The 57,254-nt window shown below is 72.1% G+C and carries 52 protein-coding genes (2 of these 52 only partly in view); 37 read left to right on the top strand and 15 right to left on the bottom strand.

What is annotated here, in order from left to right; all coding sequences use genetic code 11:
- The 3 genes from ABZO31_RS08175 to ABZO31_RS08165 all read right to left on the bottom strand — a co-directional run.
- On the bottom strand, positions 1-1,121 hold the 5' portion of the coding sequence (locus ABZO31_RS08175) for a DUF58 domain-containing protein (protein WP_406860433.1). 304 nt of this gene lie to the left of the window's left edge; the window shows 1,121 of its 1,425 coding nt (coding positions 1-1,121); the start codon lies at positions 1,119-1,121; the stop codon falls past the left edge of the window.
- Positions 1,121-2,152 (bottom strand): AAA family ATPase, encoded by a 1,032-nt coding sequence (locus ABZO31_RS08170; RefSeq protein WP_406860432.1) that lies wholly within the window; start codon positions 2,150-2,152, stop codon positions 1,121-1,123. Before ABZO31_RS08170 ends, ABZO31_RS08175 begins: the two co-directional genes overlap by 1 nt.
- Positions 2,153-2,301: 149 nt before the next feature.
- On the bottom strand, positions 2,302-2,850 hold the full coding sequence (locus ABZO31_RS08165) for a beta-class carbonic anhydrase (protein ID WP_406860431.1): 549 nt from the start codon (positions 2,848-2,850) through the stop codon (positions 2,302-2,304).
- A gap of 275 nt (positions 2,851-3,125) precedes the next feature.
- Here ABZO31_RS08165 and rsmH point away from each other — a divergent pair, with 275 nt between their 5' ends.
- From rsmH to ABZO31_RS08085, 16 genes are all read left to right on the top strand, one after another.
- Complete coding sequence (gene rsmH / locus ABZO31_RS08160) at positions 3,126-4,085, top strand: 16S rRNA (cytosine(1402)-N(4))-methyltransferase RsmH (RefSeq protein ID WP_406860430.1); 960 nt, start codon at positions 3,126-3,128, stop codon at positions 4,083-4,085.
- Between the two features lie 16 nt (positions 4,086-4,101).
- Positions 4,102-4,602: an FtsB family cell division protein gene (locus tag ABZO31_RS08155; RefSeq protein WP_406860429.1), complete on the top strand. Its 501-nt coding sequence runs from the start codon at positions 4,102-4,104 to the stop codon at positions 4,600-4,602.
- 4 nt (positions 4,603-4,606) lie between these two features.
- On the top strand, positions 4,607-6,607 hold the full coding sequence (locus tag ABZO31_RS08150) for a peptidoglycan D,D-transpeptidase FtsI family protein (protein WP_406860428.1): 2,001 nt from the start codon (positions 4,607-4,609) through the stop codon (positions 6,605-6,607).
- 27 nt (positions 6,608-6,634) lie between these two features.
- Entirely contained in the window at positions 6,635-8,335 is a 1,701-nt protein-coding gene (locus tag ABZO31_RS08145) for a UDP-N-acetylmuramoyl-L-alanyl-D-glutamate--2,6-diaminopimelate ligase (protein ID WP_406860427.1), read from the top strand.
- Between the two features lie 4 nt (positions 8,336-8,339).
- On the top strand, positions 8,340-9,758 hold the full coding sequence (locus tag ABZO31_RS08140) for a UDP-N-acetylmuramoyl-tripeptide--D-alanyl-D-alanine ligase (RefSeq protein WP_406860426.1): 1,419 nt from the start codon (positions 8,340-8,342) through the stop codon (positions 9,756-9,758).
- The gene (mraY, locus tag ABZO31_RS08135) at positions 9,755-10,825 is read left to right on the top strand and encodes a phospho-N-acetylmuramoyl-pentapeptide-transferase (RefSeq protein ID WP_406860425.1); all 1,071 of its coding nucleotides are present in this window, start codon (positions 9,755-9,757) and stop codon (positions 10,823-10,825) included. Before ABZO31_RS08140 ends, mraY begins: the two co-directional genes overlap by 4 nt.
- The gene (gene murD / locus ABZO31_RS08130; protein WP_406860424.1) at positions 10,807-12,246 is read left to right on the top strand and encodes a UDP-N-acetylmuramoyl-L-alanine--D-glutamate ligase; all 1,440 of its coding nucleotides are present in this window, start codon (positions 10,807-10,809) and stop codon (positions 12,244-12,246) included. The genes mraY and murD overlap by 19 nt, the downstream gene beginning before the upstream one ends.
- 60 nt (positions 12,247-12,306) lie before the next feature.
- Positions 12,307-13,647: a putative lipid II flippase FtsW gene (gene ftsW, locus ABZO31_RS08125; protein WP_406860423.1), complete on the top strand. Its 1,341-nt coding sequence runs from the start codon at positions 12,307-12,309 to the stop codon at positions 13,645-13,647.
- A gap of 6 nt (positions 13,648-13,653) precedes the next feature.
- Entirely contained in the window at positions 13,654-14,748 is a 1,095-nt protein-coding gene (gene murG / locus ABZO31_RS08120) for an undecaprenyldiphospho-muramoylpentapeptide beta-N-acetylglucosaminyltransferase (RefSeq protein WP_406860422.1), read from the top strand.
- 22 nt (positions 14,749-14,770) lie between these two features.
- Complete coding sequence (locus ABZO31_RS08115) at positions 14,771-15,577, top strand: cell division protein FtsQ/DivIB (RefSeq protein ID WP_406860421.1); 807 nt, start codon at positions 14,771-14,773, stop codon at positions 15,575-15,577.
- A 281-nt stretch (positions 15,578-15,858) separates the two neighbouring features.
- A complete protein-coding gene (gene ftsZ / locus ABZO31_RS08110; protein WP_406860420.1) occupies positions 15,859-17,073 on the top strand; it encodes a cell division protein FtsZ in 1,215 nt (404 codons plus the stop codon).
- 9 nt (positions 17,074-17,082) lie between these two features.
- On the top strand, positions 17,083-17,817 hold the full coding sequence (gene pgeF / locus ABZO31_RS08105) for a peptidoglycan editing factor PgeF (RefSeq protein WP_406860419.1): 735 nt from the start codon (positions 17,083-17,085) through the stop codon (positions 17,815-17,817).
- Positions 17,818-17,826: 9 nt separating this feature from the next.
- The gene (locus tag ABZO31_RS08100) at positions 17,827-18,546 is read left to right on the top strand and encodes a YggS family pyridoxal phosphate-dependent enzyme (protein WP_406860418.1); all 720 of its coding nucleotides are present in this window, start codon (positions 17,827-17,829) and stop codon (positions 18,544-18,546) included.
- Positions 18,547-18,688: 142 nt separating this feature from the next.
- Entirely contained in the window at positions 18,689-19,303 is a 615-nt protein-coding gene (locus tag ABZO31_RS08095) for a cell division protein SepF (RefSeq protein ID WP_406860417.1), read from the top strand.
- Positions 19,304-19,384: 81 nt separating this feature from the next.
- A complete protein-coding gene (locus tag ABZO31_RS08090; RefSeq protein ID WP_393646979.1) occupies positions 19,385-19,672 on the top strand; it encodes a YggT family protein in 288 nt (95 codons plus the stop codon).
- A 55-nt stretch (positions 19,673-19,727) separates the two neighbouring features.
- Positions 19,728-20,780: a DivIVA domain-containing protein gene (locus ABZO31_RS08085; protein ID WP_406860416.1), complete on the top strand. Its 1,053-nt coding sequence runs from the start codon at positions 19,728-19,730 to the stop codon at positions 20,778-20,780.
- Between the two features lie 428 nt (positions 20,781-21,208).
- On the opposite strand, the gene ileS is transcribed toward ABZO31_RS08085, so the two are convergent.
- Positions 21,209-24,379 carry an isoleucine--tRNA ligase gene (ileS, locus tag ABZO31_RS08080; RefSeq protein ID WP_406860415.1) on the bottom strand — a complete coding sequence of 1,057 codons (3,171 nt, stop codon included), beginning with the start codon at positions 24,377-24,379 and terminating at the stop codon, positions 21,209-21,211.
- 599 nt (positions 24,380-24,978) lie between these two features.
- Between ileS and ABZO31_RS08075 the strand changes: the two genes are divergently transcribed.
- The 6 genes from ABZO31_RS08075 to ABZO31_RS08050 all read left to right on the top strand — a co-directional run bounded on the left by ABZO31_RS08075 (position 24,979) and on the right by ABZO31_RS08050 (position 30,337).
- Positions 24,979-25,782, top strand: coding sequence for a TraR/DksA family transcriptional regulator (locus ABZO31_RS08075; RefSeq protein WP_406860414.1), 804 nt, complete (start codon positions 24,979-24,981; stop codon positions 25,780-25,782).
- Positions 25,783-25,842: 60 nt separating this feature from the next.
- Positions 25,843-26,421, top strand: a complete 579-nt coding sequence (gene lspA, locus ABZO31_RS08070; RefSeq protein WP_406860413.1) for a signal peptidase II — start codon at positions 25,843-25,845, stop codon at positions 26,419-26,421.
- Between the two features lie 17 nt (positions 26,422-26,438).
- On the top strand, positions 26,439-27,380 hold the full coding sequence (locus ABZO31_RS08065; protein WP_406860412.1) for an RluA family pseudouridine synthase: 942 nt from the start codon (positions 26,439-26,441) through the stop codon (positions 27,378-27,380).
- Positions 27,377-27,850 (top strand): GNAT family N-acetyltransferase, encoded by a 474-nt coding sequence (locus tag ABZO31_RS08060; RefSeq protein WP_406860411.1) that lies wholly within the window; start codon positions 27,377-27,379, stop codon positions 27,848-27,850. The genes ABZO31_RS08065 and ABZO31_RS08060 overlap by 4 nt, the downstream gene beginning before the upstream one ends.
- Positions 27,851-27,971: 121 nt before the next feature.
- Entirely contained in the window at positions 27,972-29,558 is a 1,587-nt protein-coding gene (locus ABZO31_RS08055; RefSeq protein ID WP_406860410.1) for a Na+/H+ antiporter, read from the top strand.
- Positions 29,559-29,767: 209 nt separating this feature from the next.
- Entirely contained in the window at positions 29,768-30,337 is a 570-nt protein-coding gene (locus ABZO31_RS08050; RefSeq protein ID WP_406860409.1) for a dienelactone hydrolase family protein, read from the top strand.
- A 72-nt stretch (positions 30,338-30,409) separates the two neighbouring features.
- Here ABZO31_RS08050 and ABZO31_RS08045 read toward each other — a convergent pair whose 3' ends face one another.
- The 5 genes from ABZO31_RS08045 to ABZO31_RS08025 all read right to left on the bottom strand — a co-directional run bounded on the left by ABZO31_RS08045 (position 30,410) and on the right by ABZO31_RS08025 (position 36,462).
- Complete coding sequence (locus tag ABZO31_RS08045) at positions 30,410-31,384, bottom strand: zinc metalloprotease (RefSeq protein ID WP_406860408.1); 975 nt, start codon at positions 31,382-31,384, stop codon at positions 30,410-30,412.
- Between the two features lie 317 nt (positions 31,385-31,701).
- A complete protein-coding gene (locus ABZO31_RS08040; RefSeq protein WP_406860407.1) occupies positions 31,702-33,348 on the bottom strand; it encodes an alkaline phosphatase D family protein in 1,647 nt (548 codons plus the stop codon).
- Between the two features lie 145 nt (positions 33,349-33,493).
- Positions 33,494-34,309, bottom strand: a complete 816-nt coding sequence (locus ABZO31_RS08035; protein WP_406860406.1) for a DsbA family protein — start codon at positions 34,307-34,309, stop codon at positions 33,494-33,496.
- A gap of 48 nt (positions 34,310-34,357) precedes the next feature.
- A complete protein-coding gene (locus tag ABZO31_RS08030; protein WP_406860405.1) occupies positions 34,358-35,044 on the bottom strand; it encodes a hypothetical protein in 687 nt (228 codons plus the stop codon).
- A gap of 92 nt (positions 35,045-35,136) precedes the next feature.
- Positions 35,137-36,462 (bottom strand): DUF2252 domain-containing protein, encoded by a 1,326-nt coding sequence (locus tag ABZO31_RS08025; protein WP_406865289.1) that lies wholly within the window; start codon positions 36,460-36,462, stop codon positions 35,137-35,139.
- Positions 36,463-36,674: 212 nt separating this feature from the next.
- On the opposite strand from ABZO31_RS08025, the gene dnaE reads away from it, so the two are divergent.
- Positions 36,675-40,214 (top strand): DNA polymerase III subunit alpha, encoded by a 3,540-nt coding sequence (gene dnaE, locus ABZO31_RS08020; protein WP_406860404.1) that lies wholly within the window; start codon positions 36,675-36,677, stop codon positions 40,212-40,214.
- A gap of 83 nt (positions 40,215-40,297) precedes the next feature.
- On the opposite strand, the gene ABZO31_RS08015 is transcribed toward dnaE, so the two are convergent.
- The gene (locus ABZO31_RS08015; RefSeq protein ID WP_406860403.1) at positions 40,298-40,471 is read right to left on the bottom strand and encodes a hypothetical protein; all 174 of its coding nucleotides are present in this window, start codon (positions 40,469-40,471) and stop codon (positions 40,298-40,300) included.
- Positions 40,472-40,698: 227 nt separating this feature from the next.
- Here ABZO31_RS08015 and ABZO31_RS08010 point away from each other — a divergent pair, with 227 nt between their 5' ends.
- Genes ABZO31_RS08010 through ABZO31_RS07995 form a run of 4 tightly spaced genes read left to right on the top strand, consistent with a single transcriptional unit; the run spans position 40,699 to position 44,526 of the window.
- A complete protein-coding gene (locus ABZO31_RS08010; protein WP_406860402.1) occupies positions 40,699-42,003 on the top strand; it encodes an NYN domain-containing protein in 1,305 nt (434 codons plus the stop codon).
- A 20-nt stretch (positions 42,004-42,023) separates the two neighbouring features.
- Positions 42,024-42,995, top strand: coding sequence for an ABC transporter ATP-binding protein (locus ABZO31_RS08005; protein WP_406865288.1), 972 nt, complete (start codon positions 42,024-42,026; stop codon positions 42,993-42,995).
- A gap of 32 nt (positions 42,996-43,027) precedes the next feature.
- Positions 43,028-43,843: an ABC transporter permease gene (locus tag ABZO31_RS08000; RefSeq protein WP_406865287.1), complete on the top strand. Its 816-nt coding sequence runs from the start codon at positions 43,028-43,030 to the stop codon at positions 43,841-43,843.
- Positions 43,844-43,893: 50 nt separating this feature from the next.
- The gene (locus tag ABZO31_RS07995) at positions 43,894-44,526 is read left to right on the top strand and encodes a DUF2567 domain-containing protein (protein WP_406860401.1); all 633 of its coding nucleotides are present in this window, start codon (positions 43,894-43,896) and stop codon (positions 44,524-44,526) included.
- A gap of 180 nt (positions 44,527-44,706) precedes the next feature.
- Here ABZO31_RS07995 and ybaK read toward each other — a convergent pair whose 3' ends face one another.
- The 4 genes from ybaK to ABZO31_RS07975 form a co-directional block, all read right to left on the bottom strand.
- On the bottom strand, positions 44,707-45,255 hold the full coding sequence (gene ybaK / locus ABZO31_RS07990; RefSeq protein WP_406860400.1) for a Cys-tRNA(Pro) deacylase: 549 nt from the start codon (positions 45,253-45,255) through the stop codon (positions 44,707-44,709).
- Between the two features lie 15 nt (positions 45,256-45,270).
- Positions 45,271-46,008 (bottom strand): LON peptidase substrate-binding domain-containing protein, encoded by a 738-nt coding sequence (locus tag ABZO31_RS07985; RefSeq protein ID WP_406860399.1) that lies wholly within the window; start codon positions 46,006-46,008, stop codon positions 45,271-45,273.
- Between the two features lie 5 nt (positions 46,009-46,013).
- A complete protein-coding gene (locus ABZO31_RS07980; RefSeq protein ID WP_406860398.1) occupies positions 46,014-47,048 on the bottom strand; it encodes a hypothetical protein in 1,035 nt (344 codons plus the stop codon).
- Positions 47,049-47,242: 194 nt separating this feature from the next.
- The gene (locus ABZO31_RS07975; protein WP_406860397.1) at positions 47,243-48,841 is read right to left on the bottom strand and encodes an oxidoreductase; all 1,599 of its coding nucleotides are present in this window, start codon (positions 48,839-48,841) and stop codon (positions 47,243-47,245) included.
- A gap of 167 nt (positions 48,842-49,008) precedes the next feature.
- Here ABZO31_RS07975 and hisD point away from each other — a divergent pair, with 167 nt between their 5' ends.
- The 10 genes from hisD to ABZO31_RS07925 all read left to right on the top strand — a co-directional run bounded on the left by hisD (position 49,009) and on the right by ABZO31_RS07925 (position 56,954).
- A complete protein-coding gene (hisD, locus tag ABZO31_RS07970; RefSeq protein WP_406860396.1) occupies positions 49,009-50,343 on the top strand; it encodes a histidinol dehydrogenase in 1,335 nt (444 codons plus the stop codon).
- On the top strand, positions 50,340-51,470 hold the full coding sequence (locus ABZO31_RS07965; RefSeq protein ID WP_406860395.1) for a histidinol-phosphate transaminase: 1,131 nt from the start codon (positions 50,340-50,342) through the stop codon (positions 51,468-51,470). Before hisD ends, ABZO31_RS07965 begins: the two co-directional genes overlap by 4 nt.
- Positions 51,470-52,063 (top strand): imidazoleglycerol-phosphate dehydratase HisB, encoded by a 594-nt coding sequence (gene hisB, locus ABZO31_RS07960; RefSeq protein ID WP_023589163.1) that lies wholly within the window; start codon positions 51,470-51,472, stop codon positions 52,061-52,063. Before ABZO31_RS07965 ends, hisB begins: the two co-directional genes overlap by 1 nt.
- Positions 52,060-52,224, top strand: coding sequence for a hypothetical protein (locus ABZO31_RS07955; RefSeq protein WP_406860394.1), 165 nt, complete (start codon positions 52,060-52,062; stop codon positions 52,222-52,224). Before hisB ends, ABZO31_RS07955 begins: the two co-directional genes overlap by 4 nt.
- Complete coding sequence (gene hisH, locus ABZO31_RS07950) at positions 52,221-52,868, top strand: imidazole glycerol phosphate synthase subunit HisH (RefSeq protein ID WP_406860393.1); 648 nt, start codon at positions 52,221-52,223, stop codon at positions 52,866-52,868. The genes ABZO31_RS07955 and hisH overlap by 4 nt, the downstream gene beginning before the upstream one ends.
- On the top strand, positions 52,868-53,599 hold the full coding sequence (gene priA / locus ABZO31_RS07945) for a bifunctional 1-(5-phosphoribosyl)-5-((5-phosphoribosylamino)methylideneamino)imidazole-4-carboxamide isomerase/phosphoribosylanthranilate isomerase PriA (RefSeq protein WP_406860392.1): 732 nt from the start codon (positions 52,868-52,870) through the stop codon (positions 53,597-53,599). Before hisH ends, priA begins: the two co-directional genes overlap by 1 nt.
- A complete protein-coding gene (locus tag ABZO31_RS07940; protein WP_406860391.1) occupies positions 53,596-53,991 on the top strand; it encodes a RidA family protein in 396 nt (131 codons plus the stop codon). Before priA ends, ABZO31_RS07940 begins: the two co-directional genes overlap by 4 nt.
- Positions 53,988-54,743, top strand: coding sequence for an imidazole glycerol phosphate synthase subunit HisF (gene hisF / locus ABZO31_RS07935; RefSeq protein WP_406860390.1), 756 nt, complete (start codon positions 53,988-53,990; stop codon positions 54,741-54,743). Before ABZO31_RS07940 ends, hisF begins: the two co-directional genes overlap by 4 nt.
- A gap of 121 nt (positions 54,744-54,864) precedes the next feature.
- The gene (locus ABZO31_RS07930) at positions 54,865-55,452 is read left to right on the top strand and encodes an ArsR/SmtB family transcription factor (RefSeq protein WP_406860389.1); all 588 of its coding nucleotides are present in this window, start codon (positions 54,865-54,867) and stop codon (positions 55,450-55,452) included.
- A 38-nt stretch (positions 55,453-55,490) separates the two neighbouring features.
- Positions 55,491-56,954: an MFS transporter gene (locus ABZO31_RS07925; RefSeq protein ID WP_406860388.1), complete on the top strand. Its 1,464-nt coding sequence runs from the start codon at positions 55,491-55,493 to the stop codon at positions 56,952-56,954.
- Here the strand turns inward: ABZO31_RS07925 and ABZO31_RS07920 are convergent.
- Positions 56,951-57,254: the final stretch of a TIGR03085 family metal-binding protein gene (locus tag ABZO31_RS07920; protein WP_406860387.1), read on the bottom strand. The gene runs 332 nt beyond the window's last position; only the last 304 of its 636 coding nucleotides appear in the window; the start codon falls outside the window, past its right edge; the stop codon is at positions 56,951-56,953. The two genes, ABZO31_RS07925 and ABZO31_RS07920, sit on opposite strands and share 4 nt — an antisense overlap.

Below are 57,254 nucleotides of genomic sequence, written 5' to 3'. Positions count from 1 at the left end.
AGCCCCTCGTCGCCGCCGCGCAGCACGTCGTACGCGCGGGAGAGCCCCGCACCGTCCGAGTGGTCCACGACCGCGAGGGCGTCCATCAGCAGGCCCGCGGCTTCGGCGGAGTCCGGGGCGGCGGAGGCGGCGAAGCCCTCGCCGCCCTCGCTCGGGACGGCGGTGCCGTCGTCGGTGAGCAGCCGGACCGAGAAGCCCCGCTCCAGCATGTGCACCAGCACGGACGCCGCGCCGGAGACCGCCCACTCGAAGGCCGAGTCCGGCCCCGCGCCCTGGTAGGCGAGCCGGCGGGTGTCGAGCAGCACCGTGCAGCGCGAGCGCTGCGGCTGCTCCTCGCGGCGCACCATCAGCTCGCCGTAGCGGGCGGTGGAGCGCCAGTGGACCCGGCGCAGGTCGTCGCCGTGCCGGTAGGCGCGCGGGATCACGTCGTCGTCGCCGGCCAGCGCCACCGAGCGCTGCAGCCCGTCGCCGTACCCGGCGCCCTCGCCGCCGAGCCGCACCGGCGCCAGCGGCTCGGTCCGCGGGATCACGGTGAGCGTGTCGTACGCGCTGAAGGAACGGGTGAGCTCGCACATCCCGAACGGGTCGCTCAGCCGCAGCTGCAGCGGCCCCAGCGGGAACCGTCCGCGCAGGTCGGAGCGGACCTTGTAGGAGACCTCGCGGCGGCCTCCCGCCTCGACCCGGTCGAGCACGAAACGGGGCCGCGGGCCGAGCATGTACGGCACGTGGTCCTGGAGCATCAGCAGCCCGGTGGGCAGCCGGGACACGTTGTCCATCCGCAGGTGCACCCGGGCCTCGGAGCCCGCGGGCACCCGCACCGGCGTCAGCAGACGGCTGCCCGCGACCCGGTAGCGGGTGCGGTGCAGCACGAGGACGCAGATCAGCGGCAGCACGGCGAGCAGCAGCCCGACGCGCAGCAGATCGCCCTGGCCCAGCACGTACGCGCAGGCGCCCGCGGCGACCCCGGCGGCGAGGAACGACCGGCCGCGGGTGGTCAGGCCGGCCAGAGCGGCCCGCAGCCCGCCCCGCTCGCCGCCCTGCCGCCCGTTGCCGCGTGGTCCGCCGTCCGGCCCGCCGCCCGGCGCGCCGCCCTGTGCCGCGGCGGGTCCGGCGGCCGCCATCACAGCCGCCGGGCGCCGGGCTGCTGCTGGCCGTACAGCGGGCCGGCCGGCGGCGCGGTCTGCGGCGCGGCCTGCGGGACCGGGGTGCGCTGGAGGATGTCGAGCACGACCTGCTCGGCGGTGCGCCGGTTCAGCTGGGCCTGCGCGGTCGGCAGCAGCCGGTGCGCCAGGACCGGGCCGGCGAGGGCCTGCAGGTCGTCGGGGAGCACGTAGTCGCGGCCGCTCAGCGCGGCGGAGGCCCTGGCGGCCCGCAGCAGGTGCAGCGTGGCGCGCGGCGAGGCGCCGAGCCGCAGGTCGGGGTGGTTGCGGGTGGCGGCGACCAGGTCGACCGCGTACCGGCGTACCGCGTCGGCGACGTGCACCGTCCGCACCGCGTCGATCAGCTTCAGTACGTCGTGGGCGTGCGCCACCGGCTGCAGGTCGTCCAGCGGGGAGACCGAGCCGTGCACGTCCAGCATCGCCAGCTCGGCCTCGGGGCTCGGGTACCCCATGGAGACCCGGGCCATGAAGCGGTCCCGCTGCGCCTCGGGCAGCGGGTAGGTGCCCTCCATCTCCACCGGGTTCTGGGTGGCGACCACCATGAAGGGGCTGGGCAGCTCGTAGGTCTGCCCGTCGATGGTGACCTGCCGCTCCTCCATCGACTCCAGGAGCGCGGACTGCGTCTTCGGCGAGGCACGGTTGATCTCGTCGCCGATGACGATCTGCGCGAAGATCGCGCCCGGCTTGAACTCGAAGTCCCGGCGCTGCTGGTCGTAGATCGAGACGCCGGTGATGTCCGAGGGCAGCAGGTCCGGGGTGAACTGGATGCGCCGTACCGAGCAGTCGACCGACTGGGCCAGCGTCTTCGCCAGCATCGTCTTGCCGACGCCCGGTACGTCCTCGATCAGCAGGTGTCCCTCGGCGAGCAGGACGGTCAGCGCCAGCCGTACGACCTCGGGCTTGCCCTCGATCACGCTCTCCACCGACCGGCGGACCCGATCCGCCACGGTCGTCAGATCTGAGAGGCTCGCTCGCTCGTCATAGGTCGTCACCCCGGCCCTCCTCGCCGCACACGACACCGGGTCCCCAGTCGTTCCGAGGGGGTGTCACCCCAGCATTCTTGTCAGGGCCGACGTGTTGTGTCACTTGCCTGTGGACAAGAGCCACGAATATGCCGGGGTTTGCCGGTTTAAGCCGGGTCTCAGGCGGGGTCGATCTCGCGCAGCAGACCGGAGTGCACGTCGAAGACGAAGCCCCGGACGTCGTCGGTGTGCAGCAGGAACGGGGAGGTGCGCACCCGCTGCATCGACTGGCGCACGTCCTGGTCGACGTCGCGGAAGGCCTCGACGGCCCAGGCCGGCCGCTGGCCGACCTCCATCTCCAGCTCGTGCCGGAAGTCCTCGGTGAGGGACTCCAGACCGCAGTTGGTGTGGTGGATCAGCACCACGCTGCGGGTGCCCAGGGCCCGCTGGCTGATGGTGAGGGAGCGGATCACGTCGTCGGTGACGACGCCACCCGCGTTGCGGACGGTGTGGCAGTCGCCGAGTTCCAGGCCGAGTGCGGCGTGGAGGTCGAGACGGGCGTCCATGCAGGCGACCACGGCGACGTTCAGGACGGGGCGGGCGTCCATGCCGGGGTCGGTGAAGTCGGCGGCGTAGCGCTCGTTCGCCCCGACGAGGCGGTCGGTGACCGATCGGCCGGTGCGAAGGGCGTCGGCGGTGTCGGCAGAGGGGTGCGCGGAGGTCGACATGTCTACGACGGTAGTGGTCACGAACCTTCCGGTCCCGCTGTGAGAGTGGACAAAGAACGTCAATGCGGCTTGTTGTGAGGTACTCCACAGGGGGGCGAAACGCGGCGCCGACCGGTTGATTGACCGGGCCTCCCGGTGGACTAGAGTTGCGCGCAGTTCACGGAGACATTGCACATTTCAGTGGTTTCTCCCCGCGTGTGCGGCGGCTGCGTACGGGGGACCCGGCTGTGACCCGACCCGTACGGAGCGCCGCTCCGGATTCTGAGAGGGCGGCATTGAGCAACGACCGACACGTCCCGGTGATGCTCCAGCGGTGCCTGGACATGTTGGCCCCGGCGCTGCGGCGGCCGGGCGCGGTCGTCGTCGACTGCACGCTCGGTCTCGGCGGACACAGCGAGGAGCTGCTGAAGCAGTTCCCCGAGGTGCGGCTGATCGCCCTCGACCGGGACAAGGAGGCGCTGCGCCTCTCCGGCGAGCGGCTCGCCCCGTACGGCGAGCGCGCCACCCTCGTCCACGCCGTGTACGACGAGCTCCCCGAGGTCCTCGACCGGCTCGGCGTCCCGCGCGTCGACGGCGTCCTGTTCGACCTGGGCGTCTCCTCCATGCAACTGGACGAGGCCGACCGCGGCTTCGCCTACGCGCAGGACGCCCCGCTCGACATGCGCATGGACCAGACGACCGGGATCAGCGCCGCCGAGGTGCTGAACACCTACCCGGCCGGCGAGCTGGTCCGGATCCTGCGCGCGTACGGCGAGGAGAAGCAGGCCAAGCGGATCGTCTCGGCGATCGTGCGGGAGCGCGAGAAGGAGCCGTTCGACAACAGCGCCCGGCTCGTCGAGCTGATCCGCGACGCGCTGCCGCAGGCCGCCAAGCGCACCGGCGGCAACCCGGCCAAGCGCACCTTCCAGGCGCTCCGCATCGAGGTCAACCGCGAGCTGGAGGCGGTCGAGAACGCGATCCCGGCGGCCGTGAGGGCGGTCCGCGTCGGCGGCCGCGTGGTCGTGCTGTCGTACCAGTCGCTCGAGGACCGCATCGTCAAGCAGGTCTTCGCGGCCGGCGCCGCGACCACCGCCCCGCCCGGACTGCCGGTGGTCCCGGAGAAGTACCAGCCGCGGCTGAAGCTGCTGACCCGCGGCGCCGAACTGCCCACCGAGGAGGAGGTCGCGGAGAACCGGCGCGCGGCCCCGGCCCGGCTGCGGGGCGCGGAGCGCATCCGGGAGGACGAGCCGGCGTGAGGAACGGGGACGCACGGTGACGAAGCAGGGTCCGCTGAAGGGTCGCGCCGCCCGCCTGGGACGGCTGATGCCGTCGGGGCCGAGCACGGCCGCTCGCACCCCCTTCGTCCTGCTGGTCGTCGTCCTGCTCGGCGGCGGCCTGATCACCCTGCTGCTGCTGAACTCCGCCCTCAACCAGGGCTCCTTCAAACTGCGCGACCTCAAGGCCCGGACCACCGAGCTCACCGACGAGGAGCAGGCCCTCCAGCGCGACGTCGACGACTACTCGGCGCCGGACGCCCTGGAGCGCCGCGCCCGTGAGCTGGGCATGGTGCCCGGCGGCAGCCCGGCCTTCCTCGACCCGGACGGCAAGGTCCGCGGCGAGCGCTCGGTGGCCTCCGCGCCGCCTGAGCCGTCCCCGGAACCGAGTACGACGTCCGCGAAGCCACCGCCCTCCCGGCAGAACCCGCCGCCGCAGAAGCCCGAGACGCCCGCCGCACCCCCGACCGCACCCGCACCGACGACCTCCGGCAGGTGACGCCGTGCCCCCCAAGGAACCCCCGGGCCGCCGGGTCCCCGGCCCCGCGCGCCCCCGCTCCTCGACCGCCTCCTCCGGCGCCCCGCGCAGATCCGCCGCCCCGCGCCCGGCCCCCGCACGCCGTCCGGCCCGCCCGGCCGGCGCCCGGCCCGCCGCCGCCCGGCCGCGGCCCAGGGTCCGCACCATCAAGCTCGGCCGCCCCAAGCCCCGGCTGCGCCTGGTCTCCGTCGGCCTGACCCTCGTCATGCTGGCCTTCGTCGTCCGGCTGCTCCAGGTCCAGGCCGTCGACGCCGCCGCGTACGCGGCCAAGGCCGAGAAGCACCGCTACCAGGAGTACACGCTCACCGCCGACCGCGGCGAGATCACCGACCGGGCCGGCATCGCGCTGGCCGCCAGCGTCGACGCGTACGACATCACCGCCGACCCCAAGCTCTTCACGCCCGAGGAGAGCAGGCGGACCGACGCCCCCGAGCAGGCCGCCGCCCTCCTCGCGCCGATCCTCGGCAAGCAGCCCGCCGAACTGGCGAAGAAGCTGCGCACCCCCAAGTCCCGCTACGCGCTGCTCGCCCGCCGGCAGACCCCGCAGGTCTGGAACCAGATCAAGGACCTGAAGAAGGTCTACGCCCAGAAGTCCCGCCCCTCCCAGGGCGGCAACGGGATCAACCTGCTCGGCGGCATCCTCTCCGAACGCAGCACCAAGCGCGTGTACCCGAACGGCGAACTCGCCGCCGGGATACTGGGCTACGTCAACGCCGAGGGCCGCGGCGCGGGCGGCCTGGAGTCCATGCTCGACAAGCAGCTGGCCGGCCAGGACGGCAAGATCCGCTACGCCCAGTCCGGCGGCCGCGAGGTCCCGACCGCCGGCTCCCGCGGCACCCCCGCCGTCCCCGGCGCCGACATCGAGCTGACCATCGACCGGGACATCCAGTGGGCCGCCCAGCAGGCCATCACCGAGCAGGTGCAGAAGTCCAAGGCCGACCGCGGCTACGTGATAGTGCAGGACGTGAAGACCGGCGAGGTACTGGCCATGGCCAACGCCCCCGGCTTCGACCCCAACGACCTCAGCCAGGCCGACTCCGCCGCCATGGGCAACGCCGCGCTCCAGGACGCGTACGAGCCCGGCTCCACCAGCAAGGTCATGTCCATGGCCGCGGTCCTGGAGGAGGGCGTCGCCGCCCCCGGCACCCATGTCACCGTGCCCAACCGGCTGCACCGCGGCGACCGGCTGTTCAAGGACGACATCGACCACCCCACCTGGTACCTGACCCTCAACGGCGTCCTCGCCAAGTCGAGCAACATCGGCACCATCCTGGCCACCGGCCAGCTCGGGGACACCCAGGCCGAGTCCAACAAGGTCCTCCACTCGTACCTGCGCAAGTTCGGCATCGGCAGCCCCAGCGGGCTCGGCTACCCCGGAGAGACCCCCGGCATCCTCGCCCCGCCGCAGAAGTGGTCGACCTCGCAGCAGTACACGATCCCCTTCGGCCAGGGCCTGTCCATCAACGCCATGCAGGCCACCTCCGTCTACTCGACCATCGCCAACGGCGGCGTCCGCATCGAACCGACGCTGGTCCGCGGCACCAAGGGCCCCGACGGCGGCTTCGCCCCGGCCGCCGAGCCCCGGCAGACCCGGGTGGTCAGCGAGAAGACCGCGAAGACCCTCGCGCAGATGCTGGAGTCCGTGGTCGGCGACGAGGAGGGCACCGGCACCAAGGCCGCCATCCCGGGCTACCGGGTCGCCGGCAAGACCGGCACCGCCAACCGCGTCGACCCCGAACTCGGCCGGTACAAGGGCTACACGGCGTCCTTCGCCGGCTTCGCGCCCGCCGACAAGCCCCGCATCACCGTCTACTGCGCCATCCAGAACCCCACCAAGGGCAGCTACTTCGGCGGGCAGATCTGCGGACCCATCTACAAGAAGGTCATGGAGTTCGCCCTCAAGACCCTGCACGTCGCCCCGACCGGCGCCGAACCCCCCAGGATGCCGGTCGCCTTCACCCCCTGAACCACCCCTGAACCGGCGGGAGCACCCGTGAGAACGATCACCCCGGAATCCGGGAACCGGAAGTCCGACGACCGCACCCCCGAGGGCTCATTTAGCCGAGCGGAGGGTGTGCCCGGTACGCTCACCGCCGTGCCACAAGCTGATCAGTACCGAACCGCCCCGCCCCGTCCGGCGCAGACCTCCCCGACCCCGCTCGGGGAGCTGGCCGCCCTGCTGGGCGTCGAGACCCCGGCAGGGGCCGAGGTGACCGGGATCACCCACGACTCGCGGGCGGTACGCCCGGGGGACGTGTACGCGGCCCTCCCCGGCGCCCGGCTGCACGGCGCCGACTTCGCCGCCCAGGCCGCCGGCCTCGGCGCGGTCGCGATCCTCACCGATCCGAGCGGCGCCGAGCGCGCCGCCGCGACCGGACTGCCGGTCCTCGCCGTCGAGGACCCGCGCGGGAGGATGGGCGAACTCGCCGCCGAGATCTACGGCCGGCCCGGTGACGGCCTGCTGCAGCTCGGCATCACCGGCACCTCCGGCAAGACCACCACGGCCTACCTAGTGGAAGGGGGCCTGCGCGCAGCGCTGTCGACCAAGGGTGGTGGTGGGCGACGGGAGGGCGGGCCGCGAGCGGCCGAGCGGAAGACCGGGCTGATCGGCACGGTCGAGATGCGGATCGGCGACGAGCGCATCAAGTCCGAGCGCACCACCCCCGAGGCCACCGACCTCCAGGCGCTGTTCGCGGTCATGCGCGAGCGCGACGTCGAGGCGGTCGCCATGGAGGTCTCCAGCCACGCCCTCGTGCTCGGCCGGGTCGACGGCTGCGTCTTCGACGTCGCCGTCTTCAACAACCTCAGCCCGGAGCACATGGAGTTCCACTCCGACATGGAGGACTACTTCCGGGCCAAGGCGCAGCTGTTCACGCCGAAACGCAGCAAACAGGGCGTCGTGAACCTGGACGACACGTACGGCCGCCGGCTCGCCAAGGAGGCCGGCGTCCCGCTGGTCACCTTCTCCGCCGCCGGCGACCCGGCCGCCGACTGGCGCGCCGAGGACGTCGTCCTGGGCGCCGCCGAGTCGACGTTCACCGCCGTCGGCCCGAAGGGCGAGCGGATCACCGCCACCGCCCCGCTGCCCGGCCCGTTCAACGTCGCCAACACCCTCGCCGCGATCGTCACCCTGGCCGTCGCCGGGCTCGACCCGCAGACCGCCGCCGACGGCGTGGCCGCCGTGCCCGGCGTGCCCGGCCGTCTGGAGCGCGTCGACGCCGGCCAGCCGTACCTCGCGGTCGTGGACTACGCGCACAAGACCGACGCCGTCGAATCGGTGCTGCGCTCGCTGCGCGAGGTCACCGAGGGCCGGCTGCACGTCGTCATCGGCTGCGGCGGCGACCGCGACTCCACCAAGCGCGGCCCGATGGGCGCCGCCGCGGCCCGGCTCGCCGACACCGCCGTCCTCACCTCCGACAACCCCCGCTCCGAGGACCCCCTGGCGATCCTGCTCGCGATGCTCGCGGGCGCCGCCGGGGTGCCGGCCGAGGAGCGCGGCGCCGTCCTGGTGGAACCCGACCGGGCCGCCGCCATCGCCGCGGCCGTGGCCCGCGCGCAGCCCGGCGACACCGTCCTCGTCGCGGGCAAGGGCCACGAGCAGGGCCAGGACGTCGCCGGGGTGGTCCGCCCCTTCGACGACCGCGAGGTCCTGCGCGACGCGATCGACCACCGTCACAAGAACAGTCAGGGATGAAGCAGTGATCGCCCTCTCCCTCGCCGAGATCGCCGAAATCGTCGGCGGGCAGGCGTACGACATACCGGATCCGTCCGTCCGGATCACCGGCCCCGTCGTCATCGACTCCCGCGAGGTGAAGCCCGGCAGTCTCTTCGCCGCCTTCGCCGGCGAGCACGTCGACGGCCACGACTACGCGGTGCGCGCGGTCGAGGCGGGCGCGGCAGCCGTCCTGGCCGCCCGCCCCGTCGGCGTGCCCGCCATCGTCGTGGACGACGTCCAGACGGCGCTCGGCGCGCTCGCCCGCGCCGTCGTCGAACGCCTCGGCACCGACGTCGTCGCGCTCACCGGCTCCGCCGGCAAGACCTCCACCAAGGACCTGATCGCCCAGGTCCTGCAGAAGCACGCGCCGACCGTGTGGACGCCCGGCTCGCTCAACAACGAGATCGGTCTGCCGCTCACCGCGCTGCGCGCCACCGAGGACACCAAGCACCTCGTCCTGGAGATGGGCGCGCGCGGAATCGGCCACATCCGCTACCTCACCGGCCTGACCCCGCCGCGCATCGGCCTGGTCCTCAACGTCGGCACCGCCCACATCGGCGAGTTCGGCGGCCGCGAGCAGATCGCCGAGGCCAAGGGCGAGCTCGTCGAGGGCCTGCCGGAGGACGGCGGCGTCGCCGTCCTGAACGCCGACGACCCCCTCGTCCGCGCCATGGCGAGCCGTACCAAGGCCCGCGTCCTGCTCTTCGGAGAAGCCGAGGACGCGGCCGTACGTGCCGAGAATGTCCGGCTCATGGAGAACGGACAACCCTCTTTCAGTCTTCACACACCCACCGGGTGCAGTGACGTGACCTTGCGCCTGTACGGTGAGCACCACGTGTCGAACGCGCTCGCCGCGGCCGCCGTCGCCCATGAGCTGGGCATGCCTGTCGAGGAGATCGCCACCGCGCTCTCCGAGGCCGGCACCCTGTCGCGCTGGCGCATGGAGGTCACCGAGCGTCCGGACGGCGTCACGATCGTCAACGACGCCTACAACGCGAACCCCGAGTCCATGCGAGCCGCCCTGCGCGCGCTCGCGGCCATGGGCCGGGCGGCTCAGGCCGGGGGGGCGCGGACGTGGGCGGTGCTCGGCAAGATGGCCGAGCTCGGGGACGACTCGCTCGCCGAGCACGACGCGGTCGGGCGGCTCGCCGTCCGGCTCAACGTCAGCAAGCTCGTGGCGGTCGGGGACAGGGAAGCGTCCTGGCTGCAACTGGGCGCCTATAACGAGGGTTCGTGGGGTGAGGAGTCGGTGCACGTGTCCGACGCGCAGGCGGCGGTCGACCTGTTGCGCAGAGAGCTGCGTCCGGGGGACGTCGTGCTGGTGAAGGCGTCCCGGTCGGTGGGGCTCGAGCAGGTCGCCCTGGCACTGCTCGACTCGGGGAGCGAGGTCGCGGGCCGATGAGGCAGATCCTCTTCGCGGGAGCCATCGGGCTCTTCCTGACCCTGATCGGCACCCCGCTGCTCATCAAGCTCCTCGCCCGCAAGGGGTACGGGCAGTTCATCCGTGACGACGGCCCGCGCGGCCACGCCGGCAAGAAGGGCACGCCCACCATGGGCGGTATCTCCTTCATCCTGGCGACGCTCATCGCGTACGCGCTGGCCAAGGTCATCACCGGCGAGCCCATCTCGTACTCCGGTGTGCTGGTCCTCTTCCTGATGGCCGGCATGGGCCTGGTCGGCTTCCTCGACGACTACATCAAGATCGTCAAGCAGCGGTCGCTCGGTCTGCGGGCCAAGGCGAAGATGGCCGGCCAGCTGATCGTCGGCATCGCGTTCGCCGTGCTCTCCCTGCAGTTCGCGGATCTGCGCGGACTGACCCCGGCCTCCACCAAGCTCTCCTTCATCACCGACTTCGGCTGGTCCATCGGCCCGGTGCTGTTCGTGGTCTGGGCGCTGTTCATGATCCTGGCCATGTCCAACGGCGTGAACCTGACGGACGGTCTGGACGGCCTGGCCACCGGCGCGTCGGTGATGGTCTTCGGCGCGTACACGTTCATCGGCCTCTGGCAGTTCCAGGAGTCCTGCGTCAACGCGCTCGAACTCACCAACCCGAACGCCTGCTTCGAGGTGCGTGACCCGCTCGACCTCGCGGTCGTCGCCTCCGCGCTGATGGGCGCCTGCTTCGGCTTCCTGTGGTGGAACACCTCGCCGGCCAAGATCTTCATGGGCGACACCGGTTCGCTGGCCCTCGGCGGCGCGCTCGCCGGTCTCGCCATCTGCTCCCGCACCGAGCTGCTGCTCGCCCTGCTCGGCGGCCTGTTCGTGATGATCACGATGTCCGTGGTCATCCAGGTCGGCTCGTTCAAGATGACCGGCAAGCGCGTCTTCCGGATGGCTCCGCTGCAGCACCACTTCGAGCTCAAGGGCTGGTCCGAGGTGCTCGTGGTGGTCCGGTTCTGGATCATCCAGGGCATGTGCGTCATCGTGGGTCTGGGCCTCTTCTACGCGGGATGGGCATCCGAGAAGTGAGCGAGACGGTGGACTGGAAGGGCAGGCGGGTCACGGTCGCGGGGCTCGGGGTCTCCGGCATCCCCGCCGCCCGGGTCCTGCACGGCCTCGGCGCGGTCGTGACCGTCGTCAACGACGGCGACGACGAGCGTTCCCGGGCGCAGGCCGCGGAGCTGGAGGCGGAGGGGATCACCGTCCGCCTCGGCGACGGGGCGACGCTGCCCGAGGGCACCGAGCTGATCGTCACCGCCCCCGGCTGGAAGCCCGACAAGCCGCTCTTCCGGGCCGCCGCCGAGGCGGGCGTGGAGATCTGGGGCGACGTCGAGCTGGCCTGGCGCCTGCGCGGCCCGCAGGCGGCTCCGTGGCTGGCGGTCACCGGCACCAACGGCAAGACCACCACCGTGCGGATGCTCGCCTCCATCCTGGAGGCGGCCGGTCTGAAGACCGCCGCCGTCGGCAACATCGGGGTCTCGCTTCTCGACGCCGTGCTCGGCGAGGAGCGGTACGACGTGCTCGCCGTCGAGCTCTCCAGCTACCAGCTGCACTGGGCCCCGTCCCTGCGGGCCCACTCCGCGGCCGTGCTCAACCTCGCCCCGGACCACCTCGACTGGCACGGCTCCATGGAGGCGTACGCCGCCGACAAGGGCCGGATCTACGAGGGCAACCAGGTCGCCTGCGTGTACAACGTCGCGGACCCCGCCACCGAGCGGCTGGTCGAGAACGCGGACGTGGTCGAGGGCTGCCGCGCGATCGGCTTCACCCTCGGCACCCCCGGCCCGTCCCAGCTCGGCGTCGTCGAGGGCCTCCTCGTCGACCGGGCCTTCGTCGAGGACCGGCAGAAGAACGCCCAGGAGCTCGCCGAGGTCTCCGACGTCCAGCCGCCGGCCCCGCACAACATCGCGAACGCCCTCGCCGCGGCCGCCCTGGCCCGCGCCTTCGGCGTCGACGCCAGGGCCGTACGCGACGGGCTGCGGGCCTTCCGCCCCGACGCGCACCGCATCGAGCACGTCCGGGACGTCGACGGCGTCGCGTACGTCGACGACTCCAAGGCCACCAACACCCATGCCGCGGAAGCCTCGTTGGCGGCGTACGAGCCGATCGTCTGGATCGCCGGCGGTCTCGCCAAGGGCGCTACCTTCGACGAGCTCGTCCGGAAGTCCGCGAAGCGGCTGCGCGGGGCCGTGCTGATCGGCCAGGACCGCGCGCTGATCCGCGAAGCCCTGGCGCGACACGCCCCCGAAGTCCCGGTGGTCGACCTCGACCGGACCGACACTGGGGCGATGTCGGCGGCGGTCCAGGAGGCGGCCCGGCTCGCCCGGCCCGGAGACACCGTCCTGCTGGCCCCGGCCTGTGCCTCCATGGACATGTTCGTCAACTACAACAAGCGCGGCGAGGCGTTCGCGGACGCCGTCCGCGCCCTCGCCGGCGCCGGGCCCGCCTGACCTGACCAGCCTCAGGTCCGGCGCGGCCGCGCCGGACACGACTGGAGGGGACAGCGACTGATGCCGAGCAGGATCGCCGGAACGCGCAGGCCCTCCGCCGTACGCGGCGGGGGGCGGGCCCCCGCACCCCCGCGACGCCCCCGCGGCGGCGGTGTGCGGCGGAGCTTCGAGCGGGCCCGGCGGGCCTGGGACCGGCCGCTCACCGCGTACTACGTGATCCTCGGCGCCGGGCTGCTGATCACCACGCTCGGCCTGGTGATGGTCTACTCGGCGTCGATGATCACGGCGCTGAAGTACGACCTGCCCGCCTCGTACTTCTTCGGCAAGCAGTTCCTCGCCGCGCTCATCGGCGGCGGACTGCTGCTGCTCGCCTCCCGGATGCCGGTCAGACTGCACCGGGCGCTGGCCTATCCGCTGCTGATGGGCACCGTCTTCCTGATGGTGCTCGTCCAGATCCCGGGGATAGGGCATGCGGTCAACGGCAACCAGAACTGGATCTACCTGGGCGGCCCGTTCCAGCTCCAGCCCAGCGAGTTCGGCAAGCTGGCGCTGATCCTGTGGGGCGCGGACCTGCTGGCCCGCAAGCACGACATGAAGCTGCTCACGCAGTGGAAGCACATGCTGGTGCCGCTGGTCCCGGGCACCTTCATGCTGCTGGGGCTGATCATGCTCGGCGGAGACATGGGCACCTCCATCGTGCTCGCCGCGATCCTGTTCGGACTGCTGTGGACCGCGGGGGCGCCCACGAGGCTGTTCGCCGGGGTGCTCGCCGTCGCGGGCCTGATCGGTCTGATCCTCATCAAGACCAGCCCGAACCGGATGAAGCGTTTCGCCTGCATCGGGGCCAGCGACCCCGGTGGCGAGGGGGACCCGTGCTGGCAGGCCGCGCACGGGATCTATGCTCTGGCATCAGGCGGATGGTTCGGTTCCGGTCTGGGTGCCAGTGTGGAAAAATGGGGCCAACTGCCTGAAGCGCACACCGACTTCATCTTCGCCGTCACCGGGGAGGAACTGGGGCTGGCGGGGACGCTGTCGGTGCTCGCCCTGTTCGCGGCTCTAGGCTATGCGGGTATCCGCGTGGCCGGACGCACGGAGGACCCCTTCGTGAGGTTTGCCGCGGGAGGCGTGACCACCTGGATCACGGCGCAGGCCGTGATCAACATCGGTGCGGTGCTCGGTCTGCTGCCGATCGCCGGAGTCCCGCTCCCGCTGTTCTCCTACGGAGGGTCGGCCCTGCTGCCGACCATGTTCGCCGTCGGGTTGCTGATCGCCTTCGCGCGACAGGAGCCCGCCGCGAAAGCGGCCCTGGCCATGCGCCGCCCCGGCTGGGGCAAGCGGGCCGGGGTGAGATGGAAGTCGATGCGACGGCGCGTCAAGAAGCGTCCGTCCGGAGAGCGGTGAATTTCGGTGCATGTCGTACTCGCCGGTGGGGGGACCGCCGGCCACATCGAGCCCGCGCTCGCCCTCGCGGACGCCCTGCGCAGGCAGGACCCCAGCGTGGGGATCACGGCGCTGGGCACGGAGAAGGGTCTGGAGACCCGGCTCGTGCCCGAGCGGGGCTACGAGTTGGCGCTCATCCCGGCCGTGCCGCTGCCGCGCAAGCCCACCCCCGAGCTGATCACCGTCCCCGGGCGGCTGCGCGGCACGATCAAGGCCGCCGAGCAGGTCCTGGAGCGCACCAAGGCCGACTGCGTCGTCGGCTTCGGCGGCTATGTGGCCCTGCCCGGCTATCTGGCCGCCAAGCGGCTCGGCGTGCCGATCGTGGTCCACGAGGCCAACGCCCGGCCCGGCCTGGCCAACAAGATCGGCTCCCGGTACGCGCACGGCGTCGGCGTCGCCACCCCGGACTCCAAGCTGCGGAACGCCCGGTACATCGGCATCCCGCTGCGGCACACCATCGCCACCCTCGACCGGGCCCGGGTCCGCCCCGAGGCGCGCGCCGCGTTCGGGCTCGACCCCAACCTGCCGACCCTGCTGGTCTCCGGCGGTTCGCAGGGCGCCCGCCGGCTCAACGAGGTCGTCCAGCAGATCGCCCCGGTGCTCCAGCGCTCCGGCGTCCAGATCCTGCACGCGGTCGGCCCGAAGAACGAACTGCCGCGCGTCGACAACATGCCCGGAATGCCGCCGTACGTGCCGGTACCGTACGTGGACCGGATGGATCTCGCGTACGCCGCGGCCGACATGATGCTCTGCCGCGCGGGTGCGATGACCGTCGCCGAGCTCTCCGCCGTCGGGCTCCCCGCCGCGTACGTGCCGCTGCCCATCGGCAACGGCGAACAGCGGCTCAACGCCCAGCCGGTGGTCAAGGCGGGCGGCGGACTCCTCGTCGACGACGCGGAGCTGACCCCGCAGTGGGTGCAGGGCAACGTCCTGCCCGTACTGGCCGATCCGCACCGGTTGTACGAGATGTCCCGCGCCGCCGCCGAGTTCGGCCGCCGGGACGCCGACGACCTGCTCGTCGGCATGGTGTACGAGGCGATCGCCGCCCACCGTCAGCGGTAGGGCGGCCGGAGGGAGAGCCCACGTGGCAGCCGGACCGACGACCCAAGAGCCGCGCGCCCCGCGCGCACCGAAGGACCCGTCGGCCCGGCCGTCCGGCTCCCCGGGGGGCTCCGGCCCCCTCGGCCGGCGGCGCGGGCCGCGCGCGCTGATCGCCGCCGTGGCCGCGCTCGCCCTCGGGGCGGGCGGGGTCTGGGCGTTCTACGGCTCGGACTGGCTCCGTGCGGAAGATGTGAAGACTTCGGGCACGAAGGTCCTGACCCGGGCCGAAGTGGAAGCCGCCGCGGCGGTCCCGCTGGGCTCCCCGCTGGTCTCCGTCGACACCGACGCCATCGAGGCGCGGCTGCTCGACAGGCTCCCCCGGATCGACGCGGTGGAGGTCTCCCGGTCCTGGCCGCACGGAATCGATCTGAAGGTGACGGAACGCAAGCCCGTCCTGCTGGTCGAAAAGGGCGGAAAGTTCATCGAAGTGGACGCCGGCGGCGTCCGTTTCGCCACCGTCGACCAGCCCCCGGCCGGTGTGCCCCGGCTCGTCATGAACGTCTCCGGCTCACCCAGCCTGCGCCGCTTCGACGCGGACCGCCTGCTCATGGAGGCGGTGGGCGTGACGGGCGAACTCCCGCGGAAAATCGCCCGGGACGTCCGTGTCGTCAAGGTCGCCTCGTACGACTCCGTCACCCTGGAGCTGGACAGGGGCCGCACCGTGTTCTGGGGGAGCGGTGAGGAGGGTGACATGAAGGCCCGGGTGCTCGCCGCACTGATGAAAGCGGAACCCGAAGCGGGACACTTCGACGTCAGCGCTCCCACGGCCCCGGCGGCGTCGCGGAGTTGACGGGCATCACCGCTGGCCAGCACCCTGGTTGGCCAGCGCTACGGGTGATCACATAGGGTGAAAAGAAAAACGGGAGGTTCGGCGTGTTCGTTGAACGTGCGCCGCTTGTCGACTTAGTGTCCTGTTCGGAAGAGTCCAGCGAACAGAGACACTGGTAACCCTAAACTTCAACGTTAGGGTTTGGGTCGGCAATTCGGACCGTCCCAATCGGCATCCGTCGTCGTGACGCGACTAACCACCGCGCAGCGACGACACGTAACTCGAGGCGAGAGGCCTTCGACGTGGCAGCACCGCAGAACTACCTCGCAGTCATCAAGGTCATCGGTGTCGGCGGCGGTGGTGTCAATGCCATCAACCGAATGATCGAGGTCGGTCTCAAGGGCGTCGAGTTCATCGCCATCAACACGGACGCACAGGCGCTGTTGATGAGCGACGCCGACGTCAAGCTCGACGTCGGCCGCGAACTCACCCGGGGTCTCGGGGCCGGGGCCAACCCGGCAGTCGGTCGCAAGGCGGCAGAGGACCACCGCGAGGAGATCGAGGAGGTCCTCAAGGGGGCCGACATGGTCTTCGTCACCGCCGGCGAGGGCGGCGGCACCGGCACCGGCGGCGCCCCCGTCGTCGCCAACATCGCGCGCTCGCTGGGCGCCCTCACGATCGGCGTGGTCACCCGCCCGTTCACGTTCGAGGGCCGGCGCCGCGCCAACCAGGCGGAGGACGGCATCGCCGAGCTCCGCGAAGAGGTCGACACCCTCATCGTCATCCCGAACGACCGGCTGCTGTCCATCTCGGACCGCCAGGTGTCGGTGCTCGACGCCTTCAAGTCGGCCGACCAGGTGCTGCTGAGCGGTGTCCAGGGCATCACCGACCTCATCACCACCCCGGGCCTGATCAACCTGGACTTCGCCGACGTCAAGTCGGTCATGTCCGAGGCCGGTTCGGCGCTCATGGGCATCGGCTCGGCGCGCGGCGACGACCGCGCGGTGGCCGCCGCCGAGATGGCGATCTCCTCGCCGCTCCTGGAGGCGTCCATCGACGGCGCCCGCGGCGTGCTGCTCTCCATCTCCGGCGGCTCGGACCTCGGTCTCTTCGAGATCAACGAGGCTGCGCAGCTGGTCAGCGAGGCCGCCCACCCCGAGGCCAACATCATCTTCGGCGCCGTCATCGACGACGCGCTCGGCGACGAGGTCCGGGTCACCGTCATCGCCGCCGGCTTCGACGGCGGACAGCCGCCGGCCCGGCGCGACAACATCCTCGGCTCGTCCTCGGCCAAGCGCGAGGAGCCGGCCCCCGCGCCGCGCGCCACCGAGACCCCCCGCAGCATCGGCGGCCTCGGCACCGTGACCCCGCGCGAGGACGCCCCGGCCCCGGCCGAGCCGGCCCCGGCGGCGAGCGAGACCCCGATGCCGCCGGTCACCCCGCCGGTGGTCCCGCCGGCCCGCCCGTACCCGGACACCCAGGCCGAAGAGCTGGACGTCCCGGACTTCCTGAAGTGACCTCTTGAAGTGATAGGGCAGCACGACCAGACGAGCGGCGCGCACTTCGCCTTCACCGACCGGTGGGGCGGGGTGAGCGCCGTTCCGTACGAGGAGCTCAACCTCGGCGGCGCCGTGGGCGACGACCCGGAGGCCGTCCGCACCAACCGTTCGCTCGCCGCCGGTGCGCTGGGGCTCGACCCGGCGCAGGTGGTGTGGATGAACCAGGTGCACGGCGCGGACGTCGCGGTGATCGGCCCCGACTGGGCGCCCGGTACGGAGCTTCCGCCGGTGGACGCGCTGGTCACCGACCGGCGGGACGTCGCGCTCGCGGTCCTCACCGCCGACTGCGTCCCGGTTCTGCTGGCCGACCCGGAGGCGGGAGTCGTCGGAGCGGCCCACGCGGGCCGGCCCGGGATGGTCGCCGGAGTCGTCCCCGCCGCGGTCGCCGCGATGGTGAAGCTCGGCGCCGACCCCGCCCGGATCACCGCCCGCACCGGGCCGGCCGTCTGCGGCCGGTGCTACGAGGTGCCGGAGCGGATGCGCGACGAGGTCGCCGCGGTGCAGCCCGAGGCCCGGGCCGAGACCAGTTGGGGAACCCCCGCGGTCGACGTCGCGGCCGGAGTGCACGCGCAGTTGGCGGCAATGGGAGTGCGCGACCACCGGACCTCCGGGGTCTGCACGCTGGAGTCGGGCGACCACTACTCGTACCGCAGGGACCGCACGACGGGGCGACTCGCGGGATATGTCTGGTTGGACAGGTAAGGCAACGAAATGACGGACCGCAGAACCCAACTCGCCGAGAACCTGGCCCGGGTGGAGGAACGTATCTCTGCCGCCTGTGCCGCGGCCGGCCGCAAGCGGGAGGACGTGACCCTCATCGTGGTCACCAAGACCTACCCCGCGAGCGACGTGAGGATCCTGCACGGACTCGGTGTGCGCCACGTCGCCGAGAACCGCGACCAGGACGCGGCGCCGAAGGCCGCCGCCTGCGCGGATCTGGATCTGAGTTGGCACTTCGTGGGTCAGTTGCAGACCAATAAGGTCCGTTCCGTGGTGGGTTATGCGGATGTGGTGCAGTCCGTCGACCGCTTGAAGCTCGTCTCCTCTCTCTCCGCGGCCGCGGAGCAGGCGGGGCGCGAACTCGGCTGTCTGATCCAGGTCGCGCTCGACGCCGAGTCGGACGAGCGGGGTGCCCGCGGCGGCGTCGGACCGGACGGGGTCGAGGAGTTGGCCGCCGCCGTCGAGGCGGCACCGGGTCTGCGGCTCGGCGGACTGATGACGGTCGCACCGCTCGCCGGTCCCTACCAGGGCCGCCCGCGTGCTGCGTTCGATCGGATGATGGATTTGTCGACTGCCCTGCGCGCGACCCGTCCGGCTGCGAACATGGTGTCCGCTGGGATGAGCGCGGACCTCGAGGAGGCCGTGGCCGCCGGGGCGACACACGTACGCATCGGCAGCGCGGTACTCGGAGACCGCCCCCGGCTCGGGTAACGTCGCGAAGCAAGTCGGACCACAGCAGAAAATATGGTCATTCCCGCAGACAGCGGGCGGACCCCGTGGATCGTTGACGCGCTTGGCGGCGCTGTGACATGCAGGGCAAGGGCGATCCACCACAGAGCGGAGGACTCGGAGAATGGCCGGCGCAATGCGCAAGATGGCGGTCTACCTCGGCCTCGTGGAGGACGATGGGTACGACGGCCGGGGATTCGACCCCGACGACGATTTCGAACCCGAGCTGGAGCCCGAGCCGGAGCGCCGGCACCAGCCGCCCCGCCAGGTGGAGCGCGAGGAGCCGGTGCGGATCGCCGCACCGCCGGCGCAGCGCGAGCCGGTGCACGTGCCCGCCGCGCTGTCCGCGGAGAGCGGACGGCCGGCGCGTATCGCCCCCGTGTCATCCATCACACCAGAACGCCCGAGCCTGGAGAAGAGCGCACCGGTGATCATGCCCAAGGTCGTGTCCGAGCGGGAGCCCTACCGCATCACCACGCTGCATCCGCGGACCTACAACGAGGCCCGCACCATCGGGGAACACTTCCGTGAGGGCACCCCGGTGATCATGAACCTCACGGAGATGGACGACACGGACGCGAAGCGACTTGTCGACTTTGCCGCCGGACTCGTGTTCGGGCTCCATGGCAGCATTGAGCGAGTGACGCAGAAGGTGTTCCTGTTGTCGCCTGCTAACGTCGATGTCACGGCGGAGGACAAGGCCCGCATCGCAGAGGGCGGATTCTTCAACCAGAGCTGAGTACACGACCGAGTACGACCCGGCCGCGAGGCCGGTGGGAAAACGCGAGAGCACGGGAAACAGGGGAGAGGGACGCGCGGGATGAGCGTGGCACTACATGTGATCTACATCGCGCTGACGTGCTTCCTCGTCGTGCTGATCTTCCGGTTGGTCATGGACTACGTCTTCCAGTTCGCCCGTTCATGGCAACCCGGCAAGGCGATGGTGGTGGTCCTGGAGGCCACCTACACTGTCACCGATCCACCGCTCAAGCTTCTGCGGCGGTTCATCCCGCCGTTGCGTCTCGGGGGCGTGGCACTCGACCTGTCCTTCTTCGTTCTGATGATCATCGTCTACATCCTGATCTCCGTGGTGAGCAGCGCGAGGTGAATGTGGACGATACGGTCTTGCCGACTGCCGACGACTACGTAGAGGTGAAGAAGAGATGCCGCTGACCCCCGAGGACGTGCGGAACAAGCAGTTCACGACCGTCCGCCTTCGAGAAGGCTATGACGAGGACGAGGTCGATGCCTTCCTCGACGAGGTCGAAGCCGAACTGACCCGCCTGCTCCGCGAGAACGAGGACCTGCGCGCCAAGCTGGCCGCGGCGACGCGTGCCGCTGCGCAGAACCAGCAGCAGGGCATGCGCAAGCCCCCGGAGCCGCAGGATCGTCCCGTTGGTCCCGGCGCGCCGGTGCCCGCCGCCATATCCGGTCCGCCGGTGCAGCAGCAGCCCCCGATGGGTCCGCCGCAGCTGCCGTCCGGTGCCCCTCAGCTTCCCGCCGGTCCCGGCGGGCACGGCCCCATGCAGGGCGGCCCCATGGGCCCCGGCCCGATGCAGGGCGGCCCCATGGGCGGTCCGATGGGCGGCCCCATGGGTCACCCGCAGCAGCAGATGCAGCAGCCTGGTCAGGGCCCCGGCGGCGACAGCGCCGCGCGTGTCCTCTCGCTGGCCCAGCAGACCGCCGACCAGGCGATCGCCGAGGCCCGCTCCGAGGCGAACAAGATCGTCGGCGAGGCGCGCTCCCGCGCCGAGGGCCTGGAGCGGGACGCCCGCGCCAAGGCGGACGCTCTTGAGCGGGACGCGCAGGAGAAGCACCGCGTCGCGATGGGCTCCCTGGAGTCCGCCCGCGCCACGCTGGAGCGCAAGGTCGAGGACCTGCGGGGCTTCGAGCGCGAGTACCGGACCCGTCTGAAGTCGTACCTCGAGTCCCAGCTGCGCCAGCTGGAGACCCAGGCGGACGACTCGCTGGCCCCGCCGCGGACGCCGTCGGCCCCGTCGCTGCCGCCGTCCCCGTCGATGGCGCCGGCCGGTGCGAGCGCGCCGGCCTACGGCGGCAACGGTGCGATGGGCGCGGCCCCGTCGTACGGCGGCCAGCAGCAGATGTCCCCGGCGATGACCCAGCCGATGGCTCCGGTCCGCCCGCAGGCTCCGCAGCCGATGCAGCAGGCTCCGGCGCCGATGCGCGGCTTCCTGATCGACGAGGACGACAACTGAGGCGGCGCGCGCTGAGCGCGTAGCCGGTCGGCAGTCAAGGGCCGGGCCCCTGGTGAAAACCAGGGGCCCGGCCCTTTTGCCGTGGGCGGGGGCGGATGGGTGAGGGTGGGGCCGGGTGCGGGTGCGGGTGGGCGGGGCGGGAAGCGCCTGCGGCGGGCCATCCCCACCCGCCCCTTCCCGAAACCGGGGCTCCGCCCCGGGTGCGCCCCCGGCCCGAGCCCGAGCGGCTTCGCCCCCGGGCCCGTGGGCGGGAGGGCGCCTGGGGGCCGCGCCCGCGCCTGCCCCCGCGGGCTCGGGGCTCCGCTCCGCGCCTCGGGCCCGCCGGGGCCCGTGGGCGGAGCACCCGGGCTCGTCAGGGCTTCGGGAAGAGGCGGGGTGGGGGCAAGCGAAAGGCCCGGCCCCATCGGGCCGGGCCTTTCGAGCGGCGCTTACGCCTTGCGGAGGCGGAAGGAGAGGGCCAGGCCCTCATCCTCGAACGCGGGGCCGTACGCGTCGTCGGCCTCGCCGGCCGCGTAGTCCGTCGCCAGGACCTCGTCGGCGATCAGGGTCTCGTGGGCCGTCAGGGCCTCCGTGACCTCCGGGTCCTTCGACGTCCAGCGCAGGGCGATACGGTCCGCCACGTCCAGGCCGCTGTTCTTGCGGGCCTCCTGGATCAGGCGGATCGCGTCACGGGCCAGGCCCGCGCGCCGCAGCTCCGGCGTGATCTCCAGGTCCAGGGCGACCGTCGCGCCCTGGTCGGAGGCCACCGACCAGCCCTCCCGCGGGGTCTCCGTGATGATGACCTCCTCGGGCGTCAGGGTGATCGTCTCGCCGTTGACCTCCAGCTGTGCCTCACCGCCCCGCAGCGCCAGCGACAGCGCCGCCGCGTCGGCCGCCGCCACCGCCTTCGCGACGTCCTGCACGCCCTTGCCGAAGCGCTTGCCCAGCGCGCGGAAGTTCGCCTTGGCGGTCGTGTCGACCAGGGAGCCGCCCACCTCGCTCAGCGATGCGAGCGAGCTGACGTTCAGCTCCTCCGTGATCTGGGCCTGGAGGTCCTCCGACAGCGCGGCGAAGCCCGTCGCCGCCACCAGCGCCCGCGACAGCGGCTGCCGGGTCTTCACGCCCGACTCCGCACGCGTCGCGCGGCCCAGCTCCACCAGGCGCCGCACCAGCAGCATCTGCTCCGACAGCGTCGGGTCGATCAGCGCCGCGTCCGCCTCCGGCCACGTCGACAGGTGCACCGACTCCGGCGCCTCCGGCGCCACCGGGACCACCAGGTCCTGCCACACCCGCTCCGTGATGAAGGGGGTCAGCGGGGCCATCAGACGCGTGACCGTCTCGATCACCTCGTGCAGCGTCCGCAGCGCCGCCTTGTCGCCCTGCCAGAACCGGCGCCGCGAGCGGCGCACGTACCAGTTCGACAGGTCGTCGACGAACGCCGAGAGCAGCTTGCCGGCGCGCTGCGTGTCGTACGCCTCCATCGCCTCGGTGACCTGCGCGACCAGGGCGTTGAGCTCGCTCAGCAGCCAGCGGTCCAGGACCGTGCGCTCGGCCGGCGCCGGGTCCGCCGCGCTCGGCGCCCAGCCCGACGTACGGGCGTACAGGGCCTGGAAGGCCACCGTGTTCCAGTACGTGAGGAGGGTCTTGCGCACGACCTCCTGGATCGTGCCGTGGCCCACCCGACGCGCCGCCCACGGCGAACCGCCCGCCGCCATGAACCACCGCACCGCGTCCGCGCCGTGCTGGTCCATGAGCGGGATCGGCTGCAGGATGTTGCCCAGGTGCTTGGACATCTTGCGGCCGTCCTCGGCGAGGATGTGGCCCAGGCAGACCACGTTCTCGTACGACGACTTGTCGAAGACCAGCGTGCCGACCGCCATCAGCGTGTAGAACCAGCCGCGCGTCTGGTCGATCGCCTCGGAGATGAACTGCGCCGGGTAGCGGGACTCGAAGAGTTCCTTGTTCTTGTACGGGTAGCCCCACTGCGCGAACGGCATCGAGCCCGAGTCGTACCAGGCGTCGATGACCTCCGGCACGCGGACGGCCTCCAGCTCGCAGCCCTCCGCCGTGCACGTGAACGTGACGTCGTCGATGTACGGGCGGTGCGGGTCGAGGTCCGACTGGTCCGTGCCCGTCAGCTCGGTCAGCTCCGCGCGCGAGCCCACGCACGTCAGGTGGCCGTCCTCGCAGCGCCAGATCGGCAGCGGGGTGCCCCAGTACCGGTTGCGCGACAGCGCCCAGTCGATGTTGTTGTTCAGCCAGTCGCCGAAGCGGCCGTACTTCACCGACTCCGGGAACCAGTTCGTCTTCTCGTTCTCCTCGAGGAGACGGTCCTTCACCGCGGTCGTGCGGATGTACCAGGACGGCTGCGCGTAGTACAGCAGCGCCGTGTGGCAGCGCCAGCAGTGCGGGTAGCTGTGCTCGTACGGGATGTGCCGGAACAGCAGGCCGCGCGCGTCCAGGTCGGCGGTGAGCGCCTCGTCCGCCTTCTTGAAGAAGACGCCGCCGACCAGCGGCACGTCCTCCTCGAAGGTGCCGTCGGGGCGGACCGGGTTCACGACCGGCAGGCCGTACGCGCGGCAGACCTTGAGGTCGTCCTCACCGAACGCGGGGGACTGGTGGACCAGACCGGTGCCGTCCTCGGTGGTCACGTACTCCGCGTTCACGACGTAGTGGGCCTCGGCCGGACTGCGCCCATTGGTTCCCTCGCTGACGCTCGGGAACTCCACCAGCTCGAACGGGCGCTGGTACGTCCAGCGCTCCATCTCCGCGCCCGTGAACGTCTGCCCCGTCGCCTCCCAGCCCTCGCCGAGCGCCTTCTCGAGCAGCGGCTGCGCGACGACCAGCTTCTCCTCGCCGTTCGTCGCCACCACGTACGCGACGTCGGGGTGAGCGGCGACCGCGGTGTTCGACACCAGCGTCCACGGCGTCGTCGTCCAGACCAGCAGCGCCGCCTCGCCCGCGAGCGGGCCCGAGGTCAGCGGGAAGCGGACGAACACCGACGGGTCGACGACCGTCTCGTAGCCCTGCGCCAGCTCGTGGTCCGACAGACCGGTGCCGCAGCGCGGGCACCACGGGGCGACGCGGTGGTCCTGGACCAGCAGGTCCTTCTCGAAGATCTGCTTGAGCGACCACCAGACCGACTCGATGTACTCGGGGTCCATCGTCCGGTACGCGTCGTCCAGGTCGACCCAGTAGCCCATCCGGGTCGTGAGCTCGGCGAACGCGTCCGTGTGCCGGGTCACCGACTCGCGGCACTTGTCGTTGAAGGCGGCGATGCCGTACGCCTCGATGTCCTTCTTGCCGGAGAAGCCGAGCTCCTTCTCGACGGCCAGCTCCACCGGAAGGCCGTGGCAGTCCCAGCCCGCCTTGCGGGCGACGTGGTAGCCGCGCATGGTGCGGAAGCGCGGGAAGACGTCCTTGAAGACGCGGGCCTCGATGTGGTGGGCGCCGGGCATGCCGTTGGCGGTGGGCGGACCCTCGTAGAACACCCACTCGGGGCGGCCCTCGGACTGCTCCAGGGTCTTGGCGAAGACCTTGCTCTCGCGCCAGAAATCGAGCACGGCGTGCTCGAGCGCGGGCAGGTCGACCTGGGCGGGCACCTGGCGGTACTGCGACATCGATCTTCCTCCGGCGGACTGATCTTCTTCCGTCCGGAGGGACGAGGCCCGCGCGTGCGCGGCTCCCGCGGTACCACCCTCCTTGGCCCCGGGCGCGAACGCCCCGAGCCCCCTCATTGGGGTCGCGATGCCGGTTCTACTGGCCACGGTCGCCCGCGGTGTTCTTCCGACGGCTCCGGGGTGATGCTTCACATCGGGCTCGCCCCCGGGCTCTCACCGTCCCCGGGTCGCTCATGGCTGCGTACGACGCTACTCGTCCCCATCCAAGCCTTTCGCTTTCCCCCGAGCTCTCGGCTTCGCCGGAGCAGGGGGACCCCCACAGTGTACGGGCCTCCGGCCGCCCCGGCAGACCGGTTTTCCACGGGCGCCGCGGACGGGGCGGAAGTGACCCGAATGGCCATACGCGGCCGGCCGGACTTCCGGTGGGCCCGCGTCGCGGATTACGGGGCGGGGAGCTGGGCACAACGGTTTCAGGCTCGTCGCACGGGCGCACGGGGCGGGTGCGCGCGGCGGCGTGCCCCGTTGCCGCGGGGCTGGTGTCGATTTATCGTCCCAGCACGATTCGCGAGCAAGATCACAATATGTGAAGGGGCCGCGACATGGCGCCGAAGAAGACCGCCGCGACCGCCGGGAAGGAGGCGGCGACGGCACGTACCGACACCGCCTCCGAGGCGGCGGCGAAGGACGTGTCCGGGAAGAAGACGACGGTCGGGAAGAAGACGGCGACGAAGGCGAAGCGAGCCGCGAAGCGAGTCACCAAGAACGCCACGAGGGTCGCCGGGAAGGAGACCGCCGTGACGAAGGCGAAGCCGGCCGTGAAGAAGACCGTGGCCCGGAAGACCGCGGCCAGGAAGACCGTCGCCGAGAAGGCCGCGGACGAGAAGACCAGGGCCGCGACCGCGGCGGAGCAGACGGGAGCCAGGACGGTGGCAGCGAAGAAGACCGTGGGCAGCGCGACGGTGACGGAGGGCGCGGCCGACGCGGGCGCGGTGCCCGCGGCCCGGCCCGGCGAGCTCGCCGTCCGCCCCGGGGAGGACCCCTGGACCGACGCGGAGGTCGCGGAGGCCCGTACGGAGCTGATGAGCGAGGTGCTGCGGCTCCGGGCCGAGATCCAGTCCTCCGAGGACGCGCTCAGCGGACTGATGCGGGACTCCGGGGACGGCGCCGGCGATGACCAGGCCGACACCGGCACCAAGAACATCACCCGCGAGCACGAGCTGGCGCTCGCCGCGAACGCCCGGGAGATGCTGGAGCAGAGCGAGCACGCCCTGGAGCGTCTCGACGCCGGTACGTACGGTCTGTGCGAGGTCTGCGGCAAGCCCATCGGCAAGGCCAGGATGCAGGCCTTCCCGCGGGCCACGCTCTGCGTGGAGGACAAGCAGAAGCAGGAACGCCGCGGCTGAGCCCGCACGTGTGTGCCGTACCCTCGTGGGCAGTCAGGCACCTAGGGTTGAGGGACTCACGTGGCAGAGGCGGAGCGCATCATCGGTACGCCGGATTCGGAAGGGGCCGAGGGGGCCGACGAGGCTGCGGCGCAGCCCGCCGAGCAGCCCCGCGGCAGGCGGAGGATCCTCGCGCTCTTCGTCGTCGCGCTGGTCGCCTACCTCCTCGACCTCGGCAGCAAGATCCTGGTCGTGGAGAAGCTGGAGGGCCACGAGCCGATCCGGGTCATCGGTGACCTGCTGAAGTTCGAGGCCATCCGGAACCCCGGTGCCGCCTTCGGCATGGGCGAGGCCTTCACGATCATCTTCACCTGCATCGCGGCGGTGGTGATCGTCGTGATCGTGCGGCTGGCCCGCAAGCTCTACAGCCTGCCGTGGGCGATCGCGCTGGGTCTGCTGCTCGGCGGTGCGCTGGGCAACCTGACCGACCGGATCTTCCGGTCGCCGGGCGTCTTCGAGGGCGCGGTGGTCGACTTCATCGCGCCCGCGCACTTCGCGGTCTTCAACCTCGCGGACTCGGCGATCGTGGTCGGCGGCTTCCTCATCGTGATCCTGTCGTTCCGCGGGCTGGACCCCGACGGCACGGTCCACAAGGACTGACAAGGCATACTCGACGGGTGAGCACGAGTCCCGAGATCCGCACGCTGCCCGTACCCGACGGCCTGGAGGGCGAGCGCGTCGACGCCGCCATCGCCCGTATGTTCGGGTTCTCCCGCACGAAGGCGGCCGAGCTGGCCGCCGCCGGAAAGGTCCTGGTCGACGGCAGCGTCGTCGGCAAGTCCGAGCGGGTCAGCGGCGGCGCGTGGCTCGAGGTCGAGATGCCCGGCGCGCCCGCCCCGGTGCAGATCGTGGCGGAGCCCGTCGAGGGCATGGAGATCGTCCACGACGACGACGACATCGTGGTGATCGTGAAGCCGGTGGGCGTCGCCGCCCACCCCAGCCCCGGCTGGACCGGCACCACCGTCATCGGCGGCCTCGCCGCGGCCGGCTACCGGATCTCCACCTCCGGCGCGGCCGAGCGCCAGGGCATCGTGCACCGGCTCGACGTCGGCACCTCCGGCCTCATGGTCGTGGCCAAGTCGGAGCGGGCGTACACGCTGCTCAAGGCCCAGTTCCGGGAGCGCGTGGTCGACAAGCGGTACCACGCCCTCGTGCAGGGCCACCCGGACCCGCTGAGCGGCACCATCGACGCGCCCATCGGCCGGCACCCGAACCACGACTACAAGTGGGCGGTGACCGCCGACGGCAAGCCCTCGGTGACCCACTACGACCTCCTTGAGGCGTTCCGGGCGGCCTCGCTGCTCGACATCAAGCTGGAGACCGGCCGCACCCACCAGATCCGGGTGCACATGTCCGCGCACCGGCACCCCTGCGTCGGCGACCTCACCTACGGCGCCGACCCCACCCTCGCCAAGCGGCTCAAGATCACCCGGCAGTGGCTGCACGCGGTGCGGCTCGGCTTCGAGCACCCGTCGGACGGCCGCTGGGTCGAGTTCGAGAGCTCCTACCCGGCCGACCTGCAGCACGCTCTCGACACGATCGCGGCGGAGAGCGCGTGACCGCCGCCGCGGCGTACGAGGTCCGCGAGGCGCACGCGCACGACGACCGGGACGCCTGCTTCGCGGTGCGCCGCGAGGTCTTCGTCGTCGAGCAGAACGTGCCGGCCGAGATCGAGTACGACGCGTACGACGAGACGGCCGTGCACGTGCTCGCGGTCCGCGCGGACGGGCTGCCGCTGGGCACCGGCCGGCTGCTGTTCGGCGACGACGCCGTCGGCAAGACCGGCGCGGACGCCTCCGTCGGCTCGCTGGGCCGGCTCGCGGTCTCCAAGGCGGCGCGCGGGCTCGGCGTCGGCGCGGCGCTGGTCCGGGCGATCGAGGACGCGGCCCGCGAGCGCGGGCTGACCGCCGTCGACCTGCACGCGCAGACGCACGCGCTGGGCTTCTACGAGCGCCTCGGCTACGCGGCGTACGGCCCCGAGTTCCCGGACGCGGGCATGCCGCACCGGGCGATGCGCCGCGTGCTCTGAGCCACGGGTCCGTACGCGGACAAGTGGCGCCTTCCGGGCGAATCGCCGGGCGGCGTGGCAGGGTTGAGGCCCCAGGGCCCGCCCTGGCCGTCGACCTGCCGGAAGACACGAGGGGCGCCCCGTGGACCAGTTGGCCCTGCTGTTCCTGCTGCTGCTCGGCGCGCTGCTGACCGTGCCGCTGGGGGACCGGCTCGGACTGCCCGCGCCGGTCCTGATGACCCTCTTCGGGATCGCCCTCGCCCTGGTGCCGTTCGTGCCCGTCGTCGAGCTCCCGCCCGAGCTGATCCTGCCGCTGGTGCTGCCCCCGCTGCTGTACGCCACCGCGCAGCGCACCTCCTGGCGGCAGTTCGCCGCCAACGTGCGGCCCATCCTGCTGCTCGCCGTCGCCCTCGTCTTCGTCACCACGGCCGCCGTCGGCCTCGTCGCCGACGCCATGGTGCCGGGGCTGCCGCTGGCCGCCGCGCTGGCGCTCGGGGCGCTGGTCGCCCCGCCCGACCCGGTCGCCGCGACCGCCGTCGCCGGATCGCTCGGGCTGCCCCGCCGGCTGGTGTCGATCCTGGAGGGCGAGGGCCTGTTCAACGACGTCACCGCGATCGTGCTGTACCACGTGGCCATCGCGGCCGTGGTCAGCGGCTCCTTCTCCTGGCCCGAGGCACTGCTCGAACTGTTCCTCTCCGCGGTCGTCGCCCTCGCCGTCGGCCTCGGCATCGGCTGGCTCGCCAACCGGCTGATCGAACTCCTCGGCGACGCCACCCTGCAGACCGGGCTCACCCTCCTCGTCCCGTTCGTCAGCTACGTCCTCGCCGAGGAACTGCACGGCTCCGGCGTCCTCGCGGTGCTGGTGACCGCGCTGTTCCTGGCCGAGTTCGCCCGCGACGCCGACGACGTGATGGGCCGGCTCGCCGGGCAGACCTTCTGGCAGGTCGTCGACACCCTCGTCACCGGCATCGCGTTCGGGCTCATCGGCCTCGAACTCGTCCATGTCTTCGGGGTGTCGGGCGAACGGGTGGGCACGATGCTCGGCTGGGGCGCGGCCGTGCTCGGCGTCGTGGTCGTCGTCCGGCTGCTGTGGCTGCTGCCCGCCGCGTGGGTGGCGAAGAAGCTCCACACGCTGCGGGACGTGGACGAGGAGATCCCGATGAGCTGGCGCGAGTCCGTCGTCATGTGGTGGTCGGGGATGCGCGGGGTGGCCTCGGTGGCGCTGGCGCTCGCCATCCCGCTGCGCACCGACGCCGGCGAGCCGTTCCCGGCCCGGGACGAGCTGGTCTTCATCGCCTTCTGCGTCATCCTGGGCACCCTCGTCGTCCAGGGGCTGACCCTGCCGTGGCTGGTGCAGCGGCTCGGCGTGGAGGCGGACGCGGACGCCGAGCGCAAGCTGGAGCGGGAGCTGGCGATCCGCGCGGCCAGGGCCGCCAGAAAGCGCCTGAAGCAGCTGGAGGAGGTCGAGGACCTGCCGGAGGAGGTCCAGGAGCGGCTGCTGCGCGGCGCGTACGACATCGGGGCCCGGATCAGTCCGGACATGCTGGGCGAGGAGCGGCGCGACGCGCTGGTGAAGCGGGCCGAGCGGCTGAAGGAAGTGCACCGGATCCAGCGGGAGATGATGTCGGCCGCCCGCCACGCGGTCCTGGCCGCCCGCAGCGAGCCGGGCGCCGACCCGGAGGTCGTGGACCGCGTCCTGCGGCAGCTGGACGTGCGCAGCATGCGGTAGCGCTCCGCGGGGAGGGCGGCGAGCGGCCGGTGGTCACGCGCGGGCACGCCGCGGCCGGTGGTCCCACGGGTACGCCGCGGCCGGTGGTCCGTACGGGTACGCCGCGGCCGGCCGTTCCCCCGCAACAGGGCGGAGGCGCGGGTCCGTCGCAGCCCCGCGCCTCTGCGGGGCGGTCCGGGCCGTGCTGCCGCGGATGGCACGATGGCCGTATGGACATCATGCTCTTCCACTCCGTGTACGGACTGCGCCCCGCGGTGGAGGCCGCGGCCGAACGGCTCCGGGAGGCCGGGCACCGGGTGTGGACGCCGGACCTCTTCGACGGCCGGACGGCCGCGACGACGGAGGAGGGCATGGCACTCCAGGACGCGATCGGCAAGGACGAGCTGCTGCGGCGCGCGGTCCTCGCGGCCGCGCCGTACTCCGACCGCGGGCTGGTCTACGCGGGCTTCTCCCTCGGCGCGTCCGTCGCGCAGACGCTGGCGCTGGGCGACGAGAAGGCGCGCGGCCTGCTGCTGCTCCACGGCACCTCGGACCTCGCGCCGAACGCCTCCGCCGACGACCTGCCGGTCCAGCTGCACATCGCCGAGCCGGACCCGTTCGAGACGGACGACTGGCTGTCGGCCTGGTACCTGCAGATGCGCAAGGCCGGGGCGGACGTGGAGATCTACCGGTACGCGGGGGCCGGGCACCTGTACACCGACCCGGACCTGCCGGACTACGACGCGGAGGCCGCGGAGCGGACCTGGGCGATCGGGCTGGCGTTCCTGGAGAGCCTGTAGGCACCCGGCGGGAACGCGGAAGGGCGCGGCGGGAGTTCGTCCCGCCGCGCCCTCAGCGTGTCACGCGGCTGTTCAGCCGGCGCGGTACGCGGTCCACATGTTGCTCATCCGCGCGACCTGGCCGGAGGTGAACTGGTACATGCAGTTGTCGTACGTGTAGTCCATGAAGTTGTGGATCGGGTCCACACCCGTCTTGGAGGCGCAGGAGTCACGGCCCGTGGGGCACTCGTACGCCGGGGACTTCTCGGCCGGGGTGTCGGTGACGTAGTCGCCGTTTCCGTTGCAGCCGCCCTGGAACGTGTGGTACAGGCCCAGCCAGTGGCCGACCTCGTGGGTGGCGGTGTCGCCCTCGTTGTAGTTGGCCGCGGAGCCGCCCGGCAGCGAGGAGTCGAGCACGACCACGCCGTCCATGGACGGGCTGGAGTTGTACGAGGACGGGAAGGTCGCCCAGCCGAGCAGGCCGCCGCCGAGCTTGGCGGTGTAGAAGTTCAGCGCGCCGGCGCCGCCCTTGCGCAGGGTGGACTTCATGTCCTTCTCGGCCTGGGAGCCGGAGGTCAGGTTGTACCAGGTGGCGTTGTCCGTGTAATCGGTCGAGGCCAGCGTGAACTGGAAGTTGGTGTTCACGTTGCCGGTGCCCTGGCCGCCGTAGGCCGCGTTGAGCACCGCCAGCTGGTTGTTGATGTCCGTGGCGGAAAGCTTGCCCTGGGTGCCGCTGTGGACGACGTGGAAGTAGACCGGGATGTTGACCACGGCGGCAGCGGAGAGGCTGCCCTGGGTACGCCCGTTCGCGCGGGCGGCCTCCAGTCTCTTCTGCAGGTCCGCGTCCATGGCCTTGGCCTGGGCCGCGGAGACCTCGTTGGGCTCGTTGGCGTGGGCGGCGGCGCCCTTGGCCTCACGGGCGGCGGAGACGGCCGAGCCGTCCTCGCACTCCTCGGCGGAGGCGCCGGCCAGCGCGGTGGGGGAGGCGGCCGCGCCGGTGGGCGCGGAGAGGGGGGCCAGGGCCAGGGTTCCGGCCATGGCGGCAGCGCCGAGCAGACGACGTGACATACGCGGCGATATACGAACAAGAGCACGCACAGGTGACTCCTCGCGGGGGGTTGTGGAGAGGTACTTCCTCGCCACTCGCGGGGAGATTACGGGTTCATGTCAGAAGCCGATGAGCGTTGAACAAGCCCATTGTTTCGATGGGCAAATGGGGTCATCGAGAAGAAATTTTCCGGCGGCGCCCGGAGTTTGAGACGTGGACGTAACGAAAGAGGTGCCGACGACGGGTGGTGTGTCCGGATTCGATCTCCGTGACTCACCACCCGTCGCGATGATGTGATCTTCCGTTAACAGAAGCGCGTGTGGCTGAAAATCGACCCTCAGCGCACCGGGGCGTACACCCGCTCGACCTTCTGCGTTCCCGTGCGCGTCCGGTAGGAGCGCGTCCAGGAGGCGGTCGCGTCCTGACGGGCCTTGTCGGAGACCGTGTAGTAGTCCATCTGCGACTGCTCGGGGGTCACGTCGAGCACGCCGTAGCCGTGGTGGTCCATGTCCACCCACTTCACATGGCGGTTGGCCGCCTTGACCGCCCCCGCCGCGACCACGGACAGGGTCCCCGGGGCGACCTTGAGGATGTCGTCGAGGTTGTCCGAGGTCACCGAGGTGACCACGAACTCCGTGGCCGCCGAGGCCGAGAGCGGGTATGTGGCGGCCTTCACCGGCACGTCGTTCGCCCAGGCCATGTGGATGTCGCCGGTCAGGAAGACGGTGTTCCGGATGGACCGCTGGGTCAGGTGGTTCAGCAGTTCCCTGCGGTCGTCCGTGTAGCCGTCCCACTGGTCGACGTTGACGGCCAGGCCCTCCTTGGGCAGGCCGAGCAGTCCGGCCAGCGGCTCCAGGAGGTGGGCGGGCAGCGCGCCGAAGGCGACCGGCGAGATCATCACCGAGGTGCCGACCAGCTTCCAGGCGGCGTCCGAACCGGCCAGGCCCGCCTTCAGCCAGTCCAGCTGGGCGCGGCCGGTGATGGTCCGCTCCGGGTCGTCCACCTTGCCGTTGCCCACGCTCGCCTGCTCGGAGCGGAACGAGCGCAGGTCGAGCAGGTGCAGATCGGCCAGCCTGCCGAAACGCAGCCGGCGGTAGACCGTGCCCTCCGTGGAGGTGCGGACCGGCATCCACTCGAAGTACGCCTGCTTGGCGGCGGCGACCCGGGCCGCCCACGCGCCCTCGGTCCCCGGGGTGTGGTTCTCCGCCCCGCCCGACCAGGCGTCGTTGGCGACCTCGTGGTCGTCCCAGATCGCGACGACCGGGTGCGCGGCGTGCATCGCCTGCAGGTCGGCGTCCGTCTTGTACATGCCGTGCCGGGTGCGGTAGTCGGCGAGCGAGAGGATCTCGTGGGCGGGCTCGTGGCGGCGTACGACCTGGTCCTCGGCCGGGTAGGCGCCGCTCGCGTACTCGTAGATGTAGTCGCCGAGGTGCAGCACCGCGTCCAGGTCGGCGCGGGCGGCGAGGTGGCGGTACGCGGAGAACCAGCCGGACTCCCAGTTGGCGCAGGAGACCACGCCGAAGCGGACGTTGGGCGCGGCGGCGTCGACGGCCGGGGTGGTCCGGGTGCGGCCGACCGGGGAGACCGCCCCGCCCGCCGCGAAGCGGTAGTAGTAGCGGGTCGCCGGGCGCAGGCCGCGGACGTCCGCCTTCACGGTGTGGTCGGCGGCCGCGGTGGCTCTCGCGATGCCGCGGGCCACGGTGCGGGCGAACTCCCGGTCCTCGGCGACCTCCCAGGTCACCGAGGTGTCGGGGCCCTTGCCGGAGCCCGGCACGGCGTCGGGGGTCGGGGTGACGCGCGTCCAGAGCAGGACGCCGTCGGGCAACGGGTCGCCGGAGGCGACGCCGTGCAGGAAGGCGGGGGCGGCGGAGTCCGCGGCGGCGGGGGAGGCGGCGCCCGCGAGGACGGGAGCGGCGACGGCCGTGACGGCGGCGGCCTTGACGACGGAACGGCGGCTGGGCGCTGAGGATATGAGACTGGTCACGGGCCGTCAGATTACTGACGGGTATGACATGCGCGTAGGCGAAATCTGGAAAGTTCGCCGGATCTTCCTCCCGACGACGCCCGGCCCCGCCCCTTTTGCGGGGGCGGGGCCGGGAAACGTGCCCGATCGGGTGGCCGGACGGGTGTCAGCCCTTGAGGGCCTTGTCGATCGCCGCGGTGTACTCGGCCACCGTCATCGGGGCGTTCTCGCTGCCCGCCGCCGTGACCGCCTTGCCGTCCATCTTCAGCGTCGGCGTGCCCTTCACACCGCTGTCGTCGAAGGACGCCGACATCTTCATCGCCCAGGCGTCGAACGTGCCGCTCTCCACGTTCTTCTTGAACGCGGCGTTGCCCTTGAGCGCCTCCACCGAGTCCGCGACCTCCAGGAGGTAGGAGTCCTTGGCGAACTTGTCGTCGTTCTCCTCCGGGTGGAACTTCGCCGAGTACAGCGCCGCCTTGTACTGCATGAACGCCTCGGGGCTGATGTCCAGCGCCGCGCCCAGCGCCGACAGGGCGTTCTTCGAGCCCTCGCCGCGGGTGGCGTTGTCGATGAACGTGGCGCCCACGTACTTGACCTTGAACTTGCCCGCGTCGACGTCCTTCTTCAGCGCCTCGCCGACGCCCTGCTCGAAGGTGGCGCAGACCGGGCAGCGGGAGTCCTCGTACAGCTCCAGCGTCTTCTTCGCGGTCGACTTGCCGATGACGACGGTCGTGCCGTTCTCGCCGGTGGTGTTCTTCGGCGCGGTGACGTTCTTGGCGTCCTTCGCGGCCTCCCACTGGGTGGGCTTGTTGGCCTGGACGACGGCGTAGCCGATGCCGCCCGCGATCGCCAGCACGGCGACCGCCGACACACCGACGATCACCTGCCGGCGGGCCTTGTCCTTCTTGGCCTGGCGCTCGCGCTCCAGACGCATCCGCTCGCGGGCCGCCGCCTTGTTGGCCTGGCTGTTGCGTGCACTCATGATCGTGATCTCCGTACGGGAAGTAGGCGTGAAAAGGGACTGCGGTGCTCAGGCGAGGACGTAGCCCGGGCACGGCGGTCCACGCCGTCCGACGGAGTGCACCAGGAGACGGGGAACGGACCGGCGCGGCCGGTCCGCCGGACGGGCGCCGCGCCGCGCCGCCGGGCGCGGGACGCCGGCCAGCGCCGCCACCAGCAGCAGCGGCCGGAACGCGGAGGCGGCCGCCGCCCCGACGAGCCGGGCCAGCGCCCGCTCGCCGTGCCGCAGCCACGCCGCCGCGCCGAGCCCGACCGCCACATGGGCGGCGAGCAGCAGCCACGGCAGGGCCGGGTCGGAGGAGGTCAGCAGCGCGGCCGCCGCGCCGCTCTCGGGGACGGCCACGCCCGGCAGCGGCGCGCCCACCGCGCCACCGCAGAAGACGTCCACCCCGACCGCCTTCAGCGAACCGGCGACCGGCCCGCCGGCGGGGCCGTAGCAGACGTGCTGGCCGGAGGTGAAGACCGTGTCGGCGGCTAGCTCCAGCGGTACGAGCAGCCCCGCGATCGGGGCGAAGCCCCGCTCCCGGCCGGCCAGCGCGTAGGCCACGGCGAACACGCCGCCGGCGATCGCGACGAGCGTCAGCAGGGGGAGCGGGACCTTGGACAGCAGCACGTGGGAGCCCGCGGACAGCGTCACGACCACCGTCGTGAAGATCGCCGCCCGCAGCCCCCGGAGCCGCGTCCCTGAAATGTCCATAGCGCAGAGAGTGTGCCATGCCTTCCCATAAGGCCGTCCTAAGAACCTGATGAGAACGGCCCCGCACCCCGGGGAAGGCCGGAATGCACCCCCTAGAGCCCCGGGATCCGGCCGTTGCGGAACAGGTCGACGAAGATCTGGTGGTCCGCCCGCGCCCGCGCCCCGTACGTGTGCGCGAAGTCCACGAGGAGCTCCGCGAAGCCCTCCTCGTCCGCCGCGATGGCCGCGTCGATGGCCCGCTCCGTGGAGAACGGCACCAGGGAGTGGCCGCTCTCGTCGTCCGCCGCCGCGTGCATCGTCGCCGTCGCCCGGCCCAGGTCCGCGACGGTGGCCGCGATGTCCTGCGGGTCGTCGATGTCCGACCAGTCCAGATCCACCGCGTACGGCGACACCTCCGCCACCAGCTGACCGGTGCCGTCCAGTTCCGTCCAGCCCAGCCACGGGTCCGCGTGGTCCTGCAGCGCCCGCTGCGAGATCACCGTGCGGTGCCCCTCGTGGCAGAAGTAGCCGCGCACCGCCGGGTCCGTCACATGGCGCGACACGGCGGGCGTCTGCGCCTGCTTCATGTAGATGACGACGTCGTTCTCCAGGGCGTCGCTGTTGCCCTCGAGCAGGATGTTGTACGAGGGCAGGCCCGCCGAGCCGATCCCGATGCCGCGCCGCCCGACCACATCCTTCACCCGGTACGAGTCCGGGCGGGCCAGCGAGGACTCCGGCAGCGTCTCCAGGTAGCCGTCGAAGGCCGCGAGCACCTTGTACCGCGTCGCCGCGTCCAGTTCGATCGAGCCGCCGCCGGGCGCGAAGCGCCGCTCGTACTCGCGGATCTCCGTCATCGAGTCGAGGAGACCGAACCGGGTCAGCGCCCGGGCGTCGCGCAGCGCCCCGAGGAGCGCGCCCTCGGCGGTGTCCAGGGTGAAGGGCGGCAGCTCGTCGTCCTTCGTGTCGGAGGCGAGGGCGTGGATCCGCTCCCGGTAGGACGCCGCGTAGATCCGCACCAGGTGCGTGATCTGCTCGTCGCTGAGCGCCTTGGTGTAGCCGATCAGCGCGAGCGAGGCGGAGAGCCGCTTCAGGTCCCAGGTGAAGGGCCCGACGTACGCCTCGTCGAAGTCGTTGACGTTGAAGATCAGCCGGCCGGTGGCGTCCATGTACGTGCCGAAGTTCTCGGCGTGCAGGTCGCCGTGGATCCAGACCCGGCCGGTCCGCTCGTCCAGGAACGGGCCGCCCTGGGCCTCGGCCTCCAGGTCCTTGTAGAACAGGCACGCCGTGCCCCGGTAGAAGGCGAAGGCGGAGCCGGCCATCTTCCGGAACTTGACCCGGAAGGCCGCCGGGTCGGCGGCCAGGAGCTGCCCGAAAGCGGTGTCGAAGACGGTGAGGATCTGCTCACCGCGCTCGGCGGCGACGGGCTGCGGGACCGACATCGAAGGTGCCTCCTGGTGCATGACGAACGGGACGGCGTGTTCGTTGTTCTCCAACGCGCGAAGGTACTCCCGAGTGCCCGACCACCGCCCCTCGAAGAGGGGCTTCGCCCCGCAGTATCCCGCCTGCTGTCAGTCCGGCGACGTAGACTTCCACGCTGACCCCCCAGACTGTCCGCAGCCTGTCGTCCCCCGTTCTCCGGAGGCCTCCCACCGTGACCAAGCCGCCCTTCACGCACCTCCACGTCCACACCCAGTACTCGCTGCTGGACGGTGCCGCGCGGCTGAAGGACATGTTCAACGCGTGCAACGAGATGGGCATGACCCATATCGCCATGTCCGACCACGGCAACCTGCACGGCGCGTACGACTTCTTCCACAGCGCCAAGAAGGCCGACGTCACGCCGATCATCGGCATCGAGGCCTACGTCGCCCCCGAGTCCCGGCGGAACAAGCGGAAGATCCAGTGGGGCCAGCCGCACCAGAAGAGGGACGACGTCTCCGGTTCCGGCGGTTACACCCACAAGACCATCTGGGCGGCGAACGCCACCGGACTGCACAACCTCTTCCGGCTGTCCTCCGACGCCTACGCCGAGGGCTGGCTGCAGAAGTGGCCCCGGATGGACAAGGAGACCATCGCCCAGTGGTCGGAGGGCCTGATCGCCTCCACCGGCTGCCCCTCCGGCGAGCTGCAGACCCGGCTCCGCCTCGGCCAGTTCGACGAGGCCCTGAAGTCCGCCTCCGAGTACCAGGACATCTTCGGCAAGGACCGGTACTTCCTGGAGCTGATGGACCACGGCATCGAGATCGAGCGCCGGGTCCGCGACGGCCTGCTCGAGATCGGCAAGAAGCTCGGCATCCCGCCGCTGGTCACCAACGACTCGCACTACACCTACGCGCACGAGGCCACCGCCCACGACGCCCTGCTCTGCATCCAGACCGGCAAGAACCTCTCCGACCCGGACCGCTTCAAGTTCGACGGCACCGGCTACTACCTGAAGTCCACGGACGAGATGTACGCCATCGACTCCTCGGACGCCTGGCAGGAGGGCTGCGCCAACACGCTCCTGGTGGCCCAGCAGATCGACACCACCGGCATGTTCGAGGCGAAGAACCTCATGCCGAAGTTCGACATCCCCGAGGGCTTCACCGAGGTCACCTGGTTCCGCGAGGAGACCATGCGGGGCATGGCGCGCCGGTTCCCCAACGGGATCCCGGACGACCGCATGAAGCAGGTCGAGTACGAGATGGACACCATCATCTCGATGGGCTTCCCGGGTTACTTCCTCGTCGTCGCCGACTTCATCATGTGGGCCAAGAAGCAGGGCATCGCCGTGGGCCCCGGCCGAGGCTCCGCGGCCGGCTCGATCGTCGCGTACGCCATGGGCATCACCGACCTCGACCCGATCCCGCACGGCCTGATCTTCGAGCGCTTCCTCAACCCCGAGCGCATCTCGATGCCCGACGTCGACATCGACTTCGACGAGCGCAGGCGCGTCGAGGTGATCCGGTACGTGACCGAGAAGTACGGCGCCGACAAGGTCGCCATGATCGGCACCTACGGCAAGATCAAGGCCAAGAACGCGATCAAGGACTCCGCCCGCGTCCTCGGCTACCCGTACGCCATGGGCGACCGGCTCACCAAGGCGATGCCCGCCGACGTCCTCGGCAAGGGCATCGACCTCGACGGCATCACCAACCCCGCCCACCCGCGCTACAGCGAGGCCGGCGAGATCCGGGGGATGTACGAGAACGAGCCGGACGTGAAGAAGGTCATCGACACCGCCAAGGGCGTCGAGGGCCTCGTCCGCCAGATGGGCGTCCACGCCGCAGGCGTGATCATGTCCAGCGAACCCATCGTCGACCACGCCCCGATCTGGGTGCGGCACACCGACGGCGTCACCATCACGCAGTGGGACTACCCGCAGTGCGAGTCGCTCGGCCTGCTGAAGATGGACTTCCTGGGCCTGCGGAACCTGACCATCATGGACGACGCCGTCAAGATGGTGAAGGCCAACAAGGGCATCGAGCTCGACCTCCTCGCCCTGCCGCTGGACGACCCGAAGACCTTCGAACTGCTCCAGCGCGGTGACACCCTCGGCGTCTTCCAGTTCGACGGCGGCCCCATGCGGTCCCTGCTGCGGCTGATGAAGCCCGACAACTTCGAAGACATCTCCGCCGTGTCCGCCCTGTACCGGCCGGGCCCGATGGGCATGAACTCGCACACGAACTACGCCCTGCGCAAGAACAAGCAGCAGGAGATCACTCCGATCCACCCGGAGCTGGAGGAGCCCCTCAAGGAGGTCCTCGACGTCACCTACGGCCTGATCGTGTACCAGGAGCAGGTGCAGAAGGCCGCCCAGATCATCGCCGGCTACTCCCTCGGCGAGGCCGACATCCTCCGCCGCGTCATGGGCAAGAAGAAGCCCGACGAGCTGGCCAAGAACTTCACCATCTTCCAGGCCGGCGCCCAGAAGAACGGCTACAGCGACGCGGCCATCCAGGCCCTGTGGGACGTGCTGGTCCCGTTCGCCGGCTACGCCTTCAACAAGGCGCACTCCGCCGCGTACGGCCTGGTCTCCTACTGGACCGCCTACCTCAAGGCGAACTACCCCGCCGAGTACATGGCGGGGCTGCTGACCTCGGTCAAGGACGACAAGGACAAGTCCGCGGTCTACCTGAACGAGTGCCGCCGTATGGGCATCAAGGTGCTCCCGCCGAACGTGAACGAGTCGGAGTCGAACTTCGCCGCCCAGGGCGACGACGTGATCCTCTTCGGCCTCACCGCCGTCCGGAACGTCGGTTCCAACGTCGTCGAGTCGATCATCAAGAGCCGCAAGGCGAAGGGGAAGTACGCCTCCTTCCCGGACTTCCTCGACAAGGTCGAGGCGGTCGTCTGCAACAAGCGCACCATCGAGTCGCTGATCAAGGCCGGCGCCTTCGACACCATGGGCCACACCCGCAAGGGCCTGGTCGCCCAGCACGAGCCGATGATCGACAACGTGGTGGCGGTCAAGCGCAAGGAGGCCGAGGGACAGTTCGACCTGTTCGGCGGCATGGGCGAGGAGGACACCAGCGAGCCCGGCTTCGGTCTCGACGTCACCTTCACCGAGGACGAGTGGGAGAAGTCCTACCTGCTCGCGCAGGAGCGCGAGATGCTCGGCCTGTACGTCTCCGACCACCCGCTCTTCGGCCTGGAGCACGTGCTCTCCGACAAGACCGACGCCGGCATCCAGCAGCTCACCGGCGGCGAGCACGCGGACGGCGCGGTCGTCACCATCGGCGGCATCATCTCCGGCCTCCAGCGCAAGATGACCAAGCAGGGCAACGCCTGGGCCATCGCCACCGTGGAGGACCTGGCCGGCTCGATCGAGTGCATGTTCTTCCCGGCCACGTACCAGCTGGTCTCGACCCAGCTCGTCGAGGACGCGGTGGTCTTCGTCAAGGGCCGCCTCGACAAGCGCGAGGACGTGCCCCGGCTCGTCGCCATGGAGCTGATGGTCCCCGACCTGTCGAACGCCGGGACCAACGCGCCGGTGATCCTCACCATCCCCGCCCTGAAGGTCACCCCGCCGATGGTCAGCCGCCTCGGTGAGATCCTCAGCCACCACAAGGGCAACACCGAGGTGCGGATCAAGCTCCAGGGCCCCCGGAGCACCACGGTCCTCCGGCTCGACCGGCACCGCGTCCAGCCGGACCCGGCGCTCTTCGGCGACCTGAAGGTGCTGCTCGGCCCGTCCTGCCTGGCCGGCTGACCTTCCCGCTCTTCCCGCGCACGCGCGCAAGGGGCGCGCCCGTCGTCACGGGCGCGCCCCTTTGCCTACGGTTTCAGGCCAGGTCAGTTGTGGCCGAAACGCTTCTGCCGGCCCTTGCGGGCGATGTCGCTCGGCGTGACCTGCGAGGCGCGGTTCTGCGCCTCGGACTCCATCGCCATCTGCTGGGCCTGCTGCGTACCGCGCTCGGCCGGCGAGGCGGACTGCTGACTGCGGTTCTGCTTACGGTTCTTGGCCATGGGAGTGATGCCTCCTCAAAGGGGTCTGGGGGCCAGGGCCGCTGTCAGACTCACACAGGGGGAGAAGCGTCGCATTTTGGATCATTACGGATCGTAATCGCGGCACGCCGGGAAAACCGAGTGACTTCCGCCACGCCGATGATCGAGTTCCCGCTGTTTGGGCCGTGACCGTCGGGCAGACTCGAAGGAACCCGAAGCACTTCCGATCCCGAGGTTCCCGAAAGAGGGTGGAACACGTGGACCGCTGCGTCGTTCTGGTGGACGCCGGCTATCTGCTGGGTGCCGCCGCAAGCCTTCTCGCCGGGGAACCGGCCCGCTCCCGCATCACCGTCGACCACGCCGCCCTCATCCAGGGCCTGCGCGAACGCGCCGAGGCGGACACCGCCCAGCCGCTGCTGCGCATCTACTGGTTCGACGGCGCCCCCGACCGGGTCCCCCAGCCGGAGCACCGCCGGCTGCGGGTGATGCCCCGCGTCACCGTCCGGCTGGGCGCGCTGACCCGCAGCGACGGCCGCTGGGCGCAGAAGGGCGTCGACGCGGCCATGCACGCCGAGCTCACCGAACTGGCCAGAAACCGTGCCTGCTCGGACGTCGTCCTGGTCACCGGCGACGGCGATCTGCTGCCCGGCCTGATGTCCGCCAAGGAACACGGCGTCGCCGTCCACCTGTGGGCCGTCCAGGCCGCCGACGGCGACTACAACCAGTCGGAGGACCTCGTCGCCGAGGCCGACGAGCGCCGCGTCCTCGACCGGGCGTGGATCACCCGGGCCGTCCGCGCCAAGGACCTCAGCGGCGTCTGCGCCCCGCCGCCCGCCCCGCGCCCCGAGATCGCCGCCATCCTCTCCGCGCCGCTGCCCGAGGCCGCGCTCGCCGCCTCCGCCGAACGGGCCGCCGAGGCCGCGGCGGCAGCGGCCGCGGCCGCCGCCGTCAACGGCGTTTCGGACACCGCCGCGCCCGCCGACCGGGCCGCGCCCCCGGGGACCGAGCAGCCCGCCGCCCCCGCCCACGGCGGCAAGCCCGTGCCCACCCCCAAGGACCTCGCCGGACTCCGCGGCCCCGCCGGCCACCCGCCCGCCCCGCCCGCCGGCGGCGCCACCCTGCGCTGGTCCTCCGACCGCGGCTGGATCGACCGCTCCGGCGGCCCCCTCGGCGAGCCGCCCGAGACCGCCTCGCTGCCCACCCTCGCCCAGCTCACCAGCGCCGAGCAGCGCTGGGCCGACCGGGAGGAGGACATCACCACCGTCGGCGGCGACCCCTTCGAGGTCGGCCAGGTGTTCGCCCGCCGCTGGATGGAACGGCTCCCCGAACAGAGCCACGTCCAGCGCCTCGCCGGCATGTACCCGCGCATCCCGCACCGCATCGACGGCGAACTACTGAGGTACGCGGCCCGGTTCGGCCTGCTCGCGCACAAGGACGACCAGATCGACGAGCACGACCGGTACGCGATCCGGGCCGGCTTCTGGCGCGAGATCGACGTCCGCGCGGCCGCCGAACACGCCCCCGCGCCGGAACAGAGCCGGGGACCCGCGTAGGCTCCTCCCTCGTGAGTACGGTGTGCGTGGTGCGGGATCTGGTCAAGACGTACCCGGCCACGCGCGGCGGCCGGGGCGCCCCGGCGACGCCCGAGGTGCGCGCCACCGACGGCATCAGCCTCGACGTGCGCCGGGGAGAGATCTTCGGGCTGCTCGGACCCAACGGCGCGGGCAAGTCCACTCTGGTCCGCCAGCTCACCGGTCTGATGCGCCCCGACTCCGGCACCGTCCGGATGCTCGGCCACGACCTCGTACGCCACCCCGAGCGCGCCGCGCGGCTCGTCGGCTACCTCGGCCAGGAGTCCACCGCGCTCGACGAGCTGACCGTCTCCCTCGCCGCGGAGACCACCGGGCGGCTGCGCGGACTGACCGCCGCCGCGGCCCGCGCCGCGCGGGACGCCGTCCTCGACGAGCTCGGCCTGACCGAGCTGGCCGGACGGCCGCTGAAGAAGCTCTCCGGCGGCCAGCGCCGGCTCGCCTGCTTCGCCGCCGCGCTCGTCGGCGAGCGGCCCGTGCTCGTCCTCGACGAGCCCACCACCGGCATGGACCCGGTCGCCCGCCGCGCCGTCTGGGCCGCCGTCGACCGGCGCCGCGCCGAGCACGGCGCGACCGTCCTGCTGGTCACCCACAACGTCATCGAGGCGGAGACCGTGCTCGACCGGGTCGCGGTCCTCGACCGCGGCCGGGTGATCGCCTGCGACACCCCCGCCGGACTCAAGGAACGCGTGGCCGGCGAGGTCCGCGTCGAACTCGTCTGGCGCGACCGGGCGCCGCTGGACGTCCCCGAGGTCGCCGCGCTGCACCCCTCCGCCGTCGAGTCGGGCCGGCGCTGGGTGCTCCGGCTCGCCCCGGAGGAGGCCCGCGCGGCCGTGGCCGCGGTCACCGGCGGGGCGGCCTTCGCCGCCCTCGACGACTTCACCCTCGCCACCCCGAGCCTGGAGGACGTCTACCTCGCCCTCGGCGGGGAGACGAAGGGCCTGGTGAAGACGTGAGTATCGGACAGGAGCAGCGTCAGGTGAGCACCGTGCCCGCGGAGGCCCCCTACACGGCGGGCAGCACCCCCGCGCGGGACGAGACGGAGGACGCCGCTCCGCTCGCCCCGCGGGCCCGGCTGCTGCCGGCGCTCGCCGCGGTGTACCGCGCCCAGCTGTCCCGGGCGCGGGTCGCCCGGATCCCGCTGCTGTTCGTGGCGACCTTCCAGTCCGTCGGGATCATGGTCCTGATGCGCGGGGTCGTCGACGGCGGGCCCGAGGCCCGCGCCGTCGTGGCCGGCTCCGCCGTCCTCGTCGTCGCGTTCGTCGCGCTCAACCTGCTCGCCCAGTACTTCGGGCAGCTGCGGGCCGGCGGCGGCCTCGACCACTACGCCACGCTGCCGGTGCCGCCCGCGTCGGTGGTGCTCGGCACGGCCGGCGCGTACGCCTCCTTCACCGTGCCCGGCACGGTCGTCACCGCGGTCGCCGGCTCGCTGCTGTACGGGCTGCCGCTGACCCACCTGTGGATCCTCGCCGTCGTGGTGCCGCCAGCCGGGGCGGCGCTCGCCGGGCTCGGCGCGGCCCTCGGGCTGCTCGCGCCCCGGCAGGAGCTGGCCACGCTGCTCGGCCAGCTCGGCATGTCGGCCGCGCTGCTGCTCGGCGTGCTGCCGGCGGAGCGGCTGCCGGGCGTGATCCAGTACGCGCGGGACCTGCTGCCGTCCACGTACGGCGTCGAGGCCCTGGCCCGTACCTTCGAGCCGCACCCGGACTGGGCCGCCGTGGCGCTGGACCTCGCCGTGTGCGGGGCGGTCGGCGTGGTCTCGCTGGCCCTGGCGACCTGGGCGTACCGGCGGGCCGCCGTCCGCTGAGATCACCCTCCGATGAGGCGGGCGGCCGCCCCGCCTGGCACGATGGCGGGGTGACCGCTCCTCTGACACCGCCTCACCAGCCGTCCTCGCAGCCGCACGGCGCGCCGTGGCCCTCGCCGTACCCCGCGCCCGCCCCGGACCCCGGCCGGGGCCGCGAGGCGCGCGACGCGATCGCGGTGCTGGGGCTCTCGCTGCCGCTCGGCGTGGTGTTCGGCCTGCTGTGGCTGTGGCTGGCCCCGCGGATCCCGCTGATCTCGGACGGCAAGGCGGTCTTCCTGCAGAACAGCGAGGGCGAGGCGGCCATCGGAGCGGACGGCACGTTCGCGCTGCTGGGCCTCGGTTCCGGGGCGCTCGCGGCACTGCTGGTCTTCCTGTGGCGGAGGCAGGGCGGCGTCCCGCTGGTCCTCGCGCTGGCCGCGGGCGGGGTGCTCGGCTCGGCGGTCGCCTGGGGCGTCGGCGCCTTCCTGGGCCCGACGGACGACGTGGTCGCGCACGCCCGCTCGGTCGGCGAGGGCGTGCCCTTCGACGCCCCGCTGGAGCTCAACACCCTGGGCGCCCTGCTGGCCTGGCCCATAGCCGCGATGATCCTCCACCTCGCCCTCACCGCCCTCTTCGGCCCCCGCGACCCGGAACCGGAATGGGGCCCCTGGGACGAGACACCGCAGCGACGCACGGAGGGGTAGGGGGACGACCCCGCGTCACGAGGACGAGCCCCGGACGCACCGGGCCCGAGCGGCGGCGTCGCGCACCGGGCCCGAGCGTCCGGCGGTCCGAGTGTCCGGGCGGGTCGAGCATTCCGGGCACCCGGTCCTCGCGCCCGGGCGCTGCGCGGACTCCGGCGTCGGCGTCGGTCCTTCGTACGCTCAGCCGCGGCCGATCGGGGCCAGGACCGCTGAGGTCAGGGTGGCCAGGTCCGTGGGGGAGAGTTCCACCTCCAGGCCGCGGCGGCCGGCCGAGATGCAGATCGTGGTGTGGGCCGCGGCCGACTCGTCCAGGACCGTGCGGAGCTTCTTGCGCTGGCCCAGGGGGGAGATGCCGCCCCGGACGTAGCCCGTGGTCCGCTCGGCCGCTGCCGGGTCCGCCATCGCGGCGCGCTTGCCGCCGACCGCCGAGGCCAGGGCCTTCAGGTCCAGCTGGCCCGCCACCGGGACGACGGCCACCGTCAGTTCGCCGTCCACGTCCGCGACCAGCGTCTTGAACACCCGGTCCGGCGACACTCCGAGCGCCTCCGCCGCCTCCTCGCCGTACGAGGGCGTCGCGGGGTCGTGGTCGTACGCGTGCACGGTGAAGGGCGTACCCGCCGCCGTGAGCGCGACGGTCGCCGGAGTTCCCGCCCGTCGCCCGCCACCACCCTTCTTCGGACGCGCTTCGCTCGCACCGTCTTCTGACTGCTTCTTCTGCTTCTTCGCCACGTGAGGCTTCCTCGGTCAGTTCGGGCTGGTGGGCGCGTGCGTGAGGTCCACCGCGGGCAGCGAGGGCAGATGCCGCAGCATCGCCGTCTCGCGGCGCAGCACGGCCAGCTCCTCGCGCAGCCGGGTCGCCGTGTCCGGGGCCTGCAGCAGCCGCTGCTTCGCCGGCGTGTCGAGCACCGCGGCCGCGGCCACCAGGTACGACACCACCGACGGGTCGTCGGGGAGCTCGGAGGTGGTCAGCGAGCGTTCCCGCGCCCCGGCCAGCCGCTTCTGGTACGCGCGGAACGCCCGCAGCACGCCCTCCGCGAGTGCTCCGGCCCCCTCGCCCCGGTCCTCGGCCAGCTCCTCCACCTCGGCCGTCAGGAACGGCCCCGTCGCGTCCACCGACAGCAGCTTCACCCGCGTCGTGCCGGTGCACATCACCTCGAAGCTGCCGTCCTGGCGCTCGCGGATCGAGGCCGCGTCGGCGACACAGCCGACCCGGTGGAACGCCTGGACCGGGTCGGGGCCGAACCCGGCGGCCGGCCCCTTCTCGGGCAGGGCGGTCTGGTCGGGCAGCCCCGGAGCCGACGGCGCGACCTCGCGGCCGTCGCGGATGGCGACGACGGCGAAGCGGCGCGGCTCGTCCTCGGCGGTCTTCAGCAGCTCGCGCATCATGGCGCGATAACGCTCCTCGAAGACGTTCAGGGGCAGCACGAGGCCCGGGAACAGCACCCCGTTGAGGGGGAAGAGAGGCAGACGAGCGGTGGTCACAGCGGTCAAGCGTAATGGCCGTGGGCGCGGCTGTGACCGGCCCGTCCGAACCGCCCGGCCCCGGCCCCCGCGAACCGCCGTACCCCGTCCCTGGCCTCGAGGAACCGAGCCAGCGGATCGTCGGTCACGGACGTCCACGGGAACGACGTCGCGTACGGGCCGATCCGGTGGAACTGCTCCAGCGCCTCCGCCCCGCGGCCGCACTCCACGAGCACGTACACGAGCAGGTTCCGCACCTCCGCGGGCCACGGGTCGCCGGCCGGGTACACGGCGGACAGCGCGATGGCCCGGTCGGCCGCCGCGTCGATCCTGGCCTCCTCCTCCGCCGCCCCGGCCGCCTGCCCGCTCAGCAGCCGGGCGAGCGCGGCCCGCACCGGCAGCGCCCGGACCAGCGCACCGGCCGGGGCGTCGTCGGCGGCCTGCTCGGCGAAGTCGAAGCAGGCGCCGTGCGAGGTGTGCCAGGGGGAGGAGAGGTACTTCAGGGCCGCGACATGGCAGCCGTAGTGGTGCGGCGAGCGCCGCACCGCCTGCTCCCAGACCCGCTCGAAGACCGCGTCCCCGGAGCGCGCGCCGCGCGCGTGGTCCAGGGCGAGCCGCCAGGGCACCGGGTCCGCCGGGTCGGCCGTCGCGACCGCGTCGACCAGCGGCGCGACCTCGCGCAGCCGCTCCGCGCGGGCCGGCGACTGCCAGGCCCGGCGCACCGCCAGCTCCGCCTCGACGAGCCGGGCGTCCGGGTCGCCGGGGGAGACGGCCAGCCAGTGCGCCAGCCACTCGCCGCGGCTGTGCGCGAAGGTCGCGAGCCGGGCCGTGTACCGGTCCCGGTTCTCCCACTCCCCGGCCTCGCGGGTGGTGGCCAGCAGCTTGGCGGCCGGTTCGTGGTCCCCGAGGGCCGCCGCGACCAGCGCCGGGCCGAGCCGGGCGTCCGGCGCGTCGAGCAGCACCTCGCCGTCCGGCGGCAGCCCCGGGGCGCACGGCGGGGCGGTCCGGACCCTGCGGGGAGCGCGGAACAGGGTACGCAGCGATGACATGGTGCGGACCATTGAAAACCGCAGGTCGCGGCCGCGCCAGTGGCTTCTTGTGAAGAGTTGGTAGCGCCGGAATGGTTGTATTCCGGAACGTCAAGAACGTGCAAAGGACGGGGATACAAAGGGGCGATCCCCGGCCGCCTGTTCGCGCCTCGCGCACAACCGGCGCCCGGTATTCCCCGCGTGTCACACCCGCGACACGCCGTCCGTCAGCCGCGCCGCAACAGCCGCGACGCGCCCGCCGCCACCGTCGTCGCCAGGATCCAGCCCGTCAGGATCAGCCCCGCCGCGACCCACTGCCACAGGCCCGACAGCAGCCAGTACCCCTCCTGCCCCAGGTTGATCACCGGCAGCAGCAGGTCCAGCGCGTACAGCGGCGCGTTCCACATCGGCGCCTCCTCGTTCTTCAGCGGCGCCGGCTCGTACCGCGCGAACACCAGCGTCCCCACCGCCCACAGCACCGCCATCCACAGCGCCGCCCGGCCCGGCCGGTAGCCGTACGCCACCGTCCAGTCCTGCAGATAGCCCCAGAGCTTGCCCGCCACCGGCAGCGTCTCGCGCCGCCGCCGCTGCTTGGCCAGCAGCACCTGCCGCGCCTCCGCGTCCTCGCCGCTGTTGCGCAGCACCGTCGCCAGGCGTTCGTACGGCTCCGGGGCGTACTCCGGCGTCGCCGCCGCCACCCACTCCAGCCGCCGGGACAGCGGGAAGTGCCCGTACGGCACCAGGTTCTCGTAGACGAAACCGTTGATCGCCAGGCCCCCGGGGCCCGGCCAGGACGTCGACAGGTCGATCAGCGTCACCACCTTCGCCCCGTTCAGCACCACCCTGCCCTCCTCCGGCCGCTCCCCGTTGAACCGCAGCTCGGGAGTGACGATCCGGCGCAGCGACAGCTCCTCACGGCGCGCCCCGTCGAGCACGAACCGCGCGTAGTGCAGGTCCACCGAGTCCCCGAAGCGGCCGTCGTCGAGCCGCACCCCGCCGTGGCACTCCACCGGCCGGCGCCGTGCCCCCTGCACCGGCGTGGCGCCCACGCCGTACGGGGGAGTGGCGCCCGGGTTCCCGGTCTCGTACACCCAGGCCGCGTTCAGGTACAGCGAGCGCTCCACCGTCAGCTGCGGCGCGTTCAGCGCGCGCCGCTCCCGCGCGCCGCGCAGCCGGCTGCCGCGCAGGCTCAGCGACACGCCGACCTTCGCGCCGCGCAGACTGACCTCGCCGTACGTCTCGATCAGCTCCGCCTGCAGGTCCTGCGCCACCGACAGACCGTCCGCGGTGATCGCCCGGCCCCGCCGGTCCGGCCACACCCTGATCTGGTTGATCAGCAGATCCGTGCCGATCTGCGCGTCCGTCAGCCGGATCCCCCGCTCCACCCGGCACCGCGGCAGATGCAGGTCGCCCTGCGTGTGCAGCCGCGCCGCCTCGATCCGCGGGATCGCGCAGTCCACCATCCGCAGCGTCCGGAAGTGCGACTCCGGCAGCACCAGCTCGTGCTCGAAGCGGCAGCCGTGCAGCTCCACGTACGGGTCGATGGTCCCGCCGGCCAGATTCAGCGTCCCGGTGATCTGCGCCCCGCGCAGCTTCAGCGCCGACACCCGCCCGGACCGCGCCGGCGGCCCGTGGAGCAGCAGCAGCGCCACCACCTCCGCGCGGACCAGGCGCTCCTCGGGCCAGACCCGGCCGGAGAACGGATCGTCGAGCAGCGGACTGCCCTGTCTCAGATCGCAGGTCGCCCCGATCCGGAACGCCTGCCACATGGTCAACTCCGCGCCGGTGAGATCGTCCGGCGGACTGTCGTCGCGCGGCTCGGTCACTGCCGCCCCCTCGCTTCCGGTCGCTTCCGGATTTCGTACGGCCGTTCTTCCCTCTGTGTGACGGACTGAACGCTAACGGTCAGGAGTGACCGTCCGTATGTCGTGTGGCTTGTATCAGCCAGTGATACGGGCGACCGGCGCCGAAACCGGTCTGCGAGAATTGACCCGTGATCTCTCGTATCGACCTGCGCGGCGACACCCTTCCGCAGGGTGGCGCGCTGCGCGATCTGCTGCCCCGTGCCGAGTTCGACGTGGAAGCCGCCCTGGAGAAGGTGCGGCCCATCTGCGAGGACGTACGGCATCATGGCGCGGCGGCGGTGATCGACTACGGGGAGAAATTCGACGGCGTACGGCTCGCGGGCCTGCGTGTCCCCGCCGAGGCCATCGCCCGCGCCCTCGACGAGCTGGACCCGGCCGTCCGCGCCGCCCTCGAGGAGTCCATCCGCCGCGCCCGTCTCGTCCACCGAGAGCAGCGGCGTACCAGCCACACCACCCAGGTCGTGCCCGGCGGCACGGTCACCGAGAAGTGGATCCCCGTGGAGCGGGTCGGCCTCTACGTGCCGGGCGGCCGCTCCGTCTACCCGTCCTCCGTCGTGATGAACGTCGTACCGGCCCAGGAGGCCGGCGTCGAGGGCATCGCCGTGTCCTCCCCGCCGCAGAAGGAGTTCGGCGGTCTGCCGCACCCGACGATCCTCGCGGCGTGCGCGCTGCTCGGCGTCGACGAGGTGTACGCCGCCGGCGGCGCCCAGGCCATCGCGATGTTCGCGTACGGCACCGACGGCCCCGACGGCTGCGACCCCGTCAACCTGGTCACCGGCCCCGGCAACATCTACGTCGCCGCCGCCAAGCGCCTCCTCAAGGGCCGCATCGGCATCGACGCAGAGGCCGGTCCGACGGAGATCGCGATCCTCGCGGACTCCACCGCCGACCCGGTGCACGTGGCCGCCGACCTGATCAGCCAGGCCGAGCACGACCCGATGGCCGCGGCCGTCCTGGTCACCGACTCCGAGGAACTGGCCGAGGCCACCGAGGCGGAGCTCAAGACGCAGGTCGCCGCGTCCAAGCACATCGACGACCGGATCGCCCCCGCCCTGGCCGGCAAGCAGTCCGCGATCGTCCTGGTCCGCGACCTGGAGGACGGCCTCCGGGTCGTCGACGCGTACGCCGCCGAGCACCTGGAGATCCAGACCGCCGACGCCGCCGCCCTGGCCGCCCGGGTCCGCAACGCGGGCGCGATCTTCGTCGGCCCGTGGGCACCGGTCTCCCTCGGCGACTACGCCGCCGGCTCCAACCACGTCCTGCCCACCGGCGGCTGCGCCTGCCACTCCTCGGGCCTGTCCGTGCAGTCCTTCCTGCGCGGCGTGCACATCGTCGACTACACGCGGGACGCGCTCGCCGAGGTCGCCCACCACGTGGTGACGCTGGCCGAGGCGGAGGACCTGCCGGCGCACGGCGCCGCCCTGAAGGCTCGCTTCGGATGGAAGGTGCCGGAGGCCAAGTGAGCACGTACGACAAGGCCGTCGGCATCGACGACCTCCCCATCCGCGACGAGCTGAAGGGCAAGTCCCCGTACGGCGCGCCGCAGCTCGACGTCCCCGTCCAGCTGAACACCAACGAGAACCCCTACCCGCTGCCCGAGCCCCTGGTGGCCCGGATCGCGGAGCGGGTCGCCGAGGCCGCCCGCGGCCTCAACCGCTACCCCGACCGGGACGCGATCGAGCTGCGCACCGAGCTCGCCGCGTACCTCACCAGGACCGGCGGGCACCCCGTCGCGCTCGGGAACGTCTGGGCGGCCAACGGCTCCAACGAGGTGCTGCAGCAGCTGCTGCAGACCTTCGGCGGGCCCGGCCGCACGGCCATCGGCTTCGAGCCCTCGTACTCGATGCACGCGCTGATCGCGCGCGGCACCGGCACCGGCTGGATCTCCGGCCCGCGCAATGAGGACTTCACGATCGACGTGGGGGCGGCGGAGCAGGCCATCGCCGAGAACGCGCCCGACGTCGTCTTCATCACCTCGCCCAACAACCCCACCGGCACCGCGGTCGACGCGGAGACCGTCCTCGCCCTCTACGAGGCCGCGCAGGCCGCCAGGCCCTCCCTGGTCGTGGTGGACGAGGCGTACGTGGAATTCAGCCACCGCGCCTCGCTGCTGCCGCTCATCGAGGGCCGGCCGAACCTGGTGATCTCCCGCACCATGTCCAAGGCCTTCGGCGCCGCCGGGCTGCGCCTCGGCTATCTGGCGGCCCACCCGGCCGTGGTCGACGCCGTCCAGCTGGTCCGGCTGCCGTACCACCTGTCCGCCGTGACCCAGGCCACCGCACTGGCCGCCCTGGAACACACCGACACGCTGCTCGGTTACGTCGAGCAGCTGAAGGCCGAACGGGACCGGCTGGTCGACGAGCTGCGCGCGATCGGCTACGAGGTCACCGCGTCCGACGCGAACTTCGTGCAGTTCGGCCGCTTCGACGGAGCCGCCGGCTCCCACGAGGCCTGGCAGAAGATCCTCGACCGGGGCGTCCTGGTCCGGGACAACGGCGTACCGGGCTGGCTGCGGGTCACCGCGGGCACCCCGGCCGAGAACGACGCGTTCCTGGACGCGGTCCGTGAGCTGAAGAAGGAGTCGAGGTAATGAGCCGCGTAGGACGGGTGGAACGCACCACCAAGGAGACCTCCGTCGTCGTCGAGATCGACCTGGACGGCACCGGAAAGGTCGACGTGTCGACCGGCGTCGGCTTCTACGACCACATGCTCGACCAGCTCGGCCGGCACGGTCTGTTCGACCTCACCGTGAAGACCGACGGCGACCTGCACATCGACTCGCACCACACCATCGAGGACACCGCCCTCGCCCTCGGCGCCGCCTTCAAGCAGGCCCTCGGCGACAAGGTCGGCATCTACCGCTTCGGCAACTGCACTGTCCCGCTGGACGAGTCGCTCGCCCAGGTCACCGTCGACCTCTCCGGCCGCCCGTACCTCGTGCACACCGAGCCCGAGAACATGGCGCCGATGATCGGCGCGTACGACACGACCATGACCCGGCACATCCTGGAGTCGTTCGTCGCGCAGGCGCAGATAGCGCTGCACGTCCACGTGCCGTACGGGCGCAACGCCCACCACATCGTCGAGTGCCAGTTCAAGGCCCTCGCCCGCGCCCTGCGCTACGCCTCCGAGCGCGACCCGCGCGCGGCCGGCATCCTCCCGTCGACGAAGGGCGCCCTGTGAACAGCCTCAGCACTCTGCTGATCGTGGTCGGGCTCTTCCTGCTCGGCGGTGTGTACTCCTTCGTCAAGCAGAAGCAGTCGCGCGGCGTCGTCACCGTGCTCGCCCTCGCCTCGGCGCTCTCGCTCGCCGCCGGCGTGCTGCGCCTGGACGTGTGGTCATGACCACGACGCCCGCCAAGAAGGTCGTCGTCTTCGACTACGGCTTCGGCAACGTCCGCTCCGCCGAGCGGGCCCTCGCCCGGGTCGGCGCGGACGTCGAGATCACCCGCGACTACGAGCGCGCCATGAACGCCGACGGACTCCTCGTCCCCGGCGTCGGCGCCTTCGCCGCCTGCATGAAGGGCCTCAAGGAGGCCCGGGGCGACTGGATCGTCGGCCGCCGGCTCTCCGGCGGCCGCCCCGTCATGGGCATCTGCGTCGGCATGCAGATCCTGTTCGAGCGCGGCATCGAGCACGGTGTCGAGACCGAGGGCCTCGACGAGTGGCCCGGCACGGTCGGGCCGCTGCAGGCCCCCGTCGTCCCGCACATGGGCTGGAACACCGTCGACGCGCCCGCCGACACCGAGGCGTTCGCCGGACTCGACGCGGACGCCCGGTTCTACTTCGTGCACTCCTACGCGGTGCGCGAGTGGACCCTGGAGGTCGGCAACCCCAACATCCCCGCGCCCAAGGTCACCTGGGCCACGCACGGCGAGCCCTTCGTCGCCGCGGTCGAGAACGGCGCCCTCTGGGCGACCCAGTTCCACCCCGAGAAGTCCGGCGACGCCGGCGCGCAGCTGCTCACCAACTGGATCGGAACGCTCTGATGTCCCGCATGCTTGAACTGCTCCCCGCCGTGGACGTACGCGACGGCCAGGCCGTCCGCCTCGTGCACGGCGAGTCCGGCACCGAGACCTCGTACGGCTCCCCGCTCCAGGCCGCGCTCGCCTGGCAGGCGTCGGGCGCCGAGTGGCTGCACCTGGTCGACCTGGACGCCGCGTTCGGCACCGGCGACAACCGGGCGCTGGTCGCCGAGGTGACCCGCGCCATGGACATCAAGGTCGAGCTGTCCGGCGGCATCCGCGACGACGCCACGCTCGCCGCGGCGCTCGCCACCGGCTGCACCCGCGTCAACCTGGGCACCGCGGCCCTGGAGACCCCCGAGTGGGTCGCCAAGGTCATCGCCGAGCACGGCGACAAGATCGCCGTCGGCCTCGACGTGCGCGGCACCACGCTGCGCGGCCGCGGCTGGACCCGCGACGGCGGCGATCTGTACGAGACGCTGGCCCGCCTCGACTCCGAGGGCTGCGCCCGGTACGTCGTCACCGACATCGCCAAGGACGGCACGCTGCAGGGCCCCAACCTGGAGCTCCTGAAGAACGTCTGCGCCTCCACCGACAAGCCCGTCGTCGCCTCCGGCGGCGTGTCCTCCCTGGACGACCTGCGGGCCCTGGCCGGGCTCGTCGGCGAGGGCGTCGAGGGCGCGATCGTCGGCAAGGCGCTGTACGCGAAGGCGTTCACCCTCGAAGAGGCGCTGGAGGCGGTGGCCGCCGTATGACCGGTATCGAGCGGGTGCAGAGCGGCAGCCCCTGGGAGGACTCCTTCGGGTTCGCGCGCGCCGTCGGGGCCGGGGACCGGGTGCTCGTCGGCGGCACGACCTCGTTCAAGGGGCATGTGCTGCACGGCGAGGGCGACCCGTACGAGCAGACCAAGGTGGCCATCGGCACCGCGCTCGAGGCGATCGCGACGTTCGGTCTCGGGCCCGAGTCGGTGATCCGGACCCGGATGCTGCTGGCCCACGCACGGGACGTCGACGCGGTGGGCCGCGCCCACCAGGAGGCGTTCGGTGAGGTGCGGCCGGTGACCACCCTGATGGTGGTGGAGGGCTTCGTCGACCCGCGCATCCTGGTCGAGATCGAGCTGGAGGCCTACCGAGGAGCGCCGTCATGACGCTGGCCGTACGTGTGATCCCCTGCCTGGACGTGGACAACGGCCGGGTCGTCAAGGGCGTCAACTTCCAGAACCTGCGCGACGCGGGCGACCCCGTCGAGATGGCCAAGCTGTACGACGCCGAGGGCGCGGACGAGCTGACCTTCCTCGACATCACGGCCTCCTCCGGCAACCGGGAGACCACCTACGACGTGGTGCGCCGCACCGCCGAGCAGGTCTTCATCCCGCTGACGGTGGGCGGCGGTGTCCGCTCGGCGGAGGACGTCGACAAGCTGCTGCGGGCCGGCGCGGACAAGGTGGGCGTGAACACCGCCGCGATCGCCCGCCCGGAGCTGATCCGGGAGATCGCGGAGCGGTTCGGCCGCCAGGTCCTGGTCCTGTCGGTGGACGCGCGCCGTACGGAGTCGGGCTCCTTCGAGGTGACCACCCACGGCGGCCGCAAGGGCACCGGTATCGACGCGGTCGAGTGGGCGCACCGGGCCGCGGAGCTGGGCGCGGGCGAGATCCTGCTCAACTCGATGGACGCGGACGGCACGAAGGACGGCTACGACATCGAGATGATCGCGGCGGTGCGCAAGCACGTGACCGTGCCGGTCATCGCGAGCGGCGGCGCGGGGAGGCTGACCGACTTCCCTCCGGCGATCGAGGCGGGCGCGGACGCGGTCCTCGCGGCCTCGGTGTTCCACTTCGGCGATCTGCGGATCGGCGAGGTCAAGGAGACGCTGCGGGCGGCCGGGCACCCGGTCCGCTAGCGCGCGCACGTCATGTGAAGGGCCTCCTGCCGGCAGGAGGCCCTTCTTCATGGCCGGATGCACAACAAAACTTGCGCAATTTCCATTGCGCAAGTTTTCCTTCGCATCTACGGTCGTGGACATGACCTCACCGGAGAACCGCCGGATCACCGATCTGGGCACGCTCAAGGCCATCGCCCACCCGCTCCGCATGAACCTGTACCGGGCCCTCTCCATCGCCCGCGTCGCCACCGCCTCGCAGCTGGCCGAACAGGTCGACGAGGCGGTCTCGCTGGTCAGCTACCACCTGCGCAAGCTGGCCGAGCACGGCCTCATCGAGGAGGCCGAGGCGCAGTCCACCGACGGCCGCGAGCGCTGGTGGCAGCCCAGCAGCCGGGGCGTGACGGTCCGCGACGAGGACTTCAGCGACGGCCCGGAGCAGGTCGCCGCGAGCCTGGCGCTGAGCCGCACGGTCCTGGAACAGCGCACCGAACTCCACCGCCGCTTCCTGGACGAACGCTCCGCGTGGACCTCCGAGTGGCGCACGGCCTCCATCGGCTCGGAGTGGTTCCCCCGCCTCACGGCGGAGGAGCTCAAGGCCCTGGGGGAAGAGCTGAACGCTGTCCTGGACAAGTACGACGCCCTCGGCCGCGCCGCCGAGTCGGCGGGCGACACCGAGGGCCGCGAGAACGTCGCCGTCCACCTCCACGGCTTCCCGTTCCGGCCGTGACGACGATGACGGGGGAGACGGGGACGGGGGACACGACGATGCGACGGGGAAGCCGGACGGCGGACCGTACGAGGGACGGGGACGCGGGGGCGTCGGTGGCGAGCGCCGACGAAGGCGGCGCGGTGGAGCCGTCCGCCGGCGGAGAGGCCGTGCGTCCGGCGACGGGCCCGAGCGGGAGCGCCGCCGGCAGGCCGGCTCCGGACCGCGGTCCGGCCCCGGGACCCGCAGACGGCCCGGACGCGGCAGTCGGCCCCGCGCCGGGCGCCTCGCGGCCCGCCTACCGGGATCTCAACGTGCTGCGGTGGCTGGGGGCGTTCACCGCGTCCACGCTGGGGGACAGCGTGTACTACCTCGCGCTGTCCTGGGCCGCCGTGCGCGGCGGGAGTCCGGCGCAGGCGGGGCTCGTGCTGGCCGTCAGTGCCGTGCCGCGGGCGCTGCTGATGCTCGGCGGGGGTGTGGTCGCCGACCGGTTCGGGCCGCGGCGGGTCGTGGTCGTGTCCGACGCCGTGCGCGCGCTCGTCGTGCTCGGGCTGGCCGCGGTGCTGGTGGCCGGCTCGCCCGGGCTGTGGGTGCTCGGTGCCGTGGCGTTCGTGTTCGGGGTCGTCGACGCGCTGTTCATGCCCGCCGTCGGGGCCCTGCCGCCCCGGATCGCCCCGCACGACCAGCTCGCACGGGTCCAGGGGATGCGCGGACTCGCGTACCGCGTCGGGCTCGTCCTCGGCGCGCCGCTCGGCGGGCTCGCCGTGACCCTCGGCGGTCCGGCCACCGCGTTCGGGGTCGCCGGGCTGCTCTTCGCGCTCTCCCTGCCCCTGCTGCTCACCCTCCGGATCCGGCCCCTGCCCGCCAGCGGCGACGCTCCCGCAGCGCAGGAACGATCCAGCCCTCTGCGCGACCTCACCGACGGACTGCGCTACCTGCGCCGCCACCGGGTCCTCGGCCCGCTCATGATCGTCATCGCGCTCAGCGACCTCGGGTTCGTCGGCCCGTTCAACGTCGGGCTCGCCGTGCTCGCCGACGCGCGCGGCTGGGGCGCCTCCGGCATCGGCTGGGTCCTCGCCGGCTTCGGCACGGGAGCCGCCGCCACGTCCCTCCTGCTCACCGTGCGCGGCCACGTACCCCGCGCCGGCGCGGTCAAGGCGTGGACCCTCACGCTCGGCGCGGCCGCGATCGCCGCCCTCGCGTACGTGCCGCAGCTGCCCGTCGCGGTCGCCGTCGCCCTCGCCGTCGGGCTGCTCGCCGGGCTCTCCGGCAGCCTGTGCGGCTCGCTCGTCCAGACGCAGTGCGACCCCGCGTACCTCGGCCGGGTGACCGCCGTGTCCAGCTTCTTCAGCCTCGGCGTCGCCCCGCTGAGCTTCCCGCTCACGGGCGCCGCGATCGGCCTGTGGGGCCCCGGCCCGGTGTACGTCGCCTGCGCCGCGATCTGCGCCGCCGGCGGCGTGTACGGCCTGTGCGTCCCCGCCCTGCGCCGCGCCGAACTCCCGAAGGCGGGCGAGACCCCCTAGAGCCCGAGCTGCTTCGCGTCCCGCAGCCGGGTCACCGCCTCCGGGTCGCCCTCCAGCGACACCTTCGCGGTGTCCTGCCGGCCGAAGACGAACATCGTCAGCTCGCCCGGCTCGCCCGTCGCCGTCACCACCGGAGTGCCCCGGTGGGCCACCGCCGTCTGGCCGTTCGGCCGGCGCAGGACCAGGCCCACCGGGGCCTTGCGGCCGAGGAGCCGGGCGCCCTTCTCCAGCCGGGCCCACAGGGCGTCCGAGAACACCGGGTCCAGCTCCCGCGGGGACCAGTCCGGCTGGGCCCGCCGG

It is taken from the genome of Streptomyces solicamelliae, assembly GCF_045348655.1.
GTDB classification, from domain to species: domain Bacteria; phylum Actinomycetota; class Actinomycetes; order Streptomycetales; family Streptomycetaceae; genus Streptomyces; species Streptomyces solicamelliae.
Note: the sequence above shows the minus strand (reverse complement) of the source record. Positions and strands in the feature narration are given on the sequence as shown.

What these genes read in the sequence shown, in the direction of transcription:
- ABZO31_RS08165 (WP_406860431.1), bottom strand. Translation starts at nt 2,850, where the DNA reads ATGTCGACCTCCGCGCACCCCTCTGCCGACACCGCCGACGCCCTTCGC.
- mraY (WP_406860425.1), top strand. Translation starts at nt 9,755, where the DNA reads ATGAGGCAGATCCTCTTCGCGGGAGCCATCGGGCTCTTCCTGACCCTG.
- murD (WP_406860424.1), top strand. Translation starts at nt 10,807, where the DNA reads ATGGGCATCCGAGAAGTGAGCGAGACGGTGGACTGGAAGGGCAGGCGG.
- ftsW (WP_406860423.1), top strand. Translation starts at nt 12,307, where the DNA reads ATGCCGAGCAGGATCGCCGGAACGCGCAGGCCCTCCGCCGTACGCGGC.
- ABZO31_RS08100 (WP_406860418.1), top strand. Translation starts at nt 17,827, where the DNA reads ATGACGGACCGCAGAACCCAACTCGCCGAGAACCTGGCCCGGGTGGAG.
- ABZO31_RS08095 (WP_406860417.1), top strand. Translation starts at nt 18,689, where the DNA reads ATGGCCGGCGCAATGCGCAAGATGGCGGTCTACCTCGGCCTCGTGGAG.
- ABZO31_RS08090 (WP_393646979.1), top strand. Translation starts at nt 19,385, where the DNA reads ATGAGCGTGGCACTACATGTGATCTACATCGCGCTGACGTGCTTCCTC.
- ABZO31_RS08085 (WP_406860416.1), top strand. Translation starts at nt 19,728, where the DNA reads ATGCCGCTGACCCCCGAGGACGTGCGGAACAAGCAGTTCACGACCGTC.
- ileS (WP_406860415.1), bottom strand. Translation starts at nt 24,379, where the DNA reads ATGTCGCAGTACCGCCAGGTGCCCGCCCAGGTCGACCTGCCCGCGCTC.
- ABZO31_RS08075 (WP_406860414.1), top strand. Translation starts at nt 24,979, where the DNA reads ATGGCGCCGAAGAAGACCGCCGCGACCGCCGGGAAGGAGGCGGCGACG.
- ABZO31_RS08050 (WP_406860409.1), top strand. Translation starts at nt 29,768, where the DNA reads ATGGACATCATGCTCTTCCACTCCGTGTACGGACTGCGCCCCGCGGTG.
- ABZO31_RS08045 (WP_406860408.1), bottom strand. Translation starts at nt 31,384, where the DNA reads ATGTCACGTCGTCTGCTCGGCGCTGCCGCCATGGCCGGAACCCTGGCC.
- ABZO31_RS08035 (WP_406860406.1), bottom strand. Translation starts at nt 34,309, where the DNA reads ATGAGTGCACGCAACAGCCAGGCCAACAAGGCGGCGGCCCGCGAGCGG.
- ABZO31_RS08030 (WP_406860405.1), bottom strand. Translation starts at nt 35,044, where the DNA reads ATGGACATTTCAGGGACGCGGCTCCGGGGGCTGCGGGCGGCGATCTTC.
- ABZO31_RS08025 (WP_406865289.1), bottom strand. Translation starts at nt 36,462, where the DNA reads ATGTCGGTCCCGCAGCCCGTCGCCGCCGAGCGCGGTGAGCAGATCCTC.
- ABZO31_RS08015 (WP_406860403.1), bottom strand. Translation starts at nt 40,471, where the DNA reads ATGGCCAAGAACCGTAAGCAGAACCGCAGTCAGCAGTCCGCCTCGCCG.
- ABZO31_RS07980 (WP_406860398.1), bottom strand. Translation starts at nt 47,048, where the DNA reads ATGGTCCGCACCATGTCATCGCTGCGTACCCTGTTCCGCGCTCCCCGC.
- hisB (WP_023589163.1), top strand. Translation starts at nt 51,470, where the DNA reads ATGAGCCGCGTAGGACGGGTGGAACGCACCACCAAGGAGACCTCCGTC.
- hisH (WP_406860393.1), top strand. Translation starts at nt 52,221, where the DNA reads ATGACCACGACGCCCGCCAAGAAGGTCGTCGTCTTCGACTACGGCTTC.
- priA (WP_406860392.1), top strand. Translation starts at nt 52,868, where the DNA reads ATGTCCCGCATGCTTGAACTGCTCCCCGCCGTGGACGTACGCGACGGC.
- ABZO31_RS07940 (WP_406860391.1), top strand. Translation starts at nt 53,596, where the DNA reads ATGACCGGTATCGAGCGGGTGCAGAGCGGCAGCCCCTGGGAGGACTCC.
- hisF (WP_406860390.1), top strand. Translation starts at nt 53,988, where the DNA reads ATGACGCTGGCCGTACGTGTGATCCCCTGCCTGGACGTGGACAACGGC.
- ABZO31_RS07930 (WP_406860389.1), top strand. Translation starts at nt 54,865, where the DNA reads ATGACCTCACCGGAGAACCGCCGGATCACCGATCTGGGCACGCTCAAG.
- ABZO31_RS07925 (WP_406860388.1), top strand. Translation starts at nt 55,491, where the DNA reads ATGCGACGGGGAAGCCGGACGGCGGACCGTACGAGGGACGGGGACGCG.